The sequence below is a fragment of the Streptomyces sp. NPDC006259 genome (assembly GCF_042870975.1).
Taxonomy (GTDB): domain Bacteria; phylum Actinomycetota; class Actinomycetes; order Streptomycetales; family Streptomycetaceae; genus Streptomyces.
Genome location: NZ_JBIAHY010000009.1, coordinates 57,672 through 115,342 on the forward strand (window position 1 = coordinate 57,672; position 57,671 = coordinate 115,342).

Annotated in this window: 37 protein-coding genes and 1 pseudogene (2 of these 38 cut by a window edge); 12 read left to right on the forward strand and 26 right to left on the reverse strand. The window is 73.1% G+C overall.

Annotated elements, in window-relative coordinates; all coding sequences use genetic code 11:
• From ACFYO5_RS31840 to ACFYO5_RS31850, 3 genes are all read right to left on the reverse strand, one after another.
• Positions 1 to 1,252, reverse strand: partial view of a M50 family metallopeptidase gene (locus tag ACFYO5_RS31840; protein WP_388715948.1) — the 5' portion only. The gene continues 41 nt to the left of window position 1, outside the view; 1,252 of the gene's 1,293 nt are visible here — the first part of the coding sequence; it begins with the start codon at positions 1,250 to 1,252; the stop codon falls past the left edge of the window.
• An 8-nt stretch (positions 1,253 to 1,260) separates the two neighbouring features.
• Positions 1,261 to 2,517: a 1-deoxy-D-xylulose-5-phosphate reductoisomerase gene (gene dxr, locus ACFYO5_RS31845; protein ID WP_388715444.1), complete on the reverse strand. Its 1,257-nt coding sequence runs from the start codon at positions 2,515 to 2,517 to the stop codon at positions 1,261 to 1,263.
• Between the two features lie 106 nt (positions 2,518 to 2,623).
• Positions 2,624 to 4,558 carry an acyl-CoA dehydrogenase family protein gene (locus tag ACFYO5_RS31850; RefSeq protein WP_388715447.1) on the reverse strand — a complete coding sequence of 645 codons (1,935 nt, stop codon included), beginning with the start codon at positions 4,556 to 4,558 and terminating at the stop codon, positions 2,624 to 2,626.
• Positions 4,559 to 5,234: 676 nt separating this feature from the next.
• Between ACFYO5_RS31850 and ACFYO5_RS31855 the strand changes: the two genes are divergently transcribed.
• A complete protein-coding gene (locus ACFYO5_RS31855) occupies positions 5,235 to 6,284 on the forward strand; it encodes a LacI family DNA-binding transcriptional regulator (RefSeq protein ID WP_388715450.1) in 1,050 nt (349 codons plus the stop codon).
• Between the two features lie 104 nt (positions 6,285 to 6,388).
• Entirely contained in the window at positions 6,389 to 8,437 is a 2,049-nt protein-coding gene (locus ACFYO5_RS31860) for a TIM-barrel domain-containing protein (RefSeq protein WP_388715453.1), read from the forward strand.
• A 120-nt stretch (positions 8,438 to 8,557) separates the two neighbouring features.
• On the opposite strand, the gene ACFYO5_RS31865 is transcribed toward ACFYO5_RS31860, so the two are convergent.
• The 7 genes from ACFYO5_RS31865 to ACFYO5_RS31895 all read right to left on the reverse strand — a co-directional run bounded on the left by ACFYO5_RS31865 (position 8,558) and on the right by ACFYO5_RS31895 (position 19,604).
• Positions 8,558 to 9,271 carry a hypothetical protein gene (locus ACFYO5_RS31865; protein ID WP_388715456.1) on the reverse strand — a complete coding sequence of 238 codons (714 nt, stop codon included), beginning with the start codon at positions 9,269 to 9,271 and terminating at the stop codon, positions 8,558 to 8,560.
• Positions 9,272 to 9,317: 46 nt separating this feature from the next.
• Positions 9,318 to 11,510 carry a glycoside hydrolase N-terminal domain-containing protein gene (locus tag ACFYO5_RS31870; RefSeq protein ID WP_388715459.1) on the reverse strand — a complete coding sequence of 731 codons (2,193 nt, stop codon included), beginning with the start codon at positions 11,508 to 11,510 and terminating at the stop codon, positions 9,318 to 9,320.
• On the reverse strand, positions 11,507 to 13,474 hold the full coding sequence (locus ACFYO5_RS31875) for a beta-galactosidase (RefSeq protein WP_388715463.1): 1,968 nt from the start codon (positions 13,472 to 13,474) through the stop codon (positions 11,507 to 11,509). The genes ACFYO5_RS31870 and ACFYO5_RS31875 overlap by 4 nt, the downstream gene beginning before the upstream one ends.
• Positions 13,474 to 15,705, reverse strand: a complete 2,232-nt coding sequence (locus ACFYO5_RS31880; RefSeq protein ID WP_388715467.1) for a WD40/YVTN/BNR-like repeat-containing protein — start codon at positions 15,703 to 15,705, stop codon at positions 13,474 to 13,476. Before ACFYO5_RS31880 ends, ACFYO5_RS31875 begins: the two co-directional genes overlap by 1 nt.
• Positions 15,706 to 15,897: 192 nt before the next feature.
• Positions 15,898 to 16,848, reverse strand: a complete 951-nt coding sequence (locus tag ACFYO5_RS31885; RefSeq protein ID WP_388715470.1) for a carbohydrate ABC transporter permease — start codon at positions 16,846 to 16,848, stop codon at positions 15,898 to 15,900.
• Positions 16,845 to 17,882 carry an ABC transporter permease gene (locus tag ACFYO5_RS31890; RefSeq protein WP_388715473.1) on the reverse strand — a complete coding sequence of 346 codons (1,038 nt, stop codon included), beginning with the start codon at positions 17,880 to 17,882 and terminating at the stop codon, positions 16,845 to 16,847. Before ACFYO5_RS31890 ends, ACFYO5_RS31885 begins: the two co-directional genes overlap by 4 nt.
• A 27-nt stretch (positions 17,883 to 17,909) precedes the next feature.
• Positions 17,910 to 19,604 (reverse strand): extracellular solute-binding protein, encoded by a 1,695-nt coding sequence (locus ACFYO5_RS31895; RefSeq protein WP_388715476.1) that lies wholly within the window; start codon positions 19,602 to 19,604, stop codon positions 17,910 to 17,912.
• Positions 19,605 to 19,988: 384 nt separating this feature from the next.
• Between ACFYO5_RS31895 and ACFYO5_RS31900 the strand changes: the two genes are divergently transcribed.
• Entirely contained in the window at positions 19,989 to 22,826 is a 2,838-nt protein-coding gene (locus ACFYO5_RS31900; RefSeq protein ID WP_388715479.1) for a glycoside hydrolase family 3 C-terminal domain-containing protein, read from the forward strand.
• Positions 22,827 to 22,898: 72 nt separating this feature from the next.
• Here ACFYO5_RS31900 and ACFYO5_RS31905 read toward each other — a convergent pair whose 3' ends face one another.
• From ACFYO5_RS31905 to gabT, 4 genes are all read right to left on the reverse strand, one after another.
• Positions 22,899 to 24,344 carry an aldehyde dehydrogenase family protein gene (locus ACFYO5_RS31905; RefSeq protein ID WP_388715951.1) on the reverse strand — a complete coding sequence of 482 codons (1,446 nt, stop codon included), beginning with the start codon at positions 24,342 to 24,344 and terminating at the stop codon, positions 22,899 to 22,901.
• 547 nt (positions 24,345 to 24,891) lie between these two features.
• On the reverse strand, positions 24,892 to 25,569 hold the full coding sequence (locus tag ACFYO5_RS31910) for a phosphatase PAP2 family protein (protein WP_388715483.1): 678 nt from the start codon (positions 25,567 to 25,569) through the stop codon (positions 24,892 to 24,894).
• A gap of 12 nt (positions 25,570 to 25,581) precedes the next feature.
• Positions 25,582 to 26,454, reverse strand: a complete 873-nt coding sequence (locus ACFYO5_RS31915) for an alpha/beta fold hydrolase (protein WP_388715954.1) — start codon at positions 26,452 to 26,454, stop codon at positions 25,582 to 25,584.
• 539 nt (positions 26,455 to 26,993) lie between these two features.
• Complete coding sequence (gene gabT / locus ACFYO5_RS31920) at positions 26,994 to 28,328, reverse strand: 4-aminobutyrate--2-oxoglutarate transaminase (RefSeq protein WP_356561879.1); 1,335 nt, start codon at positions 28,326 to 28,328, stop codon at positions 26,994 to 26,996.
• A 268-nt stretch (positions 28,329 to 28,596) separates the two neighbouring features.
• On the opposite strand from gabT, the gene ACFYO5_RS31925 reads away from it, so the two are divergent.
• Together ACFYO5_RS31925 and ACFYO5_RS31930 are read left to right on the forward strand one after the other, a co-directional pair.
• The gene (locus ACFYO5_RS31925; RefSeq protein ID WP_388715487.1) at positions 28,597 to 31,107 is read left to right on the forward strand and encodes an ATP/GTP-binding protein; all 2,511 of its coding nucleotides are present in this window, start codon (positions 28,597 to 28,599) and stop codon (positions 31,105 to 31,107) included.
• 116 nt (positions 31,108 to 31,223) lie between these two features.
• Positions 31,224 to 32,861 carry a PucR family transcriptional regulator gene (locus ACFYO5_RS31930; RefSeq protein ID WP_356561883.1) on the forward strand — a complete coding sequence of 546 codons (1,638 nt, stop codon included), beginning with the start codon at positions 31,224 to 31,226 and terminating at the stop codon, positions 32,859 to 32,861.
• Between the two features lie 156 nt (positions 32,862 to 33,017).
• Here the strand turns inward: ACFYO5_RS31930 and ACFYO5_RS31935 are convergent, their stop codons facing one another.
• From ACFYO5_RS31935 to ACFYO5_RS31965, 7 genes are all read right to left on the reverse strand, one after another.
• A complete protein-coding gene (locus ACFYO5_RS31935) occupies positions 33,018 to 33,470 on the reverse strand; it encodes a hypothetical protein (RefSeq protein WP_388715490.1) in 453 nt (150 codons plus the stop codon).
• 127 nt (positions 33,471 to 33,597) lie between these two features.
• Entirely contained in the window at positions 33,598 to 35,031 is a 1,434-nt protein-coding gene (locus tag ACFYO5_RS31940) for an NAD(P)/FAD-dependent oxidoreductase (protein WP_388715493.1), read from the reverse strand.
• Between the two features lie 50 nt (positions 35,032 to 35,081).
• On the reverse strand, positions 35,082 to 35,882 hold the full coding sequence (locus ACFYO5_RS31945; protein ID WP_388715496.1) for an ABC transporter permease: 801 nt from the start codon (positions 35,880 to 35,882) through the stop codon (positions 35,082 to 35,084).
• Positions 35,883 to 36,812 carry an ABC transporter permease gene (locus tag ACFYO5_RS31950; protein WP_388715499.1) on the reverse strand — a complete coding sequence of 310 codons (930 nt, stop codon included), beginning with the start codon at positions 36,810 to 36,812 and terminating at the stop codon, positions 35,883 to 35,885.
• Complete coding sequence (locus ACFYO5_RS31955) at positions 36,812 to 38,002, reverse strand: ABC transporter ATP-binding protein (protein ID WP_388715502.1); 1,191 nt, start codon at positions 38,000 to 38,002, stop codon at positions 36,812 to 36,814. Before ACFYO5_RS31955 ends, ACFYO5_RS31950 begins: the two co-directional genes overlap by 1 nt.
• On the reverse strand, positions 37,968 to 39,215 hold the full coding sequence (locus ACFYO5_RS31960; protein WP_388715505.1) for a spermidine/putrescine ABC transporter substrate-binding protein: 1,248 nt from the start codon (positions 39,213 to 39,215) through the stop codon (positions 37,968 to 37,970). The genes ACFYO5_RS31955 and ACFYO5_RS31960 overlap by 35 nt, the downstream gene beginning before the upstream one ends.
• A gap of 53 nt (positions 39,216 to 39,268) precedes the next feature.
• Positions 39,269 to 40,813 (reverse strand): gamma-aminobutyraldehyde dehydrogenase, encoded by a 1,545-nt coding sequence (locus tag ACFYO5_RS31965; protein WP_388715509.1) that lies wholly within the window; start codon positions 40,811 to 40,813, stop codon positions 39,269 to 39,271.
• A gap of 211 nt (positions 40,814 to 41,024) precedes the next feature.
• On the opposite strand from ACFYO5_RS31965, the gene ACFYO5_RS31970 reads away from it, so the two are divergent.
• Positions 41,025 to 41,582, forward strand: a complete 558-nt coding sequence (locus ACFYO5_RS31970; protein WP_388715511.1) for an NADAR family protein — start codon at positions 41,025 to 41,027, stop codon at positions 41,580 to 41,582.
• An 18-nt stretch (positions 41,583 to 41,600) separates the two neighbouring features.
• Here the strand turns inward: ACFYO5_RS31970 and ACFYO5_RS31975 are convergent, their stop codons facing one another.
• A complete protein-coding gene (locus ACFYO5_RS31975; protein WP_388715513.1) occupies positions 41,601 to 42,584 on the reverse strand; it encodes a DUF4190 domain-containing protein in 984 nt (327 codons plus the stop codon).
• Positions 42,585 to 42,777: 193 nt separating this feature from the next.
• Between ACFYO5_RS31975 and ACFYO5_RS31980 the strand changes: the two genes are divergently transcribed.
• Positions 42,778 to 43,800, forward strand: coding sequence for an adenosine deaminase (locus tag ACFYO5_RS31980; RefSeq protein WP_388715516.1), 1,023 nt, complete (start codon positions 42,778 to 42,780; stop codon positions 43,798 to 43,800).
• Positions 43,801 to 43,838: 38 nt separating this feature from the next.
• Positions 43,839 to 44,525: a glycerophosphodiester phosphodiesterase gene (locus ACFYO5_RS31985; protein ID WP_388715519.1), complete on the forward strand. Its 687-nt coding sequence runs from the start codon at positions 43,839 to 43,841 to the stop codon at positions 44,523 to 44,525.
• Between the two features lie 120 nt (positions 44,526 to 44,645).
• On the opposite strand, the gene ACFYO5_RS31990 is transcribed toward ACFYO5_RS31985, so the two are convergent.
• Positions 44,646 to 46,337 (reverse strand): RNA polymerase sigma factor, encoded by a 1,692-nt coding sequence (locus tag ACFYO5_RS31990; protein ID WP_388715522.1) that lies wholly within the window; start codon positions 46,335 to 46,337, stop codon positions 44,646 to 44,648.
• Positions 46,338 to 46,610: 273 nt separating this feature from the next.
• Between ACFYO5_RS31990 and ACFYO5_RS31995 the strand changes: the two genes are divergently transcribed.
• On the forward strand, positions 46,611 to 47,810 hold the full coding sequence (locus ACFYO5_RS31995; RefSeq protein WP_388715525.1) for a serine hydrolase domain-containing protein: 1,200 nt from the start codon (positions 46,611 to 46,613) through the stop codon (positions 47,808 to 47,810).
• On the opposite strand, the gene ACFYO5_RS32000 is transcribed toward ACFYO5_RS31995, so the two are convergent.
• Positions 47,803 to 48,345: a hypothetical protein gene (locus ACFYO5_RS32000; protein ID WP_388715528.1), complete on the reverse strand. Its 543-nt coding sequence runs from the start codon at positions 48,343 to 48,345 to the stop codon at positions 47,803 to 47,805. The two genes, ACFYO5_RS31995 and ACFYO5_RS32000, sit on opposite strands and share 8 nt — an antisense overlap.
• A 172-nt stretch (positions 48,346 to 48,517) precedes the next feature.
• On the opposite strand from ACFYO5_RS32000, the gene ACFYO5_RS32005 reads away from it, so the two are divergent.
• On the forward strand, positions 48,518 to 49,459 hold the full coding sequence (locus ACFYO5_RS32005; RefSeq protein ID WP_388715531.1) for a hypothetical protein: 942 nt from the start codon (positions 48,518 to 48,520) through the stop codon (positions 49,457 to 49,459).
• Positions 49,460 to 49,466: 7 nt separating this feature from the next.
• On the opposite strand, the gene ACFYO5_RS32010 is transcribed toward ACFYO5_RS32005, so the two are convergent.
• Entirely contained in the window at positions 49,467 to 55,265 is a 5,799-nt protein-coding gene (locus ACFYO5_RS32010; protein WP_388715534.1) for a TIR domain-containing protein, read from the reverse strand.
• Between the two features lie 140 nt (positions 55,266 to 55,405).
• Between ACFYO5_RS32010 and ACFYO5_RS32015 the strand changes: the two genes are divergently transcribed.
• Together ACFYO5_RS32015 and ACFYO5_RS32020 are read left to right on the forward strand one after the other, a co-directional pair.
• Complete coding sequence (locus ACFYO5_RS32015) at positions 55,406 to 56,731, forward strand: SLC13 family permease (protein WP_388715537.1); 1,326 nt, start codon at positions 55,406 to 55,408, stop codon at positions 56,729 to 56,731.
• 132 nt (positions 56,732 to 56,863) lie between these two features.
• Positions 56,864 to 57,001 (forward strand): annotated as a pseudogene (locus ACFYO5_RS32020) (hypothetical protein); the annotation flags it as partial.
• Positions 57,002 to 57,021: 20 nt separating this feature from the next.
• Here the strand turns inward: ACFYO5_RS32020 and ACFYO5_RS32025 are convergent.
• Positions 57,022 to 57,671, reverse strand: partial view of an inositol monophosphatase family protein gene (locus ACFYO5_RS32025; RefSeq protein ID WP_388715540.1) — the 3' portion only. 211 nt of this gene lie beyond the right edge of the window; 650 of the gene's 861 nt are visible here — the last part of the coding sequence; its start codon lies off the right edge, out of view; the stop codon is at positions 57,022 to 57,024.

Below are 57,671 nucleotides of genomic sequence, written 5' to 3' on the forward strand. Positions count from 1 at the left end.
CCAGGAGGGTGAAGCAGACGAAGATCCCGGCCACCACGTAGGCCACCGGCATCAGCTTCGCCACGTCGAAGGGGCCGGGGTCGGGGCGGCGCAGCACCTTGGCGAGGGTGCGGCGCAGCGACTCCCACAGGGCGCCCGCGATGTGTCCGCCGTCGAGGGGCAGCAGCGGGAGCATGTTGAAGAGGAACAGGGAGAGGTTGAAGCCGGCGAGGAGCATCACGAACATCGCGAGCTGCTGCGAGGCCGGGATGTCGAGGGTGGCGATCTCGCCGCCGACCCTGGCCGCGCCGACGACGCCCATCGGGGAGTCCTGTTCGCGGGGGCCGTCGCCGAAGGCCGCGTCCCACAGGGCGGGGATCTTGGAGGGCAGGGCGGCGAGGGAGTCGACGGCGTCGCCGACCCGCTCGGTCATCCAGGTCGCGGACTCGCCGAAGTCCTGTTTGACGACTCCGGTGGCCGCGCTGAAGCCGAGGAAGCCCGCCTTGACGTACTCCCCCTGGACGTAGGTGCCGTTGGAGTCCTTCTTCGCGACCTGGTTGGTGGCGATCCTGGCGTTGAGGGTGACCTCGCGGCCGTCCCGGTCGACGACGATCGCGACGTCCTTGCCGGCGCTGACCCGGATGAGGTCGGAGAGGGTGTCCCAGTCGTCGGTGGGCCTGCCGGCGAAGGAGACGATCCTGTCGCCCTTCTCCATGCCGGCGGCGGCCGCCGGGGAGGCGGGGTCGGTCTTCTTGCAGGTGTCGCGGTTCTCGCTCTGCGCTATCACGCAGGGCGAGACGGAGGCGACGGAGGTGGTCTGCTGCTGGATGCCGAAGCCCATGAGCACGGTCAGGAACAGGGCGACCGCGAGGATCAGGTTCATGAAGGGGCCCGCGAACATCACGATGACCCGTTTCCACGGCTTGCGCGTGTAGAACATGCGCGTCTCGTCGCCGGGCTTCAGCTCCTCGTACGCCGCCGAGCGGGCGTCCTCGATCATGCCGCGCCAGGGCGAGGTGGAGCGGGCGGTGATGCGGCCGTCGTCACCCGGCGGGAACATGCCGATCATGCGGATGTAGCCGCCGAACGGGATCGCCTTGATGCCGTACTCGGTCTCGCCCTTGTTGCGCGACCAGATGGTCGGGCCGAAGCCGACCATGTACTGCGGCACGCGGATGCCGAAGAGTTTGGCGGTGGACAGGTGCCCCAGCTCGTGCCAGGCGATCGACACCAGCAGGCCGAACGCGAAGACCACTATGCCGAGGATGAACATCAGGGTCGTCATGCACGGGCCTCCGCCGTCTGTGCCGCCAGTTCCCGGGCCCGGGCACGGGCCCAGGTCTCCGCTTCGAGGACGTCCGGCACGGTGAGCGAGGTTCCCGCGCGCGGGGTGCCGTGTTCCTCGACGACCCTCGTGACGGTCTCCATGATCCCGTTGAACGGCAGCGCGCCCTTGCGGAACGCCTCCACGCACTCCTCGTTGGCGGCATTGAACACCGCCGGGGCCGTCCCCGCGAGCGCGCCCACGTGCCGGGCGAGGCTCACCGAGGGGAAGGCCTCGTCGTCGAGCGGGAAGAACTCCCACGTCGACGCCTTGCTCCAGTCGAAGGCGGGTGCCGCGTCGGGCACCCGCGCGGGCCAGCCGAGGCCGATGGCGATGGGCCCGCGCATGTCGGGCGGCGTCGCCTGCGCCAGTGTCGATCCGTCCGTGAACTCAACCATCGAGTGGACATACGACTGCGGATGCACGACCACCTCAATGCGGGAGAAGGGAATGTCGTAGAGGAGGTGGGCCTCGATGACCTCCAGGCCCTTGTTGACGAGGGTCGCGGAGTTGATCGTGATGACCGGGCCCATGGCCCAGGTGGGGTGCGCGAGGGCGTCCTCCACGGTCACGTGCGCCAGCTGCTCCTTCGTACGGCCGCGGAAGGGGCCGCCGGAGGCGGTGACGACCAGCTTGCGGACGTCGGCGCGGGTGCCGGCCGCGAGGCACTGGAAGAGCGCCGCGTGCTCGGAGTCGACCGGGATGATCTGGCCGGGCTTGGCGAGCGCCTTCACCAGCGGGCCGCCGACGATGAGCGACTCCTTGTTGGCGAGCGCGAGGGTGCGGCCCGCCTCCAGGGCGGCGAGGGTGGGCGCGAGGCCGATGGAACCGGTGATGCCGTTGAGGACGGTGTGGCTGTCGGAGGCGGCGAGCTGGGTGGCCGCCTCCGGTCCGGCGAGGATCTCGGGGAGCGGCTCGGCGGTGCCGTACTCGCTGCTCAGGGCCGCTCGCAGGGCCGGTACGACGTCCTCGCGGGCGACCGCGACGGTCCGCACCCGCAGTCGGCGGGCCTGCTCGGCCAGGAGGGCGACCCGGCCGCCGTTGGCGGACAGGCCGGTCACCCGGAAGCGGTCCGGGTTGCGCAGCACGAGGTCGATGGCCTGGGTGCCGATCGACCCGGTGGACCCGAGGACCACCACGTCCTTGGGGCCGTCGCCCGCCACGGGGTCGTAGACGAGATGCGGGTCGGCGAGGAGGGCTGGACTGTCGCTCATCCCCCCATTGTCGCCGCAACGCCCGCGGGTGTGGACAGGGTGTCCCCCCACGGTCCCCCGCACGGGGGGCTCTTGGGGGGACACCCGGGGCCGGGTGTGCGCGGTCTCACCTGATCGTGCGATGGACGTTCTCGTGTTCGGACGGTCCCGGAGTGGCGTCGGCGATCCAGGGGCCCTCGCCGGAGGGGTCGACGATGCCCTGCTCCAGCCACTCGTAGGTGCCCGCGAGGACGCCCTTGACGACCTTGTGGTCGAGGGCGTCGGTGTTGGACCACAGGCGGCTGAAGAGTTCCTCGACCCGGATGCGGGACTGGCGGCAGAACACGTCCGCGAGCTGGTAGGCCTCGCGGCCGTGCTCGCCGCGGGAGCGCAGCAGCTCGGCGCGCACGCAGGCGGCGCTCATCGCGAACAGTTCGGCGCCGATGTCGACGATCCGGCCGAGGAAGTTCTGCTTGGTCTCCATGCGGCCCTGCCAGCGGGACATGGCGTAGAAGGTGGAGCGGGCCAGCTTGCGGGAGTACCGCTCGACCTGGCGCAGGTGCGGGGAGAGGTCGACCTCGTGCTTGAACTCGGTGAAGGAGTTCGGGAGCTGACCGGGTCCCGCGACGAGTCTGGGCAGCCACTTGGCGTAGAAGACGCCCGCGTTGGCGCCCGCCCTCGCCTTCTCCTGGAGGGACTTGTCGGGGTCGATGAGGTCGCCGGCGACCGAGAGGTGGGCGTCGACCGCCTCTCGGGCGATCAGCAGGTGCATGATCTCCGTCGAGCCCTCGAAGATGCGGTTGATGCGCAGGTCGCGCAGGACCTGTTCGGCGGGGACCGCCCGTTCGCCGCGGGCGGCGAGGGAGTCGGCGGTCTCGAAGCCGCGGCCGCCGCGGATCTGGACCAGTTCGTCGGCCATCCGCCAGCCCATCTCGGAGGCGAAGAGTTTGGCCAGGGCGCCCTCGATGCGGATGTCGTTGCGGTCCTCGTCGGCCATCTGGGAGGACAGGTCGAGCACGGCCTCCAGGGCGAAGGTCGTCGCCGCGATGAAGGAGATCTTGGCCCCGACCGCCTCGTGGCCGGCGATCGGCCTGCCCCACTGCTCGCGGGCCGCCGACCACTCGCGGGCGATCTTCAGGCTCCACTTGCCCGCCGCCACGCAGGAGGCGGGCAGCGAGAGCCGGCCGGTGTTGAGGGTGGTCAGGGCGATCTTCAGGCCCGCTCCCTCGGGGCCGACGCGGTTCGCGGCGGGCACCCGGACCTGGTGGAAACGGGTGACGCCGTTCTCGATGCCGCGCAGTCCCATGAAGGCGTTGCGGTGCTCCACCGTGATGCCGGGCGAGTCGGCCTCCACCACGAAGGCGGTGATGCCGCCCTTGTGGCCCTCGCTCCTCGGCACCCGGGCCATCACGACCAGCAGGTCGGCGACCACGCCGTTGGTGGTCCACAGTTTCACCCCGTCGAGGACGTAGTCGTCCCCGTCCGGTACGGCGCTCGTGGCGAGGCGGGCCGGGTCGGAGCCGACGTCCGGCTCGGTGAGGAGGAAGGCGCTGATGTCGGTGCGGGCGCAGCGCGGGAGGAACCGCTGCTTCTGCTCGTCGGTGCCGAACAGCTTCAACGGCTGCGGTACGCCGATCGACTGGTGTGCCGAGAGCAGCACGCCGACCGCCGGGCTGGCCGAGCCCACCAGGGCCAGTGCCTTGTTGTAGTACACCTGGCCCAGACCGAGCCCGCCGTACTTGGGGTCGATCTTCATGCCGAGGGCGCCGAGTTCCTTGAGGCCGGCCACGACCTCGTCGGGGATGCGGGCCTCGCGCTCGATGAGGGCGCCGTCGACGCGCGTCTCGCAGAACTCGCGGAGCTTGGCGAGGAACTGCTCGCCGCGCCGCACGGCCTCGTCGGCGGGAAGGGGGTGGGGGTGGATGAGGTCGAGGCGGAAACGGCCCAGGAACAGTTCCTTGGCGAAGCTGGGCTTGCGCCAGTCCTGTTCCCGGGCGGCCTCCGCCACCTGACGGGCCTCACGTTCGGTGACGACGGGCTTCTTGAGGGGTGGTGCGGACATGAGGCTCACCTCGCCGCGAATCGGGATCTCGGACCACATTGGTTACCGATGGGCGCTACCCGATCGTTGGTACCCGATCCCGGGCGAGCCCACCACCCCTCGCGCGTCCGATCGGCCGACGCCGGCCGCGTACGACGTGGGGTCCGGGCGGCCCGTTCCCTCGGTGACCTCGTGCCGGACCCGGTTCCGCACACGTACGTGACGTCGGTGAGGAGCTTGCGCCGGACGGGTGCCTGGCCGAGGTCGTCCAGGTCGGGGGTCGCGCCGGCGGTGTTCGCGTGGTGGTGGTGCGGTGCCGCGGACGGGTGGACGCTCCGTCGATGCCGCCTCTTCGAGCGTGCCGGCGCGAACGACGCGCGCCGCGCGAGGTCCCTCGCCGTCCGGGAAAGGCCGGCCCGCGGTGTTGCGTCGGGGGCCCTCGCGGGGGGACGGTTCGGGTACGCCCCGCCCGTCGGTCCGGGCACGCCCCCCGGTGGCCGCCGTGGGCGCGGAGGGTTGCCCCGGCCGCGGAATCCGGCCTGCGGATCCGTGCCGTCGAGGGCGTCCGGAAACGCTGTCGAAGCGCTTCGACAACCTATGGACACCCACTCGCGCTAGAGCTACTGTCAAAGCACCCTCACCCGCCCTTGTTCCCCCTGCGCACTGTCGAAGCGCTTCACACATCTTGGAGAGCTGGATGGTCACCCTCGCCGAGGTCGCCCAGCACGCCGGAGTCTCGGCGAGCACGGTGAGCTATGTCCTCAGCGGCAAGCGGTCCATCTCCGCGACCACCCGGGAGCGGGTGGAGCAGAGCATCCGCCACCTCGGCTACCACCCGAACGCGGGCGCGCGGGCCCTGGCCAGCAGCCGGTCGAACATCATCGCGCTGATGATCCCGCTGCGCACCGACATGTACGTGCCGGTGATGATGGAGATCGCCATCGCGGTCGCCACCACGGCCCGTACGCACGGCTACGACGTCCTGCTGCTGACCGGCGAGGAGGGCCCCGACGCCGTTCGCCGGGTGGCCGGCAGCGGGCTCGCCGACGCGATGATCCTGATGGACGTCCAGCTGGACGACGAGCGGCTGCCGCTGCTGCGCGGTGGGGGCGCCCCCGGCCGAGCCGCGTCCGGACCGGGGGACGAGCAGCCGTCGGTCCTGATCGGGCTGCCCGCCGACACCACCGGCCTGACCTGTGTGGACCTCGACTGGAGTGCGACCGGCGCACTGTGCGTGGAGCACCTGGCGACCTACGGCCACCGCGACATCGCTGTCATCGGCGAGGCGCCCGCGGTGTACGAGCGGCACACCGGCTTCGCCGAGCGCACCCTGGACGGTCTCCGGTCGCGGGCGAAGGAGCTGGGGGTGCGGATGCTGCACCGCCCGTGCGAGAACGGGTACGACGCGATGGCGGTGACGCTGGCGCGGATCCTCGACGAGCGGCCCGGCACGACCGGCTTCGTCGTGCAGAACGAGTCGGCGGTCGAGCCGCTGCTCGCGCTGTTGCGGCAGCAGGGCCGGGCCGTCCCCGAGGACGTGTCGGTGGTCGCCATCTGTCCCGACCAGGTCGCCGTGCAGGCGTCGGTGCGGCTGACGTCGGTCGCCATCCCCGCGCAGGAGATGGGGCGGCGGGCCGTGGAGCACCTGGTCGCCAAGCTCGACGGCCGGGGTGACGACGACGTGGTGCTGCTCGCCCCGGAACTGACGGTCCGCGCGAGTTCGGGCCCCGCGCCGACCGCTTCCTGACCCGCCTCGCCTCCCGCACGTCCCCCGCACACCCGCGAACCTCACCGGTGCCCGCCCGTGGCACCCCCATGTCTCACTCCTCCAGGAGCACAGGAGCACGCCACGTGAATCAGCCTGCCGAGAACCAGCCCCAGGTCAGCCTGGCGCAGTCGTCCCCCACCGTCGGTACCTTCCGGGAGCGGGACGGTGCCCTGGAGTGGAGCGGCCGTCAGGAGACCGTCCGCGTCGAGCCGTGGGGTCCGGACGGGGTCCGGGTCCGTGCGCGACTGGGCGGGCCCGTCCTCGACGGCCTGCCCGGCGCACTGCTCGCGCAGGCGCCGCCGGCCTCGTCCACGGTCAAGATCGAGGACGGTCGGGGGCGGCTGACCGTCGGCGCGCTGACCGTGGAGGTGGACGCCGAGGGCCTGATCCGGTTCCTGGACACCGGCGACGACCGGGAGCTGCTGGCCGAGGAGCGCGCGCACTTCTGGTGGCCCGGCCCACGGCTCTACACGGCCGTCGGCAACGGCCACCACCGCCTGGAGCAGCGGTTCGCCGCCTACGACGACGAGAAGCTGTACGGCCTGGGCCAGCACCAGCACGGGCGCCTCGACCAGAAGGGCCTGGTGCTCGACCTGGTCCAGCGCAACGCCGAGGTCGGCATCCCCGTGCTCACCTCCAGCCGCGGTTACACGCTGCTGTGGAACAACCCGGCGATCGGCCGCGTGGAACTGGCGCACAACGGCACCCGCTGGGTGGCCGACTCGGCCCGGCAGATCGACTACTGGGTCACCGCGGGCACCCCGGCCGACGCCCAGCGCCGCTACAGCGCGGTGACGGGCCGTACGCCGATGCTGCCGGAGTGGGCGGCGGGCTTCTGGCAGTGCAAGCTGCGTTACCGCACCCAGGACGAACTCCTCGCGGTGGCACGGGAGTACAAGCGGCGCGGGCTGCCCCTGGACGTCATCGTGTGCGACTTCTTCCACTGGACGCATCTGGGCGACTGGAAGTTCGACCCCGCGGAGTGGCCGGACCCGGCCGCGATGGTGAGCGAACTCGACGAGCTGGGCGTCAAGCTGGTGGTGAGCGTCTGGCCGTCGGTGTCCCCGCTGTCGGAGAACCACCAGCTGATGGAGCAGCGCGGCTACTTCATCGGCACCCAGTACGGCCCGATGGCGCACGCCGACTGGCCGGACAAGGAGGTCGCCTCCACGGTGCAGGTCGCCTTCTACGACGCCACCAACCCCGATGCCCGTGAGTTCGTGTGGTCGCGGATCCGCGACAACTACCTGGCCCCGTACGGCATCACGGCGTTCTGGCTGGACGCCTGCGAGCCGGAGCTGAAGCCGGGCTTCCCGGAGAACCTGCGGTACTGGGCGGGGCCGGGCCTGGAGGTCGGCAACATGTATCCGGCCGAGAACGCCCGGACCTTCTACGAGGGCCTGCGCGCGTCCGGCCGCGGCGGCGACGAGATCATCACCCTCAACCGCTCGGCGTGGGCGGGCAGTCAGCGCTACGGCGCCGCCCTGTGGTCGGGTGACATCGGCACGGACTTCGCGACCCTTCGCCGGCAGATCGCGGCCGGCCTGAACACCTCCCTGTCGGGGATCCCGTGGTGGAACACCGACATCGGCGGCTTCCACGGCGGGGACCCGGACGACCCGGAGTACCGCGAGGTGATGGTCCGCTGGTTCCAGTTCGGCGCGCTGTCCCCGCTGATGCGCCTGCACGGCTTCCGCGACCCGGGCATGCCGCTGGGCCCGGAGATGACCGGCGGCCCCAACGAGGTGTGGTCGTACGGCGAGGAGGCCGGCGCGGTCCTGGAGAAGTACCTGCGGCTGCGGGAGCGGCTGAGGCCGTACGTGCTCCAGGTCATGCGGGAGGCGCACGAGGAGGGGCTGCCGGTGATGCGGCCGCTGTTCCTCGAGTTCCCGGACGACGAGGCGGCCTGGTCCGTCGACGACTCCTACCTCTTCGGCCGGGACCTGCTGGTCGCGCCGGTCCTCACGGCGGGTGCGACGGCCCGTACCGCCTACCTTCCGGCGGGCGCGCGGTGGACGGACGCGTGGACGGGTGAGACGTACGAGGGCGGTACGGCCGTGACGGTCGACGCGCCGCTGGACCGGATCCCGCTGTTCCTGCGGGACGGGGCGCGGCTGCCGGTGGCCGAGTAGCCGCGCCGGGCGCACGGAGAACGCGGCCGGTCCCCTTGGGGGAGGGACCGGCCGCGTTCCCGTGCGGTGCGGAGGGGGCGGGGATGCGCACGGTTTCCGTGGTGTCCCCACCCCGTCCGGTCAACTGCTGCTGACGGTCAGGTTGTTGGTGCGGAAGTCGAGGCCGCCCGAGGACGAGGTGATCTCGAATCCGAACTGGACGTCACCGATGGTCTCGTTGCCCATCCAGCCCTTGGTGTCCTTGATCCACTTGAGGATGGGGAGGATCTGGACGGTGCCGGAGGACGAGTTCGAGGTGCGGATGAAGGAGAACACCTCGTTGGCGCCGTTGCTGCCCTTGTAGACGGTCCAGGTGTGACCGCCCAGCGTCACGTTGCCCTGCGAGGTGCCGAGGGGCCCGACGGCTCCGGTCTTGTTGACCCAGAGCATGATCTCGTAGTCGTAGTCGGTGTCCCAGATGTCGTACGAGGAGTTGTAGGCGCCGGACGACGGGACGGTGACGTTGTAGCTGCTGCTGAGGGAGCCCAGCGAGGTGATCGTCTTGTTGATCACCTTCTTGGAGTTCGGGTAGGACTTGATGCCGCCGGTGTTGGGGTGGTTGGCCCAGACGCCCCAGTTGGTGCCGGAGTTGGCCCAGGCGCACTGGCTGCCGGCCCCGGATCCCCAGATGTTGTTGTAGAGCGTGTAGCCGTTGAGGCTGGTGTTGCCCCACTGGTCGCAGGAGTTCCAGACGGCTGCCTGGGCGGGGGCCGCGGCGAGGCCGACGGTGGCGCCGAGCGCCAGGGCGGGGGCGAGCAGGGCCTTGGTGACCCTGCCGAGCGTGCGAGATGCCATGGTGTCCCTTCCATGGGTGGGGGGAAATGCGGGGAATTGCGGGGAGTTACCACGTCCCCAGGGTGAGGACGTGGTCTTCTCCGGCGACGAGGTCGAGCGGCTCCGTGCCGGAGGAAGTCAGGATGTCGATGCGGTGCGTGCGGTGCGGCCGCAGGACGGCGCGGGCTCCGTGGGGGCCCCAGGCGAGGTCGAGGTCGGCGCCGAACCGGGTGCGCACGCCCCGGAGTTCGCCCGCCGCGAGGGCGGGGCAGGGGGCCGGCAGCAGGACCAGCCGGTCGGGGGTCGACTGGACGAGCGCCTCGATGAGCACGGCGGGCAGCGTGTGGGCGGCGTCCGCGTTGTAGACGTGGCGGTGGGGGTAGTGGGCGCTCATCAGGGAGGTGTGGAAGAAGTCGCCCTCCAGCACCCGGGCGAGGGCCTCGCCGACGCGTCGGCCGTCGCGCAGCCGGGCCGCGACCAGCGCGTGGTGGAGGTGGCCGTGCGCGGAGTCGTTCTCGGAGCCGCGCAGTTCGAGCGCCCGGTGGGCGGCGGCGGCCAGCCGCGGGGTGTCGTGGGGGTTGATCTCGTCGAGGGGCCAGACGGCGTAGAGGTGGCTGAGGTGGCGGTGGTCGTAGGTGTCGTCCAGGCCGGGCCAGGCCCATTCGGCGAGGGCGCCGTCGGCGTTGGTCCGGTGCGGCGGGAGGCGGTCGGCGAGGGCACGCCAGCGGGCCGCGTGGTCGGGGTGGTAGGCGGCGGCGGTGAGGAGCGCGTGCCGGGCGGCGGAGAGGTCCATGGCCGCGTTGACCGCCCCCCAGCTCGCGCCCGCGGGCCGGTTCTCCGGCGAGTAGGACGGGACGACGACGAGGTGCCCGTCGGCGTCGGTGCGGGTGAGGAAGTCCTCGTAGAAGAGGGCGACCTCGGCGAGCGCGGCGGCGGTGCGCGGATCCTGTTCGCCCCGGGTGTCGTCGTGGTCGACGAGCGGCTTGAGCAGCCAGTCGGCGCCCGCCGTCCACAGGTGGAGGGGGTACTCGCGGCTGAAGTGGTACGTCAGTCCCGACTCGCCGTCGGTGTGCGGCGGGGCGACGACGCCTCGGGCGCCGAAGATCGCGCGGGCGTTCTCGCGCCAGTCCTCGGCCTGCCCGTGGATCAGGGCGGCGAGGGCCGCCGTGACCTCGGGCAGGGCCCCGGCCGCCGCCGAGGCCGTCTGGAGGTTGAGGTTGGCGTCGGTGGTGAAGGCGCCGGCCCAGGCGGTGTCCCAGTCGCCGGTCCACAGGCCGGTGAGGCGGGGCGGGAGGAGGCCGCTCGCGCTGAGGAGGTGGTAGCGGCCGGCCGCGAAGAGACGCTCCAGCAGCGCCGGGCTGCCGGGACGCCCCAGCAGTTCGGAGCCGGGCAGGGCCCGTTCGTCCGGGTCGGCGGCGAGGTTGAGGCCGACGCGTTCGTAGGCGGTGCGGTGGAGTGCCGTGTGCCGGTCGAGGAGGTCGTCGTACGACCGTCCGGCCAGGACGGCGCGCAGGGCGCGGGTCTCCTCGGTGACGTCCAGGTCGCCGGTGTGACGGCGGACGCGGGTGAGGAGCAGGACGGAGTCGGCGCCCTCGACGCGGGCGCCCGGAGCGGCGAGGGAGAGCCGGCCGCCGGTCACCGCGACGAGGGTGACGCCGGTGTACGCGCGGTCGCCGTCCGGGTAGCGGGCGCGGATGCTGAGGACGGCGCCCTCCGGGGTGAGGAGCGCGCCGTGGCCCACGCCCAGGCCCGCGGGCACGTTGGGGAGCCGGTGGTCCAGGGTGATGTCGAGGGTGGGTCCCGGCGCGGCGATGTGCTGGACGATCACGTCGTCGGCGCGGGAGACGTGGACGCGGCTCGTCCAGCCGGCGGTGGCGGCGGTGACCTCGCCGGTGGCGAAGTCGACGCCGCGGCGGTAGCCGCGGGCTCCGGCGTCCGGCCGCCGGAGCCGGATCTGGAAGGCGGGGTGGAAGGGCTGCACCCATTGCAGGGGCCGGCCGTCGGTGAAGTCCTCGGCCGCCGTGAGGTCTCCGGCGAGCAGCCGGTCCTGGAGGGCGGGGAGTTCGTCGGCGAGCCGTGGGGGTTCGGCGTGTTCGGCGCCGTTGGGGCGGACGAGCGTGTGATGGGTGACGATCACGCGGTCGTCGGCCGGGTCCCCGAACGCGAGGGCGCCGTGGTGGCCGTTGCCGCTGAGGAAGCCGTCCTCCCAGCGGGCGGCCGGGCGGGGCTCCCAGGTGCCGTGGACGGGGCCGGCGGTCATGACGTCAGCACCGCGACGCCGTAGCGGCCGAGGGTGAGCCCGTCCGTGACGTGGGCGTCCGTCAGGAGGTCCCGGTGGGTTCCCGGCACCTCGACGGTCACGGACTCGCGCCCGTGGTTGAGCAGGAACAGCAGGTCACCGCGGCGGACCGCCTCGACCTGGCCGGGCAGGCCGTCGAGCACCGGGGCGGCTCCCGCGCCGGCCGCGATCCGGGCGAGCAGCTCGCGCAGGGACTCGGGCTCGGGGAGCGTCGAGACGTACCAGGCGCGGTCCTTGCGGAGCACGGCGGGCAGGCCGTCCAGGTCGCCGCCCCGATAGGAGGCCTCGGCGACGGCGTCTTCGGTCTTCTCGATCTCCTCCGACCACAGGGTGCCGCGGAAGCCGTCGCACTCGGCGTGCTCCCCCGGGTCCAGCGGCCACCACTCGTGGAGGGTGCGGATGCCGAACAGCTCGCGCAGCCGGGCGTCCATGCCGCCGGCACGGACCCGGTCGTCCTCGTCGGCGACGCCGGTCAGGAAGCCGCTGACGAGGGTGCCGCCGCCGCGGACGTAGGCGAGGAGGTTGTCGATCGCGGCGTCGGTGAGGAGGTAGAGCTGCGGGACGACGACCAGCCGGTAACGGCCGAGGTCGTGTTCGGGGTGGGCGAAGTCGGTGGTGAGGTGGGACTCCCACAGGGCGCGGTGCCAGGCGTGCAGGACGGCCGGGAGGTCGACGTGCACGGAGAGCCGGCCCTCCTGCGAACCCGCCCACCAGGCGTGCCAGTCGTGCAGGACGGCGATGTCGTTGTCCGTGTGCCGTCCCGCCACCCGTGACGAGATCCTGGCCAGGTCGGCGCCGAGTTCCTTGACCTCCTGGTAGGTACGGCCCTCCTCCCCCGCGTGGCCGACCATGCCCGAGTGGAACTTCTCCGCGCCCTGGCGGGACTGGCGCCACTGGAAGTAGCAGACGGCGTCGGCGCCCCGGGCCACGGCCTGGAGGGACCAGAGCCGGTTCAGGCCGCGCGGCTTGGGGTGGTTGACCCCGCGCCAGTTGACCGGGCCGGCCGCCTGTTCCATCAGCATCCAGGGGCCGCGGGCCTGCGAGCGGGTCATGTCCTGGACGAGGGCGCCGTGCTGGGCGCCGATCGGGTCGCGGGGGTCGGGGTAGAGGTCGACGGAGACGACGTCCTCCTCACCGGCCCAGCGCCAGGCGTCCTGGCCGGCCCACAGGGGCATGAAGTTGCTGGTCACCGGGGTGTGCGGGGTCGCCCGGCGGACGATGTCCCGCTCGGCCGTGAAGCACTCCAGGAGCATGTCGGAGGTGAACCGCTTGAAGTCCAGCACCTGGGTGGGGTTCTTCAGGTAGTGGGCGTGGCGGGGGGTGTGTATCTCGGCCCAGTCGCCGTAGCCCTGGCTCCAGAAGGCGGTGCCCCAGGCCTCGTTGAGGGCGTCGAGGGTGCCGTAGCGGGCCCGGAGCCAGTGGCGGAAGCGGGCGGCGGCCTCGTCGCTCCAGTCGTAGGTGCAGTACTCGTTGTTGATGTGCCACATGGTGAGGGCGGGGTGGCCGCCGTACCGGGCGGCGAGGTCCTCGGTGATGGCGGCGGCGAGACGGCGGTAGGTGGCGCTGGAGTGCGAGAAGTGCTGGCGGCCGCCCCACCACTCGGTGCGGCCGTCCTGGTCGACGGGGAGCGTGTCCGGGTGGAGGTGGCCCATCCAGGGCGGCGGTGAGGCGGTGGGGGTGGCCAGGACGACTCCGACGCCGTGCTCGTGCATCAGGTCCATCAGCCGGTCCAGCCAGCCGAACTCGCGTGCTCCGGGGCGCGGTTCGAGCTTCGCCCAGGAGAAGACGCCGACGGTGACGGAGTTGACGCCGGCCGCCTTCATCAGCCGCACGTCCTCGTGCCAGGTCTCCTCGGGCCACTGCTCGGGGTTGTAGTCGCCGCCGTAGAGGATGCGGCCGTTGGTGACCGTGCTCAGGCCGGGCATCAGGCGGGCTCCCCGTACTGGATGCCCCGCCCGTTGGTGGCGAGGTAGACGCGGCCGTGGATCCGGGGGTCGCCGGTGATGACCTCGCCGGTCCAGCCCCACTGGTGCCGGTCGTCGTTGATCCGCACCCAGGTCTTCGCGCCGTCGTCGGAGCGGTAGACGGCGGTGATCGTCTCGGTGGAGCCGACCTGGTAGACCGCCGGGTAGTCGGCCCCGTCGGCGGCCTTGCCGAAGCCGAGGGTGTAGGAGGCCCAGCAGCTGTCGACCTTGGTGAAGGAGGCGCCGCCGTCCGTCGACCGGTACAGGCCGTTCCACTTGGCGCTCAGCCACAGGTCGCCGGAGCGCCCCGGTGCCGCGACGATCTTGAACTGGGTGTCACCGGCGGGGAGTCCGGTCGCCCGCGCGGCGAAGGTAGCGCCGCCGTCGGTGCTGGCCAGCAGGGTGCCGGTGTCGGTGTCGTAGGCGTAGAAGACCGCCGGGTCGGCCGGGTCGGCGACCGGCGCGGCGCCCTTGGGGAAGGAGGGGACCTCGGTCCAGGTGGCGCCGTCGTCCGCCGAGCGGTGCGCCGGATGGCGGGTGCCGTCCCAGTGCACGAAGGACCACAGCAGCACACCGCCGTCGGCGCCGACGGCGATCGGACCCGGCGCGTCCTTGGCGATGGCGGGCTGGGCGGCGAAGGGCGCCCAGGTCCGGCCGCCGTCCCGCGAGAGGGCGCCGTTGCCGTGGTCGCCCCAGCCCGCGCGGACCACGTACGACGGCCTGCGCGCGGCCTGCGCGAGCCCGGTCGCCGAGCCGAAGACGGGGTGGGTGGCCATGCCGCGCGACGGGGAGGAGGTCAGCCGCTCGTGGTACATCACGCCGATGTCGCCGAGCCCGCTGATCAGGTGCGCCTCGCCGGTCGGCGGCGAGATCAGCTGGCGTACGGCGGTCTCCTCCAGACCGCGGATCCGCGGGGCCCAGTGCCTGAGGTCGCGGGTGCCGTAGAGGGTGGCGCCGGTGCCGTACACGACGTGCTTCGAGTCGTAGGGGTCGACGGCCACCGTCTGGATCCACCAGCCGAACTTGGGACGGTCCTCGCCCCAGGTGAGGTACGGCGTCTCGGAGACGTCGAAGACCGCGGAGTCCTTGAGGGAGGTCCAGGTACGCCCGCCGTCGGTGGTGCGGTACAGGGTGTCGACCGCCGTCCAGCGGTTGTTGGTGGAGACGACGACGGCACCGGGGCGGCGGGCGTCCACGGCGACCCCGCCGTAGCCGAAGCTGTCGGTGGAGCCTCCGCCGCCGCCCCCGTCCGTCGTGCCGCCGGGCTTCACCGGCGTCACCTCGGTCCACTTGCCGGTGACCGTGGCCAGCTTGTGCACGCTGCCGTCGGACTGGCCGTTGGGGCCGGGGGCGTCGGCGTACGTCACGTACAGCTCGCGCGTGTGCCGGTCGTAGGCGGCACGGACCGGGACCTTCGCGGCGGTGCCGGCGGGCTGTCCGGGGACGGGCTGCCAGGTGGTGCCGTCGGCCGTCCGGAAGAGGGCGGGCCGCGTGCCGTCCGAGTCGCCCCAGCCGGCGTAGAGGGTGCGGCCGGCCGCCACCAGGAGGGTCACGCCCTGGCCGGCGGGGTTCGGGGCGGCCGGGAAGGTGTCCGCCGTCTTCCAGGTGGCGCCGCGGTCCGTGGACTTCAGCAGTCCGTCGTGCCGGGTGCCCAGCCAGAGGGTGTCGCTGTCGCGCGGGTCCACCAGGAGGCGCTCGCCCGTGCCGCGGCCGTCCTCGTTGGCGCCGAGCTTCACGGTCAGGTCGGTGCGGGCCCACGTGGCGCCGCGGTCCTCGGAGCGCAGGACCGCGCCGTTGCCGGCCCAGGACTGGGCGTAGGTGCCGAGGGCCAGGTAGACGCGGTCGGGGTGCGTCGGGTCGACGGCGACGGCCTCGACGCCGAGCAGGTTCCAGTCGTCCCAGCCGAGGTGGTCGGTGAGGGGCGTCCAGCGGGCCGTGCGGTCGTCCCACCGGTAGGCGCCGCCGATGTCCGTACGGGCGTAGGCGAGGCCCTTGACGGTCGGGTGGAAGAGGACGCCGGTCACGAAGCCGGTGCCGCCGATGACGGCGGTGCGCCAGCGGTAGGGGCCGGCGGGGGGACGCGCCTGCTCCGCGGCGTGAGCGGGGCCCTGGAGGACGGGAGCGGCGGTGAGGGCCGCGGCGGCGGCCGTCCCGGCCAGGACGGTGCGGCGGGAGAGGGGGGAGGGGGACACGGGTGACCTCGCAGGGGACTCGGGGAGGGGGCCGGGGTGCGTGGTGCGGGTCGGTGCGCCCGCGTGCGTGCGGCGGGCGACCGGAGTGGGGCGGCGGGCCGCGGCGGACTCACCGGGGCGCGGGGAGCCGGGCGACCAGCCACCGACGGCCCGCGGACGGCCTCGCTCCCGGTTCGACCGGCGGAGCCGTTCTCAGCCCTTCACCGCCCCCGTCAGCATCCCCTTCTTGAAGTGCTTCTGGACGAACGGGGACAGCACCGCCACCGGCAGCAGGGCCATCACCATGACGGCCATCTGGACGGCCAGCGCCGACAGTTGGCCGGTCTTGATGGCCTGCCCCATCCCGACCGGTGCCTCCTGCTTCTGCACCAGCTGGATCATGACGTTCTGGAGCGGCATCATGTCCTGGTCGTTGAGGTACAGCGAGGCGTTGAACCAGGCGCTCCAGTAGCCGACGGCGTAGAACAGCGTGATCACCGCGAGGACGGCACGCGACAGCGGCATGACGATCTGCCAGAGGATGCGGAAGTCCCCCGCCCCGTCGATCCGCGCGCTGTCGACGAGTTCCTGCGAGATCCCCATGAAGAAGCCGCGCAGGACCAGGATGTTGAAGACGCTGATCGCGCTCGGGAGGATCAGCGCGAGGTAGGTGTCCGTCAGGCCGAGGGACTGCACGAGCAGGTAGGTCGGGATCAGTCCCGCGCTGAAGAACATCGTCGCCAGCAGGGTCATGAGGATCCAGCGGTGGGCGAGCGATCCCGAGCGGGAGAGCCCGTAGGCGCAGAGCACGGACACCGTCATCGAGAACGCCGTGCCGACGACGGTGATCAGGACGCTGATGACCGCCGCCCGGGTGACCTGGCCGCCGCTGAGCAGTTCCCGGTAGGCGATGAAGTTGATCTCCTTGGGGATCAGCACCAGGCCGCCGGCCTCGTCGATGGTCTTCCGTGAGGAGAGACTGGTGACGAGGACGATCCACAGCGGGAAGACGATCGCGAGGCAGGCGAAGCCGAGGGCGATGCCCTTGCCGGCGAGGCCGGCCCTGCTGGGCTCCTCCTCCCACACGGGCCGCGGCGGAGCGGCCCACCTACCCGGCGCGCGCACGGGTCCGCCGGCCACTGGCCTGTCGGTGACAGCGCTCACTTCTTGTACACCCCCTGCTCGCCCATGAGATGGGCCACCTTGTTCGCGACGAGCACGAGGCCGAGGCTGATCACGCCCTTGATCAGACCGGCGGCGGCCGCGTAGCCGAAGTCCTGGTTGCGGACGCCGTTCCACCACACGAAGGTGTCGAGGACCTCGGACGCCCCCGGTCCCACCGCGTCGCGTTGCAGCAGGATCTGTTCGAACCCGACGGTGAGGGCGTCGCCGACCCTGAGCACCAGCAGCAGGGCGATGACCGGCCGCAGGGCGGGCAGGGTGACGTGCCACATGCGGCGCCACCGGTCGGCGCCGTCCATCGCCGCCGCCTCGTACAGGTCCGGGTTGACCGAGGCCAGGGCGGCGAGGAAGACGATGATGCCCCAGCCGGCGTCCTTCCAGACGCTCTGCGCGGTGACGAGGAACTTGAAGGTCTCCGGGTCGGTCATGATGTCGATGCCGTCGTACCCGTGCTGGCGCAGCAGTTGGGCGAGGATGCCCGCGCCGCCGAACAGCTGCTGGAAGACGGCGATGACCAGCACCCACGAGAAGAAGTGCGGCAGGTAGAGGATCGCCTGCGACACCGCCCGCACCCGGGGCCTGACGACGCTGTTGATGAGCAGCGCGAGCATGATCGGGATCGGGAAGTAGAGCACCAGCTGGAGGAAGAACAGCACCAGGGTGTTCTGGACCGCCTCCCAGAACGCCGAGTCCTCGAACAGCCGCTGGAAGTTCTCCAGACCCACCCACGGGCTGTGCAGGATGGAGACGACGCCGTTGTCACTGATGTAGGGGTCGTAGTCCTGGAAGGCGACCACGTTGCCGAGGATCGGCACGTAGTTGAAGAGCAGGACGAGGGCGACCGCGGGCAGCGTCATCAGCAGCAGGACCCGGTCGCGCCGGAACCTGGTCCCCAGGCTCAGCTTGCCCGAGGGCCGTCTCCCCGCGGCACCGGTGGCGCCGCCGGGCGTCGCCGGGGTCTTGTCCGTCTCGTCGTCGGCCTCGGGCCTGCTCCGAGGCACCGTGCTGTGGGACACGGCCGTTCTCCTTGCCTCGGTTCCGGGTCAGCTCGCCGCCGTGCCGTTCTCGTCGAGCAGCTTCTGGTACCAGTCGCGGAGCTGGTCGCCGCCCTTCTTCCGCCAGTCGGAGACGGCGGCCTGCATGTCGCTGGTCTTCTTGCGGCCCCGGACGATGTCGTCCTCCAGCTGCTCGAAGTCGTTGGACAGGTTGGTCCAGCGGCTGGGCTCGGTGATCTGCATGCCGTAGAAGGCCGACTTCTTGGTGAAGGCGCCCATCCGCTGCTGCCACTCGACCGCGCCCTTGGTGACGTCCGGGAGGTCGGGGTGGGCGATCGTCGGCGCCGGGCTCGCGATCATCACGAAGGCGTTGGCGACCTCCTGGTTGCCCTTGTCGTTCTTGGTGGGCACCCCGTCCTTGACCGTGTAGTGCGTGCCCTCCACCCCGTAGTTGGTGAGCATGTACTCCTTGGTGCCGTACGGGGCGGCGGTGACGTTGGCGACGGCCAGCACGTCACGGATGACCGACTCGGAGGCCTTCTTGTTGACGAAGGCGAAGATGTTGGCCGGCTGGGTGGCGTAGATGACCGGGTCGGCGCCGCCGTGGCCGAAGATGTCCATGCCCCAGATCTGGTAGTCGGGGTTCTGGGCGGCCTGCGAGGCCTGCTGCCCCCACCAGCTGGAGATGTCGTTGTTGTAGATGAGGAACTCGCCGGCCGCGAACTTGGTGCTCGGGTCGACGGCCTGGCTCTTGCCCAGCTTGAAGTCGGGGTGCACGTACCCGGCGGTGAACAGCTTGCGGGACCACTCCAGCGCCTCGAGGTAGGCGTCCAGCTCGATGCGGTTGACCAGCTTGCCGTCCTGGACGACCCAGCCGAGCGGCTTCTCCCCGCCGGAGGGCACGCCGAAGCTGTTGAACGCCGTCCACTTCATGTCGCCGCAGGCCCACACCTTGGCCTTGGCGTTGGTGATCTCCTTGGCCAGCGCCACGAACTCGTCGGTGGTTTTCGGGACCGCGTAGCCCTCCTTGTCGAAGAGGTCCTTGCGGTAGAAGGGCACGATGTTCGTCACGTACGACGACGCCATCGGCAGGCCGCGCAGCTTGCCGCCGAAGATCGACCGCTGCCAGGCGTCGGTCGGGATCGCCGCGAGGTTCGGGTACTCCTTGACCGCGTCCCCGGACAGGTACGGGCCCAGGTCGGCGAACTTGCTGAGGATGGCGCTGGGTATCTTGCCGCCCATGTTCCAGCCGGGGACGACGACGACGTCGGGCACCTCGCTGGAGGCGAGCACGGCGCCCAGCTTCTGGTCGTAGGTGTTGCCGTCCTGGTTCTGCCAGACGACGTCGACGCCGGTGAGGGCGTTCATCGCCGTGTAGTAGGGGTTGCCGCCCTTCGGCGGCGAGCCCCAGAACGGCGACATCACGGTGACCTTGCCGCCCTTGCCGAGCTTCTTCGGCACGGAGGTCTTCAGGCCGGCCAGGTCGAGCTTGCTGAAGAAGCCGACGGCGGAGCCGTTCTTGGAGGGGAGGTCGGGCGTCACCACGTTGCTGGCGACGAACGCTGGCAGGATCTTCTTGGCGTCCTTGCCCGAGGTGGTGCCGTCGCGCGAGCCGCTGTCCGAACCGCCGCAGGCGGCGAGCAACGGCATCCCTCCCGCCACCGCTGCGGTGGCGACCGCCGTGGAGGCGAGAAAGCTTCTCCGGCTGGGCCCGGAGGAGGCGGAAGCGGCGTTCGGCGTCATTGCGTCAACCCTTCGTGGCGCACCAGGACACCCGGCGGTGGCCGTCGGCTGCGGTGTCTTGAGTGGAACTGGCCGAGCTGAAACGCCCCCGGTCCCCGACCGTCGGAAATCTGCCTGCCTGATGGCGGCGGCTCCGCACTGACGAAGGATCGTCGAAGCGCTTCGATGTTGCTGCGAGGTTAAGTGAAGGCATGGGGGCGCACAAGGGTCGCTCCCAAGATTCCTCCGAGGCTTCCGGCTTTGGTGAGCGCTCATGTACGGCTTGAAATGGAGCGCAGGAGTCCCAGTTGTTGCCGTGGGGTCCCTTGACACCCACCCCAGGGTCGAATGAGCATCGAAGCGCTTCGAAAGCGTCTCCCCGCTCCATCGCAAAGGGAACCCCACGTGACCGCATCCACGCCGCCCGCCCCGCCGTTCCGCGATCCGCGCCTGCCGTTCGCGAAGCGCGTCGACGATCTGCTGTCGCGCCTGACCGTCCCGGAGAAGATCTCCTTCCTGCACCAGTTCGCGCCCGCCGTGGAACGGCTCGGCGTCGGCGCGTTCCGCACCGGCCAGGAGGCGCTGCACGGAGTGGCGTGGATGGGCCCGGCGACGGTGTTCCCGCAGGCCGTCGGATTGGGCGCGACCTGGAACCCGGAACTGGTGCGGCGGGTCGGCGAGGCGGTGTCCAAGGAGGTGCGCGCGATGCGCGCCCGTGACGAGCGGGTCGGCCTCAACGTCTGGGCGCCCACGGTCAACCTGCTGCGCCACCCCCTGTGGGGCCGCAACGAGGAGGGCTACTCCGAGGATCCGAGGCTCACCTCCGCCATCGCCACGGCCTACACGCACGGCCTGCGCGGCGGGCATCCGACCTACTGGCGTACCGCTCCGGTGCTCAAGCACTGGCTGGCCCACAACAACGAGACGGGCCGCGACGTCACGTCCTCCTCGGTCCGCCCCCGCGTCCTGCACGAGTACGACCTGCGTGCCTTCCGCGAGACGGTCGAGGCGGGCGCGGTGGCCGGGGTGATGCCGGCGTACAACCTGGTCAACGGGCGCCCCAACCACGTGTCCCCGTATCTGCGCGAGCAGCTGCGGACCTGGACGCAGGAGGAGCTGCTGGTCTGCTCGGACGCGGGCGCGCCGTCCAACCTGGTCGACTCCGAGCACTACTTCGACACCCACGAGGAGGCGACGGCGGCCTCGCTGACCGCCGGCGTGGACAGCTTCACCGATCACGGCACGGACGGCTCGAAGATCGTCGAGCGGGTGACGGGCGCGTACGAGCGGGGGCTGCTGACCGAGGCGGACCTCGACGCCGCCGTCCGCCGGCAGCTCTCGGTGCGGTTCCGGCTGGGCGAGTTCGACCCGCACCACGACCCGCACGCGGGCACCGGCGAGTTCGACACCCCGGCCCACCGGGCGCTCGCGCGGGAGGCGGCCGAGCAGGCGGTGGTGCTGCTGCGCAACGACGGTGTGCTGCCGCTGGCCGCGGACGCCCGGATCGCGGTGGTCGGCCTGCTGGCCGACGAGTGCAAGCTCGACTGGTACAGCGGCGCCCTGATCCACCGCTCCACTCCTCTGGAGGGGCTGTACGAGCGGTTCGGCGCGGAGCGGGTGGAGTTCGCGGAGGGCGTGGACCGGGTCCTGCTCAGGACCTCCGCCGGCACGTTCCTCAAGGTGCCGGCCGCCCCCGAGTCCGCCGACGAGGTGTCCGGCGCCGAGGGCGCCCTGGACCCGGCGCTGCTCGCGGGCCGCACCGACCTCCCGCCGCTCGTCGCCGGCCCGGCCGGCACGGAGTTCTCCCTGGTCGACTGGGGCGAGGACGTGCTCACCCTGCGCGCCCCCGACGGCCGCTACCTCTCGGTCGCCGAGGACGGCTTCCTGCGCGCCTCCGCGGACCAGCCCGGCGGCTGGGTCGTGCGCGAGACGTTCCGCCTCGAAGCCCATGGCGAGGGTCACCTCCTGCGGCATCTCGGCACGGGTCGCCACGTCTGTGTCGCCGCCGACGGCGTGAAGGTTGCCGAGGAGGACGCCGAGGTGTTCCACCTCGTCGTCACCGAGCGCGGCGAGGAGGCCGTGGCCCGCGCGGCGGCCGGGGCGGACGTGGTCGTGGTGGTGGCGGGCAACGACCCGCACATCAACGGCCGGGAGACCGAGGACCGTACGACCCTGCGGCTGCCCGGACAGCAGGAGCGGCTGCTCAGGGCCGCCCGGTCCGCGAACCCGCGCACGGTGCTGGCGCTGGTGTCGGCCTACCCGTACGCGCTCGAGCCGGGGCACCTGCCCGCGGTGCTGTGGACGGCGCACGGCGGGCAGGCCGCGGGCACCGCCCTGGCCCGCGTCCTCGCCGGTGACGTCTCCCCGGCGGGCCGGCTCCCGCAGACCTGGTACGCCCACGACGCCGACCTGCCCGACCTGCTGGACTACGACGTGATCGGCGCCCGCCAGACGTACCTCTACTTCGAGGGCGCTCCCCTGTTCCCGTTCGGACACGGCCTGTCGTACGCCTCGTTCGCGTACGCCGACCTGGCGGTGCGCGTCGGGGAGGGCTCGGTGCGGGTCTCCTTCACGGTGACCAACACCGGGGAGGTGACCGCCGACGAGGTCGCCCAGCTCTACTCGCGGGCGGTGGAGCCGTCGGTCACCCGGCCCCGGCGCGAGCTGCTGGCCCACCGCCGGGTCACGCTGGCCCCGGGCGCCCGGACGGCACTCTCCTTCGAGGTCCCGCTGTCCGCCTTCGCGTTCTGGGACGTGGCCAGGGGCGGCTGGCGCCGCGAGCCGGGACCGTACGACCTGCTGGTCGGCGCGTCCAGCGAGGACGTGCGGCTGCGCACGACGGTCACGCTGGACGGCGAACCGGCCGCCCCGCGTGCCGTCCTCGGCGACGGGCTGGCCGCCGTCGACTTCGACGAGCAGAGCGGCACGGAGATCGTGGACCGGACGAAGGTGTCCGGCGACGCGGTGACGCCCGCGGCGGGCGACACGGCCGAACTGCTCTACCGCGCCTGCGACTTCGGCGCCGGTGTCACGGGCGTGCGGGTGGAGGTGGCCGGCGCGGGCACGGTGGAGGTCTCCCTGGCCGACGGCTCGGCGCGGGCGACGCTGACCCTCGGTACGCCGACGCCGGGGCCGTACGCCTACACCACCGTCGACGCGCCCTTCACCGCCGAGGGCGTCCACGATCTGCGCCTGAGGCTGCGCGGCCCGCTACGGCTCGCGCTCGTCGGCTTCTCCGGCTGAGGGCCCCGGGACGGCCGACGCGCGAAAGGGCCCGGCACCGGAGACACCGGTGCCGGGCCCTCGCGGGACACGTCAGAGAGCGAGACCGGTGAGGACCAGCACGCGCTCGTAGGTGTAGTCGTCCATCGCGAACCTCACGCCCTCACGGCCCACACCGGACTGCTTGACGCCGCCGTACGGCATCTGGTCGGCGCGGTAGGAGGGCACGTCGCCGATGATCACGCCGCCGACCTCCAGCGCCCGGTGGGCGCGGAAGGCGGCCTGGAGGTCGTGGGTGAACACGCCCGCCTGGAGGCCGTACTTGGAGTCGTTGACGGCGGCGAAGGCCTCGGCCTCGCCGTCCACCCTGCGCACGGTGAGGACCGGTCCGAAGACCTCCTCGCAGGAGAGGGTGGCGCTCGCCGGTACGTCGGTGAGGACGGTCGGCGCGTAGGCGGCGCCGTCGCGCTTGCCGCCGGTCAGGAGGGTGGCGCCCGCCGAGACCGCCTCGTCGACCCAGGACTCGACGCGCCGGGCCGCGTCCTCGCTGACCAGCGGGCCGACGTCGGTGCTGTCGTCGGACGGGTCACCGGTGACCTGTGCCTCGACGGCGGCGACGATGCGCGGCAGCAGCCGGTCGTGGACGGAGGCGTCGACGATGACCCGCTGCACGGAGATGCAGGACTGGCCGCCCTGGTAGTTGGAGAAGGCGGCGATGCGGGTCGCGGCCCAGTCGAGGTCGGCGTCGCTCGCGAAGTCGCCGAGGACGACGGCCGCGCCGTTGCCGCCCAGCTCCAGGGTGCAGTGCTTGCGGGGCACCGAGTCCATGATCGCGTAGCCGACCTTCTCCGAACCGGTGAAGGAGATCACCGGCAGCCGCGCGTCCTGGACGAGGGCGGGCATGCGGTCGTTGGAGACCGGCAGGACGCTCCACGAGCCGACGGGCAGCTCGGTCTCGGCGAGCAGTTCGCCGATGACCAGGCCGGAGAGCGGGGTGGCGGGGGCCGGCTTCAGGATGATCGGCGCGCCGGCCGCGATCGCCGGGGCGACCTTGTGAGCACACAGGTTCAGCGGGAAGTTGAACGGCGCGATGCCGAGCACGACGCCCTTCGGGAAGCGCCGGGTGAGGGCCAGCCGGCCCTGGCCGCCGGCGTCGGTGTCGAGCCGCTGGGCCTCGCCGCCGTTGAACCGGCGGGCCTCCTCGGCGGCGAACCGGAACACGGACACGGCCCGCCCGACCTCGCCCCGCGCCCACTTGATCGGCTTGCCGTTCTCGGCGGAGATCAGCCGCGCGATCTCCTCGGTGCGCTCGACGAGCCGCTTGCTGACGTGGTCGAGGGCGGCGGCACGGACGTGCGCCGGGGTCGCGGCGAACTCGTCGCGTACGGCGTACGCGGCCGCCACGGCCTCCTCGACCTGCGCGTCGGTCGGCACGCTGACCTTGCCGACGAGACGTCCGTCCCACGGGGAGGTGACGTCGAAGCTGTCCTCGCCGGTGGCCTGGCGGCCGGCGAGCCAGAAGGCGTGGGTGGCCCCCACGGTCTTTTCCTGGGGCATGGGGAGTCCCGCCCTTCCGCGTAGTGGGTCTGCTGGCTTTTCCTGCTCCACGGTAGGGGCGCGACGGCGAGGGGGCGCTTGTCCGAGTCGTAGTGGTGGGGGTGAGGGGTGCGCCGGTTTGGCGGGGTCGACGATCGCCGGTCGACGATCGCCGGTCGGCAGGAGGCGGGAGACAGAAGGCGGGAGGCAGACCGGCCCGGCATCTCGACGGCCACCCGGCCACCCGACCACCCGACCGTCCGGCCCGACCACCCGACCGACCGCCCGACCGCCCGACCGCCCGACCCGACCGACCGCCCGCCCGCCCGACCGTCCCGAACGAGCGCCCGGCCGTCCGCCGCCCGACCGGCCGCCCCGCCGTCCGAGCGGCCGCGGGCCGGGGGTGCGCCGGTTCGCCACTGGCCCCTACCCCCCGCGTCGTCGCAGGGGACGGCCGCAGGGGTCGGCCGCAGGGCCGCACCATCGTCGGCCGCGGTGCCGTCGGGCGGGAGGACGCCGGCCGGGAGGGGACGTCGGCCGGCGTGGCCGTCTACCGCGCGACCTTGCGCAGGAACAGCCAGAGTGCCCCCAGCAGCAGCGCGCCCAGGCACCAGCTCGCCAGTACGTCCAGCGGCCAGTGGTAGCCCCGCCGCACCAGGCCGAAGGAGACGGCCGCCACCAGGACGGCGGCCGTGGCCACGGTCGCCCGGCGGGCGGGCCGGGAGCCGAGCCGGGGCAGCAGGACGAGCGCCGCCGCGCCGTAGGCCACGGCCGCCGTCGCGGTGTGGCCGGACGGGTAGTACCCGGTCGCCGGCGGCACGGCGGGTGTTCCCGGCCGGTCCGTCCACTCCTTCAGGGGGATGACGACCAGCGGCACCAGCACCATCAGGACGAGACCGGCGACGGACGGCAGCCACCACCGCGGCACGCCCGCCGACCGTGCCCGCCGGGCGGCGTATCCGGCGACCAGCACCAGCACGGGCACCGCGACCTGCACATTGCCCAGGTCCGCCAGCAGTTCGGAGGCCCGGTCGGGGTGGACGAGGGCCCGGCTCAGCCGCTCGTCCAGGTCGAGGAGGGGCCCCGCGGCGGCGACCTGCCAGGTGAGCAGGGCGAGCAGCAGCGCGGGCAGGCCGAGCAGGCCGAGCAGGAGCGTGCCCGGGACGGGACGTCCGGGGGCCGGTTGCGCCGGGGCGCCCTCGGTCTCCGGGTGGGAGCGGGTCGACATGGGCCCAGCTTGTCAGGAACGGGTGTGCTCCAGGATCGCGGCGGCCAGGGGGGCGTGCACCGCGGGCGGCAGCGCGTGTCCCATGCCGGGGATCTCCACGAGGCGGGCCCCTCCGATCACCTGGGCGAGGTGCTGCGGGTGCGGCGGCGGGAAGACCGGTTCGGCCGGCGCCGAGACGACCAGGGTGGGCACGTCGGTGCGGGCGAGCTGCCGGGTGCGGTCCATGCCGCGGACGTCGGCGCGGCCGTGCGCGGTGTTGGTGCGGTGGTGGCCGGTGTGCTCGATGATCCCGCGCTCGAAGGCGCGGGTGTACGCGGCGTCGAAGGGCAGTACGTCACCGCTGAGCAGCCGCCAGTGCTCGACCCTCCGGTCCAGCTCGGCCTCCGCGTCCAGGTCGGGCGGCACGGGCCGGGACCACAGCTCCAGCACCCGTGGGTCGATCCCGGGCAGCTCCTCGACGGGCACCGCCACCCCGTCCGGCCGTACGTACGGTGTGGAGCTGAGCGCCCGGGTTCCCATCAGGGTCGCGGTGCGCAGCCGGTCGGGGTGGTCGGCGAGCAGCAGCTGGGCGAGCATGCCGCCCAGGGAGAGGCCGACGACATGGGCCCGGTCGACGTCGAGGGCGTCGAGAACCGTCACGGCGTCGTCCGCGAGCGTGGTGATCCGGTACGGGTGCTCGTCGAAGGCCCAGGTGGAGCGGCCGGTGTCGCGGTGGTCGTAGCGGATGACGCGGTGGCGGGCGGCGAGCAGGTCGACGAGCGGCTCCGGCCAGCCGACTCCCGTGGCCTGGGCTCCCATGATCAGCAGGAGCGGGGGCGCGGTGGCGGGGCCGCGCTCCTCCACCCATAGGCGGATGCCGGGGGCGGCGTCGACGTAGCGGTGCACGGGGTCCTCCGAGTGGGCTGCGGATGCGACGAGCAGGACCGCGACACCGCGGCCAGTCAACAAGGCGAGACGAGACGTATCGTATCGCAAACGGACCGAAAAAAAGACCCCGGGGCGTGAACCGGGGTCCGCGGTGGCCTGTGTCCGAGAGGTGGCCTGTGTCCGAGAGGTCGGATTGCGTGGAAGGAGGTCGGCCGCCCCGGAACGGGGGGGGTGGTTCCGGGGTGGCCGTCCGGATCGGAATGCCGCGCGCCCCGGGGGGTTTGGGGCGGGCGGCCGTCCGATCGGTGAGGAGATCCGAAGCCAAGGGCTCCGATTGTGTGCGCGAGGCACGACCAGGTCGAAGCTGGGGAGGCCCCGGCCCGGTTCGCCCACAGTCCCCTGTGGGCGGGGTGTATCTCTCATCTGCCTAGAACCTACGGCAGTGACCGGCGGGACGACAGGCGCATCTCCCTGCCCCCATCCACCTCGCACACCTTCTTCACACGCTCTGCCCGGTCCGGGGTCCCGTGACTCCCGGACCGGACGCGCGGGTCCGCTCAGAGGCCGGCGAAGGCCCGCTCGATGATGTCCAGGCCCTCGTGGAGCAGGTCGTCGCCGATGACCAGCGGCGGCAGGAAGCGCAGCACGTTGCCGTAGGTGCCACAGGTCAGGACGAGCAGGCCCTCCTGGTGGCAGGCCTTGGCGAGCGCGGCGGTCGCCTCGGGGTGCGGCTCCTTGGTCGTACGGTCCTTGACCAGCTCGACGGCGATCATCGCGCCGCGCCCGCGCACGTCACCGATGATGTCGAACTTGTCCTGCATGGCGGTCAGGCGGGCCTTCATCGTGGCCTCGATCGCCTTCGCCTTCGCGTTGAGGTCCAGCTCCTTCATCGTCTCGATGGAGCCGAGCGCGCCGGCGCAGGCCACCGGGTTGCCGCCGTAGGTGCCGCCGAGGCCGCCCGCGTGCGCGGCGTCCATGATCTCGGCGCGGCCGGTGACGGCGGCGAGCGGCAGACCGCCCGCGATGCCCTTGGCGGTGGTGATCAGGTCCGGGACGATGCCCTCGTCCTCGCAGGCGAACCACTGACCGGTACGGCAGAAGCCGGACTGGATCTCGTCCGCGACGAAGACGATGCCGTTGTCGGCGGCGAACTTGCTGATCGCCGGCAGGAAGCCCTTCGCCGGCTCGATGAAGCCGCCCTCGCCGAGCACCGGCTCGATGATGATCGCGGCCACGTTGTCGGCGCCGACCTGCTTGGAGATCTGGTCGATGGCCTGCGCGGCGGCCTCCGGGCCGGCGTTCTCCGCACCGGTCGGCCAGCGGTAGCCGTAGGCCACGGGCACCCGGTAGACCTCGGGCGCGAACGGGCCGAAGCCGTTCTTGTACGGCATGTTCTTCGACGTCAGCGCCATCGTCAGGTTCGTACGGCCGTGGTAGCCGTGGTCGAAGACGACGACCGCCTGGCGCTTGGTGTGGGCGCGGGCGATCTTGACGGCGTTCTCGACGGCCTCGGCGCCGCTGTTGAACAGCGCGGACTTCTTGGCGTGGTCACCCGGGGTCAGCTCGGCGAGGGCCTCGGCGACCTCGACGTACCCCTCGTACGGGGTGACCATGAAGCAGGTGTGGGTGAAGTCGGCGAGCTGCGCGGAGGCCCGGCGCACGACGGCCTCGGCGGAGGCGCCGACGCTGGTCACCGCGATTCCGGAGCCGAAGTCGATCAGACGGTTGCCGTCGACGTCCTCGATGATGCCGCCGCCCGCGCGCGCCGTGAACACCGGCAGCACGGAGCCCACGCCCTGCGCGACCGCGGCCACGCGGCGGGCCTGAAGCTCCTGCGACTTCGGGCCGGGGATGGCGGTGACGACGCGGCGCTCCTGCGGAAGTGCGGTCATGGGGGCTCCCTGATGATCTTGCGTACCGGACGTACCGGGGTGCGTGGCTACGGACGCACAAGTTCCTTTCTCGCAGGCTAGGACGGGGAAGGGGGTGCGGGCATGCTCCATGTGGGCGTTGTCGGCGGCGCCGGTTGTCCGTCGTGGACATAGCCACTCGGCGGGTCCGCTGCCGGGACCCGGCCGCGTAAGCGGTGAACTCCCGTTGCCGGGGCGTTAGATTGACTCGGCGATGGTGGACGGAGCGGCTGGTCAGGGGGCAGGAGCCATGGACGGCGACGGGACGCAGGACGCACGGGGTACGCACGCGAATCCTGTGCCGCGCCCGGCGGTGCCGCCGGGGCGCCCCGCCACACCTCCCGGCGTACCGCCGCGGCCTGGCGACGCGCCGCCGCTGCCGCCCGGTGCCCCGGCCGTGGCCGCCGGTGCGCCGCCCGCGCCGCCCGGCGCTCCGGCCCTGCCGCCCGGCAAGCCGTCCGTGCCGCACGCCGGCGGGCCGGCGGGCACGGCCTCCCCCGCCGTCGCCTCCTCGGCCGTGGCCGCCTGGCTGAACGAGCCCCGTGCGACCGCGGGGCCGGGCATCTGGCGGTTCGGGTACCGGCTGCCGAAGGCCGCGCGGGCGGCCGAGCGGCTCGCGCCGGTCACCGTGGTCGGCCTGCTCATCCCGCTGGTGGTGGCCCTGGTGCTGTGGTCGCTCTGGCGCCGGGGCAGCCTGCCGTACCAGTTCGCGCCGCTGCGGCTGTTCACGCCGGACGACTGGTGGTGGGGCGGCACGATCGCCTCCCCGAAGAACATGGAGGGCGCCGAGGCCCGGGTGGTCTACGACGGCGTCTTCTTCGCCGTCCTGGTGTACGCGATGGGCCGGCTGGGCAGCTGGCCCGACGTCGTGCGCCACTTCGTCGGCCGCCGGCCGCAGCCCGCGCGGGCCCTGCTCGCGCTGCTGGGCGCCCTCGCCGCGCTGAGCTTCGTCTTCCCGAGCGCCTTCCCGGGCGTGGGCTGGGACGCGCTGCCCGTCGTCGACCCGCTGTTCTCCCTCATCGCCCTGATCGCCGGCGGCTACGAGCTGTTCGCCTCCCAGCTGTTCACCGACTCGCTGTACACCGTGGTCACCCTCCTCGTGGTGTGGCCGTTCGCGCTGGTCGGCGGCTGGTGGCCGTACCTGAGGGAGCGGCTCGCCGCCCGGCGTGCCGCCGCCGACCCCGGTACGCCCGCCCCCGTGGAACGCCCGCGCGCCGAGTGGCCCGAGCTGCGCGACGCCGGGCAGCACGAGGCGGCCGACGTGCTGACGGCCGAGGTCGCGGCCGGACGGATGAACGACGTGGACTGCGTGCGCGTCACGCGCGCGTGGACGACCGGCCGCCCGGACTTCCGGGAGACCGTGCTGCGGCAGGCCGGAGCCGCCTGGACCCATCCCTCGGGCTCCCGCGACCTGCCCGGCCGCACCGGACGCCACGACCTGCTCGCGCACCAGGTCCGCATCGGGCGGTGGGTGGCCGGCGAACGTGCCCCGGCCGCCTATCACGACGCCGGCGCCGCGCTCGGCCCGGACGTGCTGGGCACCTCGCTGCTCGCCGTCGGCCCGTCCGGCTCGGGCAAGACCCGCACCCTGGTGGAGCCCGTCACCGAGGCGCTGGCCCTCCAGGCGCTCACCGGGGAGTGCGCGCTCGTCGCCGTCTCCTCGGCGGGTAGCCCTCCCGCCCCCGACTCCGCCTTCGACGTGGTCGTCCGGATCGGGAACCCCTCGTCGGTGCACGACCTCGATCCGTACGCCGGGTCGGAGGACCCCGACGAGGCCGCCGCCGTCCTCGCCGAGGCGCTGGTGGGCGACCTCGACACGGTGAACGCCCAGGTCGCGGCCACCGCCCTGGCCCAGCTCCTCGGCCCCTACCGGGCCGTGCACGGCCGCTTCCCCGCGCTGCCGGTGCTGCGCGAGCTGCTGGAGGGCGAGCCGACGGCGCTGTCCGCGCTGCGCGAGGCCGTGGCCGGGGACGAGGTCATGCGCCGCGAGCTGGACGCACGCGTCCGGCAGGCGGGTGCGCCCGGCGATCCCGGCCGCGCCCTCGCCGACCGGCTGGCGCTGCTGAACCGGCCGGTCTTCGCCGACTTCTTCGGCGGGAGCGGCCGGGGGGAGGGCGGTGCGCACCGGGCGTTCTCCCTGCGGGCCGTCGCCCACCATCCGCTCCGGGTCCGGGTGGACCTGCCCGAACGCGGCCACGAGGAGGCCGGCCGGCTGATCACCCGGCTGGTCCTCGCCCAGTTCCACACGGTCGTACGGGAGGCGGGGCGCACCCACTTCGCCGCCCTGGTCCTGGACGACGCGACGGGCGCGGTCACCGCCGGGTCGGTGCGCCTGATCCAGCGTCTGCGCTCGCAGAACGCGGGCGTGCTGCTGTCGCTGCGCACGGTCGGCGACGTCCCGGAGTCCCTGCACGGTCCGCTGTACGGGGCCGTCGGCTGCCGGATGGCGTTCTCCGGGATCACCACCTGGGACGGCAGCCGGTTCGCGCAGACCTGGGGCACCGAGTGGGTGGAGACGACGGAGGTGGCCAAGCACACCGTCTTCGCCGACCAGCCGATGACCCGCGCGCTGCACGCCCTGCGCAAGCTGGTCACGGGCAAGGCCGTGACCACGGACGCGGTGACCGTGCGCCAGGTGGAGCGGGAGCGGTGGTCGGCGTCCCAGTTGGCGCACGAGGTGCCGCCGGGACACGCGGTGCTGTCCCTGACCACCGTGCGGGGTGAGCACGCGCCGCCGCTGCTGGTGGATCTGCGCGGCTGATACGAGGCGCGGGGCACCCCTACGGTGAGGCAGAATCGGCACGGCCGCTTCGTACGAAGCGGCCAAAAGATCACCCGGTGGGTCGCCCGCTCGTCCGCCTCAGACCTGAAGGTCCCATGCCTCCCACGCTCGCCTCGCTCGTCCACCACTCCGCGCTGAAGCTGACCGTGCGGGCGGGCGGGGACCGTCTGGACGTGCCGGTGCGCTGGGCGCACGTCAGCGAACTCGCCGACCCGGTGCCGTACATGGAGGGCGGGGAGCTGCTCCTGATCACCGCGCTGAAGCTGGACGCGGAGGACCCGGTGGCGATGCGGCGCTATGTGAAGCGGCTGGCCGGGGCGGGAGTGGTCGGGCTCGGTTTCGCCGTCGGCGTCAACTACGAGGAGATCCCGAAGGCCCTGGTGGACGCGGCCGAGCAGGAGGGGCTGCCCCTGCTGGAGGTGCCCCGCCGCACGCCGTTCCTCGCCATCAGCAAGGAGGTGTCGGCGGCGATCGCGGCCGACCAGTACCGGGCGGTGACGGCGGGTTTCGCGGCCCAGCGGGAGCTGACCAGGCAGGCGTTGACGGACGGCCCGGAGGGCCTGCTCGCCGCCCTCGCCTCGCAGGTCGACGGCTGGGCCGCGCTCTACGACGCCTCGGGCGCCGTGGTCGCGGCCGCGCCGGAGTGGGCGGGGCGCCGGGCCGCACGGCTCACGGCGGACGTGGAGCGGCTGCGGGAGCGTCCGGCGCCGGCCTCGTCGGTGGTCGGCGGGCCCGCGCACTCCGACCACGACGACCGGATCGAACTGCACTCCCTGGGCACCGGCCGCCGCCCGCGGGCGGCCCTCGCGGTCGGCACCGCGTCCGCCCTCGGCACGGCGGAGCGCTATGCCGTGCACTCGGCGATCGCCCTGCTGACCCTGACCACGGAACGCTCCGGCTCGCTCCAGGCGGCGGAGCAGCGCATCGGGGTGGCGGTGCTGCGCATGCTGCTGGCGGGCGAGCCGGACCACGCGCGCGCCGTCGCCGGTGAGCTGTACGGCGGTCTGCTGGACGCTCCGTTCCGGGTGCTGGTGGCCGAGCCGGCGTCCAGTCGGGCGCACGCCGACGCGTCCTCGCACGCGCGTGTGCCCGGCTCCCCCGACCAGGCCGGGGAGCCGCTGGGCCGGCTGGCCGAGCTGGTGGAGTCGGCGGCCGCCCGGTCGGGGGAGAGCGTGCTGGTGGTGCCCGAGGGCGAGCGCCTGGTGGCGCTGGCCGCCGACGAGGGCGCGGCGGCCGCGGCCGTGGCCGGGTACGCGGCGGCGCTGGAGGACGCGCGCGCGTCCGGGTCGCAGGGCGAGGAGGAGGAACTGGTCGTCGGCCTGTCCGGGCCGTCCGGTCCGATCGCCGCGGCGGCCGCGTACCGGCAGGCCGAACAGGCGCTGTCGGTGGCGCGGCGCCGGGGCCGGGTCCTCGTGGAGCACGAGCAGCTCGCGGCGGGCTCGGTCCTGCCGCTCCTCGCGGACGACGCGGTGAAGGCCTTCGCGGACGGGCTGCTGCGGGCCCTGCGCGAGCATGACGCGACGGGCCGGGGCGACCTGGTGGCCTCGCTGCGCGCCTGGCTCTCCCGGCACGGCCAGTGGGACGCCGCGGCGGCCGACCTGGGCGTCCACCGCCACACCCTGCGCTACCGCATGCGCCGCGTGGAGGAGATCCTGGGCCGCTCCCTGGACGACCCGGACGTACGGATGGAGCTGTGGCTGGCGCTGAAGGCGACGGCACCGGAGGAGTCGTGAGGGCCGCGTGAGGCGTGGCAGGGGAGGACCGCGGAGACGCTGTGGCACCGCGGCACCGCGGCGCCGTGTCGGCCGCACGGGCGGCCGCCGTGAGGTGACGGGCGGGTACCACCGGGCCCGGCGGCGTGGCGGCCGGAGCCGGCCGGGGCGGGTGGGTCAGCCGTCGTCTCCCCCGGCGCGGCCGGCCACCGCCTCGTGCATGGCCAGTTCGAGCAGGGCCGGGTCGGTCAGGGTGCCGGAGCCGTCCGGCGGTACCAGCCAGCGGACGCCGCCGGTGGTGCGGCCGGGATACGGCACGACGATCCAGGTGCCGGGTCCGGCCGTGCGGATGCCGGTGCCCACCCAGCGGGCGGCCGTGCCCGGTGGCACGAGGAAGCCGATCCGGCTGTCCCCGAAGTCGGCCAGCACGGGTCCGGGCCGGTCGAGGATGCGGGTGAGGACGTCGAGCGTGGGATAGCCGAGTTCGCCCGGCAGGATGAGTACGTCCCAGGCCCGGCCCGCGGGCAGGAGCGCGATCCCGTGGGGGTTGCGCTCCCATTCCCAGCGGCAGACCGCGGGATCCGGTGCGACGGATGCCAGCCATTCGACGGCCGTCTTCGCCCCAGCCATGAGGGACCTCCCTGTGTGTCGTCGACGCGTGCGCGTCACGAGGGAGAGGGAGGTCCCCGGCGGGCATTACGCGGGTCGGGCACCCTCGTTGGAGTGAACCGCTCACTGCGGGGGGACCGGCGGCCCGTCAGCTGTCGAAGCCGAGTCCGAACCGGTCCATCGTCCGCAGCCACAGGTTGCGCCGGCCGCCGTGCGTGTCCGCCCTGGCCAGCGACCACTTGGTGAGGGCGATGCCGGTCCAGGCGAAGGGCTCGGGCGGGAACGGCAGCGGTTTCCTGCGGACCATCTCCAGCGAGGTCAGCTCGGTGGGCTCGCCCGCCAGCAGGTCGAGCATCACCTCCGCGCCGAACCGGGTCGCGCCCACGCCGAGCCCGGTGTACCCGGCGGCGTACGCCACCTTCCCCCGGTGGGCCGTGCCGAAGAACGCCGAGAAGCGCGAGCAGGTGTCGATCGCGCCGCCCCACGCGTGCGTGAAGCGCACCCCCTCCAGCTGGGGGAAGCAGGTGAAGAAGTGCTCGGCGAGCTTGGCGTACGTCTCCGGCCGGTCGTCGTGCTCGGCGCGCACCCGGCCGCCGTACGGGTAGATCGCGTCGTAGCCGCCCCACAGGACGCGGTTGTCGGCGGAGAGCCGGAAGTAGTGGAACTGGTTGGCGCTGTCGCCGAGGCCCTGCCGGTTCTTCCAGCCGATCGCGTCGAGCTGCCCGGCGCTCAGCGGTTCCGTCATGAGCGCGTAGTCGTAGACGGGCACGGTGTAGGCGCGGACCCGCCTGACCAGGCTGGGGAAGACGTTCGTGCCGAGCGCGACCTGCCGGGCGCGGACCTGCCCGTACGGGGTGCGTACGGCCATCCCCGCGCCGTCCGGCCTCAGCGTCAGCGCGGGGGTGTGCTCGTGGACGCGGACGCCGAGGCGGAGGCATGCCTGTTTGAGGCCCCAGGCCAGCTTGGCGGGGTGCAGCATGGCCACTCCCCGGCGGTCGTACAGACCCGCCTGGAAGGTGGGCGAGGCAACCTGCGCGCGGACCGCGTCGCCGTCGAGGAACTCGATGCCCTCGGCGAGGCCCTCGCCCTGGATCCGCTCGTACCAGTCGCGCAGTTCCCGTGCCTGGTACGGCTCGGTCGCCACGTCGATCTCGCCGGTGCGCTCGAAGTCGCAGTCGATGCCGTGGCGGGCGACGGCCGCCTCGATCTCGTCGAGGTTGCGCGCGCCCAGTTCCTCGAGCCGGTGGATCTCGTCCGGCCAGCGGGTCAGCCCGTTGGACAGACCGTGGGTGAGGGAGGCCGCGCAGAAGCCTCCGTTGCGGCCCGAGGCGGCCCAGCCCACCTCGCGGCCCTCCAGCAGCACCACGTCCCGCTGCGGGTCGCGCTCCTTGGCGACGAGCGCCGTCCACAGTCCGCTGTATCCGCCGCCGACGACCAGCAGATCGCAGGTGGTGGCGCCGGTGAGCGCGGGCTCGGGGTGCGGCTTGCCCGGATCCTCCAGCCAGTACGGGACCGGCCGCGCCTCCGAGAGCGACGTCGTCCAGTGAGGGTCTCTGCCACGGCTCATGGCGCCTGGGGCCATGATTTCAACTCCCTACAGAGGGTTTTCGGAGGGTCTCGGAAGGCGGAGGCTCACGCCTTCCGCCTGGCGCGCCGGTTGGTGACGACCATGGAGGTCAGGACCAGCAGGACGGCGACGAGGAACATGGCCGTACCGATGACGTTGATCTGGACGGGCGTTCCACGCTGCGCCGAGCCCCAGACGAACATCGGGAAGGTGACGGTCGATCCCGCGTTGAAGTTGGTGATGATGAAATCGTCGAAGGAGAGCGCGAAGGCGAGCAGCGCGCCCGCGGCGATGCCCGGTGCGGCGATCGGCAGGGTGCACCGCAGGAAGGTCTGGAGCGGGCCGGCGTACAGGTCCTGGGCCGCCTGTTCCAGCCTCGGGTCCATCGACATGACACGTGCCTTGACCGCCGTCACGACGAAGCTGAGGCAGAACATGATGTGGGCGATGAGGATCGTCCAGAATCCCAGTCGTGCGCCCATGTTGAGGAACAGGGTGAGCAGCGAGGCCGCCATGACGACCTCGGGCATGGCCATGGGCAGGAAGATCAGCGAGTTGACGGCGCCCCGTGCGCGGAAGCGGTAGCGGACCAGCGCGAAGGCGATGGCCGTGCCGAGCGCGGTCGCGCCGAGCGTCGCCCAGAAGGCGATCTGGAGGCTGAGCGACAGCGACCCGCACAGTCCGGAGACCCCGCACGGGTCCTTCCAGGCGTCCGTGGAGAACCGCTGCCACTCGTAGTTGAAGCGCCCCTTCGGCCGGTTGAAGGAGAACACCGTGACGACGACGTTCGGCAGCAGGAGATAGGCGAGCGTCACCAGGCCCGCGATGACGACGAGTTTCCTCTTGAACCAGTTGACGAAGGACATCTAGACCAGTTCCTCCGTCCCGGACCTGCGGATGTAGAAGGTGACCATGAGGAGGATCGCGGCCATGAGGATGAAGGAGAGTGCCGCGGCCGTCGGGTAGTCCAGCACCCTCAGGAACTGTGTCTGGATGACGTTTCCGATCATGCGGGTGTCGGTGGAGCCGAGGAGTTCGGCGTTGACGTAGTCGCCGGACGCCGGGATGAAGGTCAGCAGCGTGCCGGAGACCACGCCCGGCATCGACAGCGGGAAGGTGACCTTGCGGAAGGTGGTGACGGGCCTGGCGTACAGGTCGCCGGCCGCCTCGTGCAGCCGCCCGTCGATGCGCTCCAGCGAGGTGTAGAGCGGCAGGATCATGAACGGCAGGAAGTTGTACGTCAGACCGCAGACCACGGCCAGCGGCGTGGCCAGCACCCGGTCCCCCGAGGTCCAGCCGAGCCAGCTCGTCACGTCCAGCACGTGCAGCGCGTCGAGGGCGCCGACGACGGGTCCGCCGTCCGAGAGGATCGTCTTCCAGGCGAGGGTGCGGATCAGGAAGCTGGTGAAGAACGGCGCGATCACCAGGACCATGATCAGGTTGCGCCAGCGGCCCGCGCGGAAGGCGATGAGGTAGGCCAGCGGGTAGCCCAGCACCAGACAGAGGATCGTGGCGGCGGCCGCGTAGAGGACCGAGCGCAGGAACTGCGGCCAGTAGTCGCTCAGCGCGTCCCAGTAGGTCGCGAGGTGCCAGGTGACCCGGTAGCCCTCTTCGAGGGAGCCGGTCTGCACGGACGTGGAGGCCTGGTAGATCATCGGCAGCGCGAAGAAGACCACCAGCCACAGCATCCCGGGCAGCAGCAGCCAGTACGGCGTCCAGCGGCCCCGCCTGCGGGGCGGCCGGGTCTTCGGCGTCGTCGGGGAGAGGGGCGGCGGCGCCTCGGTGAGCGTCGCCATCAGAGCGCCGCCTCTTCTTCCAGGCCGGCGTCGATGTCCTGGGCGGCGTCCAGGCCGAAGGTGTGGCCGGGGCTCCAGTGCAGGACCACCTCGGCGCCGGGGACCAGCCGGGGGTCGCGGTCGACGTTCTGGACGTAGACCTCGAACTCGGGGCAGACGGCGCAGTCGACGACGTACTGGGTGGAGACGCCGATGAACGACGTGGCGGCGATCGTGCCGGTGACGCGGTTGCGGCCGTCCGGGATCTCGCCCGCGTCGTCGGCGTGGGTGAGGGAGATCTTCTCCGGGCGGATGCCGACCAGCACCTTGCCGCCGGTCGTCGTCGGCGCCGCGCAGCGGGCCTCGGGCAGCACGAGCTTGCCGCCGCCCGCCCTGAGCACGATGTCCTCGCCGCTCCGGGAGTCGACCTCGGCCTCGATGAGGTTGGAGGTGCCGAGGAAGTTCGCGACGAACGTGCTGCGCGGGTTCTCGTACAGGTCGGCGGGCGAGCCGAGCTGCTCGACGCGGCCCGCGTTCATCACGGCGACCGTGTCGGCCATGGTCATGGCCTCCTCCTGGTCGTGCGTGACGTGCACGAAGGTGATGCCGACCTCGGTCTGGATGCGCTTCAGCTCCAGCTGCATCTGGCGGCGCAGCTTGAGGTCGAGGGCGCCGAGGGGTTCGTCGAGGAGGAGCACCCTGGGGTGGTTGATCAGGGCGCGGGCCACCGCCACGCGCTGCTGCTGGCCGCCGGAGAGCTGGTGCGGCTTCTTGCGGGCCTGCTCGCCGAGCTGGACCAGCTCCAGCATCTCCTCGACCTGCTTCTTGACGCTCTTGACGCCGCGCCGGCGCAGCCCGAAGGCGACGTTCTCGAAGATGTCGAGGTGCGGGAAGAGGGCGTAGGACTGGAAGACGGTGTTCACGGGCCGCTTGTAGGGCGGCAGGGCCGTGACGTCCTGGTCGCCGAGGTGGACGGTCCCGGAGGTGGGCTCCTCCAGGCCGGCGATCATGCGCAGGGTGGTGGTCTTGCCGCAGCCGGAGGCGCCCAGCAGGGCGAAGAAGGATCCCTGCGGGACGGTCAGGTCGAGCGGGTGGACGGCGGTGAAGGAGCCGTAGGTCTTGCTGATCCCGGCCAGGCGGACGTCGCCGCCGGCGTTGGTCGTCGTCTTCATCTCGTCACGCCCCAGTGAGCTTCGCGAACTGCGCTTCATAGGCCGTCTCTTCCTTCGCGCTCAGTGAGCGGAAGGCGTGGGACTTGGCCTGCATGGCCTTGTCGGGGATGATCAGCGGGTTGTTCGCCGCATCCTCGTCGATCTTCGCCAGCTCGTCCTTCACGCCGTCGACGGGACACACGTAGTTGATGTAGGCGGCGAGTTCGGCGGCCGGCCGGGGCTCGTAGTAGTAGTCGATGAGCCGTTCGGCGTTCGTTTTGTGACGTGCCTTGTTGGGGATCAGCAGGTTGTCGCTGGACGTCATGTAGCCGCTGTCCGGGATCAGGAAGTCGATGTCCGGGCTGTCGGCCTTGAGCTGGACGACGTCACCGGCCCAGGCGATGCAGGCGGCGAAGTCGCCGCTGGTGATGTCCGACGTGTAGTCGTTGCCGGTGAAGCGGCGGATCTGGCCGCTGTCGACGCCCTTCTGGAGACGGGCGATCGCCGCCGCGTAGTCGTCGTCGGTGAACTTCCCCGGGTCCTTGCCCATGTCCAGCAGGGTCATGCCGACGCTGTCGCGCATCTCGGTGAGGAACCCGACGCGCCCCTTGAGCCTGGGGTTGTCGAGCAGGTCGGAGACCGACTTCACCTCGACGCCGTCGAGCGCCTTCTTGTTGTAGGCGATGACCGTGGAAATGCCCTGCCAGGGGTAGGAGTAGGCCCGTCCGGGGTCCCAGTCGGGGCTGCGGAACTGGCCCGACAGGTTGGCGTAGGCGTGCGGCAGGTTGGAGGGGTCCAGTTTCTGGACCCAGCCGAGGCGGATGAGGCGGGCGGCGAGCCAGTCGGTGAGGACGACGAGGTCGCGGCCGGTGTCCTGGCCCGCGGCGAGCTGCGGCTTGATCTTGCCGAAGAACTCGTTGTTGTCGTTGATGTCCTCGGTGTACCTGACCTTGACGCCGGTCCGCTTCGTGAACGCGTCGAGCGTGGGGTGGTGCTTGCCCGAGTCGTCGACGTCCATGTACTCGGTCCAGTTGGAGAAGCTGACGGTCCTCTCCTTCGCCGAGTGGTCCTCGGCGGACGTGCCGCCCTCGGTCCGGCCGGCGGCGGGGATCCCGCAGGCGCTCAGCGCCCCGAGACCGCCCAGGGTCAGGGCGCCGCCGGCCGAGGCGCGCAGCAGCGACCGGCGGGTCACGGCGGCCCTGCCGTCGCGGAGACTGCGCCGCATGGCGGCCGCTCGGGGCGGGGTCGGGCGGTCTGGCTCGTACTGCTCCATGCGCGTGGTGCCCTTTCGGGAGGATGCGGCCTGGTCGGCGGCCGGACTCGTGGCTATCGGTCCCCGAAGACGGTGCGGTGCCAGTCCTTGCGGACCACCGCGGTGTTGTCGAACATGACGTGCTTGATCTGGGTGTACTCCTCGAACGAGTACGCGGACATGTCCTTGCCGAAGCCGGATGCCTTGTATCCGCCGTGGGGCATCTCGCTGATGATGGGGATGTGGTCGTTGACCCACACGCATCCGGCCTTGATCTCCCGTGTCGCCCGGTTCGCCCGGTAGACGTCCCGGCTCCACGCGGAGGCGGCCAGCCCGTACGGCGTGTCGTTGGCGAGCGCGATCCCTTCCTCGTCGCTGTCGAAGGGGAGGACGACGAGGACCGGCCCGAAGATCTCGGCCCGGACGATCTCGCTGTCCTGCGCGGCGTCCGCGACCAGGGTGGGGAGATAGTACGCGCCGTTCTCGAGATCCCCCCGAGGAGCCTCGCCGCCGGTCACCACGCGCGCGTAGCCGCGCGCCCGGTCGACGAAGGCGGCGACCCGGTCGCGCTGGACGTGGGAGATCAGCGGCCCGAGGTCGGTGCCCGCGGCGAAGGGGTCCCCGAGCCGGACGGTCTCCATGAGGGCGGCCGTCTTCTCGACGAACGCCTCGTAGAGGGGCCGCTGCACGTACGCGCGCGTGGCGGCCGTGCAGTCCTGCCCGGTGTTGATGAGCGAGCCGGCGACCGCTCCCTGCACGGCCGCGTCCAGGTCGGCGTCGTCGAAGACGACGAAGGGAGCCTTGCCGCCCAGTTCGAGGTGGAGCCGCTTCACGGTGGCGGTGGCGATCTCCGCGACCCGCCTGCCGACGGCGGTGGAGCCGGTGAAGGAGGTCATGGCCACGTCGGGGTGGCCGACGAGGCGCTCACCCGCCTCCCGTCCGGTCCCGGCGACGATGTTGATCACGCCGTCGGGGATGCCCGCCTCGGTGGCCGCTTGGGCGAAGAGGAGGGAGGTGAGCGGGGTGAGTTCGGCGGGCTTGAGCACGACCGTGTTGCCCGCGGCGATCGCCGGGAGGATCTTCCAGGCGGCCATCTGGAGGGGGTAGTTCCAGGGGGCGATCGAGCCGACGACGCCGATGGGTTCGCGCCGTACGTACGAGGTGTGGTCGCCGGAGTACTCCCCGGCCGACTGGCCCTGGAGGTGCCGGGCGGCCCCCGCGAAGAACGCGGTGTTGTCGATGGTGCCGGGGACGTCGAACTCGCGGGTCAGTTTGAGCGGCTTGCCGCACTGCAGTGACTCGGCGCGGGCGAAGTCCTCGGCGCGTTCGGCGAGGACGGCGGCGAAGCGGTGCAGGGCGTCGGAGCGTTCGCCGGGGGTGGCTCCCGCCCAGGCCGGGAAGGCGGCACGGGCGGCGGCGACGGCCGCGTCGACGTCGTCCGCCCCGGCGAGTTCGTAGCTGAGGACCTCTTCCCCGGTGGCCGGGTCGACCACCGCGTGCCACTGCCCGGAGGTGCCCTCGCGGAGGCGGCCCGCGATGTACTGGGCGCCGTCCGCGAAACGTTCCCGTGCGGGGAACCGGCCGGGTCGGTCCGGGGTGGTGCTTCCCGGGTTCTGCATGTCGCTCTCCTCCGCCTTCGTCCCGCTGTCCAGAGGGGTGGGTGGCGTAGCTCCAGCTTGATTTGAGTGCCGATCCTGGCAGAGCAGTAGTCCTCCAACAAGTGATTCCGTTGTTGCCTTTTGGTTACGCGACGGAATCTGTCGACCAGGTGTCGAGTCGACCGGGAAAAGGACAGACGCACTGTCAGTGGCGCGTGCCACAGTGGAATGCATGGAGAAGATCGATTCCCGGGAAGCCCTGATCAGGGAGGTCCGGGCGGGGGCGAGGATCAGGTATCTGCACTTCTGGGGCCACCGTCCGCGACCCGACGGACAGGTGGGCCCGAGTTGCCTGAGCCAGTGGTGGCCGTCCCCGTTCACCGTGGACGGCGTGGCGTACGCGACGGCCGAGCACTGGATGATGGCCGCCAAGGCACGCCTGTTCGGCGACGCGGAGGCGGAGCGGCGGGCCCTGGCCGCCGGTCACCCCTCCGAGGCGAAGAAGGCCGGCCGTCTGGTGCGCGGGTTCGACGAGGCGGTCTGGGAGCGGGAGCGGTTCCGGATCGTGGTCGAGGGCAGCGTCCACAAGTTCGGCGCGGACCCGGGCCTGCGGCATTACCTGCTGGGCACGGGTGAGCGGGTACTGGTCGAGGCGAGCCCGGTGGACCGCGTCTGGGGCGTGGGCCTCACCGCGGACGACGCCGCGGCGACGGACCCGGAGCGCTGGGGAGGGCTCAACCTGCTCGGCTTCGCCCTGATGGAGGCGAGGCGGCGGCTGCGGGAGGCGTGAGGCCGCCGGCCGCGGGCTTCAGGGCGCCACGAGGATCAGTACGGCCAGGCCCACCCCGAGGACCAGTCCGACGGCCCCGCAGATGACGCCGGCCAGGGCCTGGCCCGGGTTCGTGGCCTCGCCGCGGTTGGCCTTGCCCCGGCCGATCAGCCCGAAGACGACGGCCAGGATCCCCACGACGATCGCGACCGGCCACATGCAGAAGCCCACGGCGGCCACGATGCCGAGGACCATCGCCGTGATCCCCATGCCGTTGCTCGGGCTCGGCTGCGGGACCCACCCGTGGTACCCGGGGGTGCCGCCGTAACCGGGGGCGCCGCCGTAACCCGGTCCGCCCGGGTAGCCGTGGCCGCCCGGGTAGCCGGGGTAGCCGTACGGCACCTGTCCGGGGCCTTCGGGGGAGATCGGCGGCGGGGGAACCGCCCCGTCGGCGGGCGGGGCGAAGGGGCTCGGGGCCACCGCCCCGGACGACGCGGTACCGGGGCGGGGCGGCGGGAAGGACGCGAAGGGGGCGTCCGCCCCCGGCGTGCCGGCCGTCGGGGTCGGCGTCGGCGTCGGCGTCGGCGTCGGGGTCACGCCGGGCAGCGAGGTCACCGTCTGCTGGTCATGGACGGACGGCGGCGCGGGGTCGTACGGAGTGGGCACCTCGCCGGAGGCGATGGTGACACCGGCGCCGTGGTCGGGGGCGGGCGCGGGGGCGGGCCAGAGGCCGGCCGCGGGGGCGGAGTCGCGGGAGGCCCGTGTGTCCTCCGCGGCGGAGCCACCGGACGCGTTCCCCTTGTCCTCCTCGTCCACCGTGCCTGCCGCCTCCGCCTTGCCTGCTTCCGCCTTGTCCGACGTGTTTGGCTTGTTCGGCTTCTCCGGCTTGCCTGCCTTGTCGAGAGGCACGCGGGCGTACTGCGGCCCTTCCGTCCCCTCGGGCACGGAGCCGGGCGCGGCCCACGGATCATGGGCCGCGTCGGTGGGCGCGTCGTCGGACATGCGCGGGACCCCCTCTGTCATGCGTCCCGCAATGCTAAGGCCCGTGCCCGGCCGGCGGAGGTCCGCCCGGCCCCGTGGATCCCTTCGGCGAGCACCCCTCGCCGCTCCCCCGCCCCGTCCGCCTACGATGATCCCGTCCCACCGATCAGCCGATCACCCGCACCCCCGCCGGCCCGCGCGGCCGGGGTGCCGTCCCGGGGAGGACCCCTTGACCATGAACGCCTTCATCGCCGGCCTGCCCAAGGCCGAACTGCACGTCCATCACGTCGGATCGGCCTCCCCGCGGATCGTCTCGGAACTCGCCGCCCGCCACCCCGACTCCAAGGTGCCGACCGACCCCGAGGCGCTGGTGGACTACTTCACGTTCACCGACTTCGCGCACTTCATCGACGTCTACCTCTCCGTCGTGGATCTGATCCGCACCCCGGAGGACGTCCGGCTGCTGACCTACGAGGTGGCCCGCGACCTGGCCCGCCAGCAGGTGCGCTACGCGGAGCTGACCCTCACCCCCTTCTCCTCCACCCGTCGCGGCATCGACGAGCGCGCCTTCATGGACGCGATCGAGGACGCCCGCAAGGCGGCCGAGGCGGAGTTCGGCACGATCCTGCGCTGGTGCTTCGACATCCCCGGCGAGGCGGGCCTGGAGGCCGCCGAGGAGACGACGAGGCTCGCCACCGACGACCGGCTGCGCCCCGAGGGACTGGTCTCCTTCGGTCTCGGCGGGCCCGAGATCGGCGTACCGCGCCCGCAGTTCAAGCCGTACTTCGACCGGGCGATCGCCGCCGGACTGCGGTCCGTGCCGCACGCCGGCGAGACCACCGGGCCGGAGACGGTGTGGGACGCCCTGACCCACCTGCGCGCCGAACGCATCGGGCACGGCACCAGTTCCGCGCGCGACGAGAAGCTCCTCGCCCACCTCGCCGAGCACCGCATCGCGCTCGAGGTCTGCCCGACGTCCAACATCGCCACCCGCGCGGTCCGCACGCTCGACGAGCACCCGCTGCGGAAGTTCGTCGAGGCGGGCGTCCTGGTGACGATCAACTCCGACGACCCGCCGATGTTCGGCACCGACCTGAACAGCGAGTACGGCGTCGCCGCCCGCCTTCTCGGCCTGGACGAGCGCGGTCTGGCCGACCTCGCGAAGAACGCCGTCGAGGCGTCCTTCCTCGACGCGCCCGGCAAGGCGAGGATCGCCGCCGAGATCGACACCTACACCGCGGGGTGGCTCGCCCCCTGACGGCCACCGCGCTCCTCGGCCCCCACCACAATGGGCCCATGCAGACCGTGACTGCCGTGGCCCACCGCGGCGACCCCTACCGCGTCCGTGAGAACACCGTCGCCTCACTGCGTTCCGCGCTCGACCAGGGCGCGGACGCCGTCGAGATCGACGTACGGCTCACCCGGGACGGTGTGCCCGTCCTGCTGCACGACGAGACGCTGAAGCGGCTGTGGGAGCGGGACCGGCCGCTGCTGTCGCTGTCGGCGGCCGAGGTGCGCGAGCTGACCGGGGGTGGGGTGCCGACGCTGGCGGAGGCGCTGGCGGCGACCGTCGGCAACCGGGTGATGCTCGATCTGCCGGGCACCCGGGAGGTGCGCACGGCACGCCGGGTGGTGGACGCCGTCCGCGAGGCCGGGGCGGCGGAGCGCGTCTACTACTGCGCCGACGCGACCGCGATGCTCGCCGTCCGCGCCGCCGACCCGTCCGCCGAGATCGCCCTGACCTGGACGAGCCTGGCACCGCCGCGGCCCGCGCTGCTGGCGGCGGTCCGGCCCCGCTGGCTCAACTATCGCTTCTCCCTCGTCGACGGCGACCTGGTCGCCCGGATCCACCGGGACGGTCTGCTGCTGTCCGTGTGGACCCCGGACACCCGCCGCTCCATGCGCCGGCTCATCGACCTGGGCGTCGACTCCCTCACCACCAACCGCGTCGACGTCCTCCACGCCCTGCGCCGGAGCGGCTGACCGGCCGCGGGCGAGCGACGGCGGGCGGGCGACGGCGGGCGAGCGGCCGGGAGTCGGCGCCCTCGCCCACCGCCGGCACCGGCACCGGGTCCGGGACGGCGTGCCGGCCGCGCCGGACCGTTACACGCGGGACCGCTGGGGCACGGTCGCGGGGTCGGCCGGGGTGGCACGGGTGACGTACTGCGGGACGGGTGTGCCGTCGTCGCCGGTGTCGCGGACCAGTCCGTAGCGGATGGCGCCCTGGTCGGGGCCCCGGCCGAGGTCCTCGTCAGCGGCCTGCCGGGTGGTGGGGAAGACGGTGATGCCGTAGTCGGCGCCGCGTTCGTTCTGGGTGAGGGTGACCGTGCCGTCGACGTAGAAGTACTCGTTCTGCCACATCTGCTGGGTGCCGGGCGGCAGCACCGTGTGGCCGGTGTCCGGGCCGCCCATGCCGGTGGTGGCGCCGTCGGTGCTGCCGTCGAGCGGGTCGTCCATGCGGCGGCCGCCGCCGGAGGCCACGTGGAACAGCCTGCCGTCGAGGCCGGTCCAGGACGGCATGACGAGCGCGCCGGGGCGGCTGCGCGGGGATATCTGCCAGCGCACGAGGACGTAGCCGCGCCCGCTGAGGGTGACGCTGTCGCCGCGGTGCTGCATGACGGCCTGTCGCCCGCCCGTGCTGGTGACCGCGGTCTCCGGCCGGTGCGGCAGCTCGGCCGGGCGGGCGTTCCGTGGGGGAGCCTCGTCGACGGCGTCGACGACGCTCCCGTACCGGACGGTCTCGCGTTCGGTGTCCGAAGGTGAGGGGGACGGCGTGGGCGGGGTGGTGGCCGAGGGTGTGGGGGCCGCCGGGACGGGGGTGGGCGGGCCGGGGGTGCGGGTGGCCGTGGCGGCGGCGGCCGGGCGGGGCGGCGGGTCGTCGGGGGTCTGGACGACGACGTAGGCGCCGCCCGCCGCGATCGTGGCGCTCGCGGTGACGGCGACGGCCGGTTTGGTCAGCGCGGTCAGCAGCTTCGCCGACCAGCCGACGCCGGTGGCGGCCGCGGCTGTCTTGCCACCGAGGAGGGAGAGCGTGAAGCCGGCGGGGACGGGCACCAGGGCGATCCCGACGAGGAGCCGCTCGGCCGGGACGACGCCGGCGCGGGTGTCGCCGCAGTAGCCGCAGCCCCGGATGTGGCGCGCCAGCCTTTTGCGCCACACGGAGTCGGGGCGGCCGTTCCAGCGGGCGGTGAGGTCGCGCAGGCCGGGGCAGGCGCCGTCGAGGGCGCGGACGATGCTCCGGGAGGTCTCCAGGCGTTCCTTCATCCGCTGGACGCGGACGGCGGCGTGCTGCCGGCTGACGCCGACGGCCGCGGCCAGGTCACGGCGGCTGAGGTCACCCGCGACCTCCAGCCACCACAGGGAGAGCAGTTGACGGTCGCCGTCGTCGAGCCAGCGGACCGCTTCGGCGACCTCGCGTCGCTGGCCCTCCAACTGGAGTCTGAGGACGGTGAGTTCGGCGAAGTCGGCGGCACCGTCGGCCGGCCCCTCGTCGTCGAGGGGCCGGGTCGTGCGGCGGCGGGCCCGGTCGCGGACCTGTCGCATGGCGATCGCCACCAGCCAGGAGCGGAGGCTGGCGGGGTCGCGCAGGGAGTCGAGGTGGCCGACGGCGCGCAGCATGGTCTCCTGGACGACGTCGTCGACGTCGGCGTGGCCGTTGAGGGCGCGGCCGACGACGTTGTAGACGAGCGGCAGCCAGTCCGCGACCAGTTCGTCCAGCGCCTGCCGGTCACCGGCCTGCGCGGCGGCGATCGTGCGCCGGCGCCGCCCGTCCCCGTCGTCCGCGTACCTGCTCATGCGCGCACCTTGCCAGCAGAAGGTGTGCGGTTGGCAATGTCGGGGATCACACCGTGGAGACGGGTGGCGGGCCGACGCGATAACGGTTTTTCGCGCCACGGGGGACAGGCGGGACGCCCCTAGGGGACGTTCCCCGACAACACCCTTGGTCGGCGCGAGACTTGCTCGGGGGCAGTCCGGGGTCGGATGCCCTCCCCGGTGAGGATCCGGTCGCCGCCGGACGGCCGGAGGATGATCACGCATCCGACACCGATCCCTCAGGAGCCTCCCCGTATGCGCGCTCGCCGCCGCACCGTCACCCTGGCCGCCTCCCTGGTGCTGGCCCTGGGCGTGGGCCCACTGGCCGCCCCCGCCTTCGCCGCCTCCACCCCGGCCCCCTCCGCCCCGGGCCGCTCCGCCCCGGGCCGCTCCGCCCCGGCCACCGCCGATCCTCGTCCCGACGGCCTCGACGCGCGGGCCCTGCGCGAGGCGGTCGCCGGGCTGCCGGACGCGGACGCGACAGCGGCCCTGGTCCGGGTCGGCGGCACCGACGGCACCTGGCGGGGCAGCGCCGGCGTGCACGACCTGACGAGCGGCCGTCCCGCCGATCCGCACGCCCGCTTCCGGGCCGGCTCGGTGACGAAGGTGGTGACCGCGGCGGCGGTGCTGAAACTCGTGGCACGCGGGGAGATCGATCTGGACCGGCCGGTCCAGCGCTACCTGCCGGGGCTCCTCGGCAAGGACTTCCGGCCGGTCACCGTACGGCAGTTGCTGAACCACACCAGCGGCATCCCGGCGGGCGACGGACTCGGCGACACCTTCGAAGAGGTCTACGCCCACCGTTACGACACGCTCACGCCCCAGGCGGTCGTGGCCTCGGCGGCGGCGAAGGGCCCGGAGTTCCGCCCCGGCCGGAAGCAGCACTACCTCAACATCAACTACACGGTCCTCGGCCTGCTGATCGAGAAGGTGACCGGCCGGCCGTACGCCTCCGCGGCCACCGGACTGGTGCTGGCGCCCGCCGGGATGCGCGACTCGTACTTCCCCGGCACCGATCCGCGCATCCTCGGCCCGCACAACCACGGCTACCAGGCCGTGAGGCGGGCCGACGGGGGGACGGAGTTCGTGGACGTGACGGAGTGGAACCAGGCGGACCGGTTCGCGGCCGGGGACATGATCTCCACGACCGCGGACCTGGAGCGGCTGCTCACCTCGCTGTTCGGTGGGCGGATCGTGCCGCGGCCCCAGCTGCGGGAGATGTTCACGGTTCCGGCGCACATCGAGGGGGCCACGTACAGCGCCGGCCTCCAGCGGTTCGCGTACGCCGGCCGCGTCTACTGGCTCAAGTCGGGCGGCCGGTACGGCTACAACGCGCTGATCGCCGGGACCCGGGACCTGAGCCGGACCCTGGTGTACTCGGTCAACGCGACGGACGCCAAGGGCGAGGGGATGAACCCGGTGGCCGAGCGCGTCGCCCGCGCCGCGCTCAAGTAGCGGTCGCGGCAGGGGTGTCGGCGGCGGCAGGGGTGTCGGCGGCGGTGAGCGCCTCCAGCCGCTTGATCCGGCGGCGTACGACGTACAGCGGGAGCACGCCGAACACGCCGAAGGACATGTCGATCACGGTCCACCAGAAGGGGATGCCGCGGAGCGGCCCGCAGACCAGGGCGAGCGGGATGATCCCGGCGCAGGCGATCATCGCGAACTCGACCACCCAGATGTTGCGGACCGGGTCGCGGTAGGGGCCGTAGAAGGCGACCGCGATGACGAGGTGCGCGAAGGCCAGCCAGTCCGTGCCGTAGAGCAGGAAGGGGTGTTCGGCGTCGACGACGTCGAGACCCTGCCGCACCCGCACGATCCAGTCCATGAGGGCGGGGAGGTGGTCCGGCACGGACAGGGCCCGCAACAGGTCCTCGGTCCAGTGGAGTTCGTGCACGAGCGGGAAGGCCGTGGCGCCGCTGAGCACGAGGCAGACGACGAAGAAGACAAGCCAGGCTCGGATGCCCTTGAGGAGGGCGGCTCTGTCGCTCATGGACGCAGCGTACGCCTGCGAGTTGAACATGTTCAAAACGATCCGGCACCCCGCCGCGCCGACGACTCGCACCTCCCCTTTCCCGGATACCCCCAGGGGGTATAACGTATCCACCATGGATACCCGGGCCGGGTATCCATGGCAGACACGAGAGAGAAGTCGGGAGCCCGGTATGAACCCCCTGCAGAAGATCGGCGCGTTCACGGCGGCGCTGGCCGCGGCCTTCGGCACCGCCTACGGGGTCGGTACCGCGTTCGGCCCGATCGACCGGGACACGACGGCCGCCGGACACGCCGCCGGCCACAGTCCACGACCGGCCGGGAAGCCCTCGGCCGCGGACCTTCTCCCGGCCGGCCTCCAGGTCTCCCAGAACGGCTACTCCCTGGACCTGGAGACCACCGCCCTCCCGGCCGGAAGGAGCAGCACCCTGCGTCTCGTCGTCCGGGACGCCGACGGCGCTCCCCTGACCCGGTACCGGACCGCCCACGGCGAACAGCTCCATCTGATCATCGCCTCACGGGAGCTGACGACGTACCGCCACCTGCATCCCGACCGGGCCGCCGACGGGACCTGGAGCACACCGGTGGACCTGCCGGCCGCGGGCGGCTACCGCGTCTTCGCGGACTTCGTGCCCGCCGACGGGAGCGAGGGCCTCACCCTCGGCTCCGACCTGACGGTCACCGGGGCGTACCGGGCGAGCGAACCGCCCGCGCCCGCGGCCACCACCACCGTGGACGGGTACGCCGTCGCCCTGCGGGGCACCCTCGCCGCGGGCGGCGAGAGCGACCTGACCTTCACCGTCCGCCGGGACGGACAGCCGGTCACCGACCTGGAGCCCTACCTCGGCGCCTACGGCCATCTGGTCGCCCTGCGCTCCGGCGACCTCGCCTACCTGCACGTCCACCCGCACGAGGCGGCCGAGAAGGACCGGACGTCCGGACCCGAGGTGTCCTTCTCGGCCACCGCGCCCAGCGCCGGCACCTACCGGCTGTTCCTGGACTTCAAGGTCGACGGGACGGTCCGCACGGCGGCGTTCACGGTACGGACCGGCACCGGCACGGGCTCCGGCAGTCACCCGGAGGCGCCCCACGAGGAGACCTCGCACGGCCACTGAGCACGCCTCAGCGCAGTTCCTCCTCCCACGGCACGTGCCGTACCCCGGGCAGATGCCCGTCCAGCTCCCCCGGCTCGAACCGGCACATGCCGACCGCGTGCCAGAACTCGCCCGTGACGTCTCCCTCGCACTTGTAGCCGCCGGACGGCGCCAGCGCGGCCCAGCCGCCCGGCAGCCCGACCAGGGTGGCGCGCAGGGCGGCCGGGCCGTCCTCGGGAAGGTCCCACAGCCGGACGGTCCCGTCCTCGCCGCCGCTGGCCAGCAGTGAGCCGTCGGGGTGGAAGGCGACCGCCAGCACCCGTCCGGTGTGCCCGGTCAGGACGGCGGCCGGCTCGCCGGTGCGCGCGTCCCAGAGACGGACCGTGCGGTCGTCGCCCGCGGTGGCGAGGAGCGGCCGGCCCGGATGCGCGGCGGCGGCCCACAGCTTGCCGGTGTGCCCGGTCAGCCGGTGCGCGACCGCCCCGTCCCGCCAGATCACCGCCCGCCCGTCCCAGGAGGCGCTCGCCAGCCAGCACCCGTCGGACCCGTACGCCACGGCGTACACACGGTCGGCGTGTCCGTCGAGCACCGCGGTGATCCGGTGGTCGTCACGGTCCCAGATCCGCACCTTGTGGTCGTCGCAACCGGTCGCCAGGGCCCGCCCGTCGGGCCGGAAGGCGAGGGAGCGGACCCGGCCGAAGTGCTCCCGGATCGTGGTGACATGGGCGCCGGTGGCCCGGTACCAGAGCCGTACGGTGTCGTCGTCGTTGGCGGTGGCGAGGAGTTCCCCGTCGGGGCTGAAGGCCTCGGCCCAGACCTGGTCCGTCTCGACGTCCATCTCGCGCTGGTACTCGCCGGTGCCGGCGTTCCACAGATACATGTCGCCGTCGCTGCTCGCGGTGGCCAGCAGCGGCCCGTCGGGGCCGAACACGGCCGACACCAGCCGACCGCTCCGCCCGGCCAGCTCGCGCAGCCGCCGGCCGGAGCCGGCGTGCCACAACCGGACGATCCCGTCGTTGCCGCCGGCCGCGAGCATCGAGCCGTCGGCGCTGAAGGAGAGGCTCCCGATCCGCCGCCCGTGGCCGCGAAGGATCTGCCGGCCCTGTCCGGTCGCCGGGTCCCAGAGCCGTACGACACCGTCGTTGGCGCCCGTCACCAGGAGCGCGCCGGTCTCCGGGCCCGGCGAGTCGCCGTGCGGGCGGAACTTGCACACCCAGACCGAGCCGCGGTGATCGGGCGGCTGGCGGGTCAGCGCGACCGCCACCGGGTCGGCGTCGGGGGCGATCCGCCACAGCCGGACCACGCCCTGGCTGTCCCCGGCGGCGAGCAGCGTGCCGTCCGGGTCGAACAGGACCTGGTACACCGCCCCGCGGCAGCCGCCCAGCAGCCCGGCGCCCGCCCCGGCGGCGAGGTCCCACAGCCGGACCTCGCCCTCGGTGTCGCCGCTGACCAGGAACCGCCCGCCGGGGTGGAAGTCGAGCGTGTAGACGCGCCCCGCGTGCCCGGTGAACGTGTGCAGCACCCGACGCCCGGCGACGTCCCACACCCGCACCGTCCCGGCCCGTCCCTCGCCCATGTCGCCGGTGGCCAGCAGCGTGCCGTCGGGGCTGAAGCGGGCCCGGAACACCGCGCCCCGGTGCCCCGGCAGCTCCCCGAGCAACCGCCCGTCGGCCAGGTCCCACAGCCGTACGCCGGCGGCGGCGTCGCCGGTGACCAGGGTGGCGTCGCCCGGTCCGAAGGCGACGGTGTAGACGGGCGCCACGTGGCCGGCCAGCCGGTGCAGGGGCGCTCCGGTGGCCGTGTCCCACACGGTGACCACGCCGTCGGCGTCCCCGGTCGCCAGCAGCGAGCCGTCGGCGTCGAGCACGATCGGCCAGACGCCGCTGTCGTGGATCCGCAGCACCCGCCGGCAGCTCCCGGACACCGGGTCCCACAGCCGCACGGTACCGTCGGCGCTGCCGGTGGCCAGCACCCGCTCCCGGAACTTGACGCCGTAGACGCGGTCGGTGTGCCCCTCCAGGGTGCGCAGGGCGGTCCCGGTGACGGCGTCGCAGACCAGCACACCGCCGTCCTCGCTGCCCACGGCGAGGAGTTCGCCGTCCGGGCTGTAGGAGAGGGGCTCGGGCAGCCGGCTGGTCCGCATGTCGTAGCCGTACGGCACGCCGACCGCGGAGGGCCGGAAGCCGGAGTCGACGGCCATGCCGGGGGCTAGCGCGGCGACGCCGAGTTCGGGGGTGTCCGTCAGCTCGGGTCCGGCGGTCGCCGACACCAGTGCCGCCCGCCGCCATCTCCCGCCCTCGACACGGGCGCCGGTGAGGTCGGTGCGGATCAGCCGGGCCCGCCGCAGATCGGCCCCGCGCAGGTCGGCGCCGGTCAGATCGGCGCCGTCGAGCCGGGCCCCGGTGAGGCGGGCGTCGCGCAGCACGGCGCCGGAGAGGTCGGCGCCGACCAGGCGGGCGTCGGTGAGGTCGGCGCGGGTGAGATCCACGCCGGAGAAGTCCCGGTAGGAGAGGTCCTCCCCGGCGAGGGCGGCGCCGCGCAGATCGGTGTGGGCGGGGACCCGCAGCCGGGTGAGGATCTTCACGGCGTTGGCGCGGGCGGTCTCCCCGTGCCCGGCGTCGTCCCCGAGGGCGCGTTCGGCCCAGGCCTGGCAGGTCCGGTGGTCGGCGAGGTCGCAGAGGAACTCCACGGTGAGGCGGCTGAGGGCCAGCCGGTCCAGCAGCGAGGCGTTTCCGGAGGCCAGCCGCAGGGCGCACTCGCGGGCGACGAGCCACTCCACCACCGAGCCGTGGATGAAGCGGAACACGCCGTCGTCGTCCCGCACCAGCAGGCTGCCGGAGCCGACCGCGTGCGCGGCCTGCGGCACGGACAGCCGGCTGTCGGCGAGCCCGGTGAGGGTCTCGGCGACGTCGGTCAGCTCGTCGAGGCGCAGCGCCTCGCGGCCGCTCTCGCACAGCCGCAGGGCGAGCGCGGTGACCGCGTTCCACAGCTGGTCCACGCTGAGGCCGGGGGCCCGGCCGGGGCCGCCGCCGGCCCGCTGTTCCTCGAAGCGGAGCCAGGCGGTGAGCACCTCCCGGTAGAGGCCGGCCGGGCTGAGGGCGCGTCCCGCGCCGGCGACCGCGCGCAGCTGGTCGTCGTCGAGGTCGGCGACGAAGCCGAGCAGCCGGGGGTTGCGGCACAGGGCGAGCAGGTCGGGGATGGCGTCCAGGAGGCGCAGTCGGCGGTCGGCGGCGCGGTCGTCGCCGTCGTAGCGGTTGACCAGGTAGGCGTGGATCTGCGCGGGGGTGAACTCCTGGACGGCCAGGACCCGGCGGTGCGGGAGCAGTCCGACGCGTTCGCCGAGGGCGGTCAGCACCTGCCCCTGGGAGCGGAAGTGCTGGGTGCGGCTGCTGACGACGATCTTGGCGCTGTCGACGGCCGAGTCCAGCAGCACCTGGAGGCGTTCGGCGGCGCGGTCGTAGGTGACCTGGCTGACCAGTTCGTCGAAGCCGTCGAAGACCAGCACGATCCGGCCCTGCTGGAGCATGTACCGGAAGGCGCGCAGATCGATGGTGTCGACGCCGTGCGCGGCGAGGTGGGCGGCGACCAGGCCCTCGAAGGAGTAGGCCCGGTCCAGCGCGTTCAGTTCGATGAACAGCGGCACCAGGTGCGGTAGTTCGGCGGGGATACGGCGGGCCAGCTCGCGCAGGGCGAACGTCTTGCCGTGCCCGAAGTCGCCGAGCAGCAGCAGGAAGCGGCCCTGGTCGGCGTCGAGGAGGCGGAGCATGTCGTCGACCAGGCCGTCGCGGTCCTCGGCGCCGAGGCGCTCCGCCTCCCGGTATCGCTGCGGCAGGTACATGCCCGGCGGGTAGCGGGCGTCGGTGGACAGTCGCTCGCTCTGGGCGGCGACGTAGGCGCGCAGGTCGAGCAGGCCCTGGAACTCGGTGAAGCTGCGCACCCGGACGCCTCTGCGGCGGGCCTGGTCGCGCAGGTCGCGGGCGGGCGGCGGGCCGTCGTGGACGAGTTCGGCCTCGGTCTCGGCGTCCGCCGCGTGCACCAGCGCCACGACGCGCTCGACGTCCTCGGCGGTGGGGGTGCCCGGGTGCACGGCGACCCGCTGCTGGCGGACGAAGCCCGACTGGTTCCAGGTGACGAGCAGTTGCGGCACCGGGCCGGCGACCGGCCGGATCCGGGCGCCCTCGTGCCGGGTCCGGCAGACCTCGGCGACGCGCGCGAGCAGCACCTCGGCCGGGGACCGGACGGCGCGCGGTCCGGGCTCCGCCGGCTCGGCGAGGTCCGGCGCCGGCTCATCGGTCCGGGAGTCGCCCGGGTCGGGTCCGAGGGCGCGGTGGGCGCGCCGCCACTCGACCTGCCGCCGCTCCGGTTCGCCGGGCCCCTCCCAGGCGGTCAGCCCGTCGCGGCCGAGGCGCAGCAGCCGGTGCCGGCCGGGACCGGCGGCGCCGAGCAGCGGCAGTTCGCCGGAGGCGGTGGCCAGGGCGGGGTGGACGCCCGGTCCGGCCGGGCCGTGCAGGAGCAGGTGCAGCCGGGGGGCGGTGAGCCGGCCGAGGACGTCGGTGTCGCGCAGCGGTCCGGCGCCGTCCGGGCCGGCGCCCCGGCCCCGTCCGGGCGGATGCCGCAGCGCCCCGATGCGCAGCCACCCCTCCTCCTCGTACGGCCGCAGCGCCTGCGCGAACCAGGCGGCCTGCTCGGGCCCCACCAGCCCGTACCGGTCGTCGAGCCGGTGGCTGTACGCCATCGAGGAGTTGAGGCCCGCGACGACCGTGCGCAGTTCGGGCACGGGGAAGAGGGTCCACGGCTGGTCGCTGTCGAAGACGACGTCGAGGCCCTGGTACAGCTCCTGGAACAGCCGTGCGAAGTGCCGCCACTTGGGCCAGTACGGCGGCCTGGGCGGCATCTCGTCGGCCTCGCAGGTGCTGAAGTAGGCCCGGCAGGCGGCCTGGTTGACGTCCCCGCCGCCGGGCACGAGGGCGACCCGGTGCGGTTCGAGGCCGAGCAGGGCGCGCAGCCCGGTGAGGAAGGCGAGGGCCTGGTCGAACTCGCGGGGGCCGCCGGAGGCGGTCAGGTCGCCGGTGACCACCAGCAGGTCGGGCGCCGGGGCGCCGGCGTCGGTCAGCTCGACCAGGTCGCCCCAGATCGCGGCCTGTAACTCGGCCGGGTCCTGGCCGCGTCCGAAGGCGGGCCCGGCCAGCTGGAGGACGGTCACCGCCTCGCGCTCGGGAGCGTCCCCGGCCACCCGCGGGTACGCCGGTGGCGCGGCGGGCCTGCGCCGGCCGGCCCAGCCGGGCCGTCCGAGGGGCCGGCCCGGCGGGGGCGCGGCCGGCACCGGCGGGGGCGGGGGTGCCGGGTGGCCGTTCCCCGGGTAGTCGGGGCGCAGGGTGGGCCGGGCGCGGCCGTCGAGGGCCTGACGGATCCGGGTGAGGAGCAGGTCGCGGGCGGCGACCGGGTCGGCCACGGGGACCAGGTCGACGTAGGTGATGGTGGCGAGCAGGCCCTCCACCGGGATGTCCTCGACCCGGACGGTGATCAGCCGGCGGTCCGGGGCGTCGGGGTCGGCGCGCAGGGCGGCCTGCCACTCCATACGGCCGTAGCGGGACCGCTCGTAGTTGCGTGACAGGACGGCGATGACGGCCGCGGACTCGCTCACCCCGCGGTCCATGAAGTCCAGGAAGTTGGTGCCGGGCACGAAGTCCCAGGCCTGGAGGACGGTGCGGTACCCGGCCTCCTCCAGGATCCAGGCGATCCACGACGCCCAGCGCTCGTCGGCCGGCGAATAGCTGACGAAGAAGTCCAACGGGCCGGTGCCTGCGGTGATCTGCTGGTCCCCCATGTATTCATGATGCAATGAGGAAGCACCGAGATGCACCGGTTCCCCAGCCACATCCCCGGCCCGGTGCCGAACGTCGTGAAACCGCCGACCGGAGACACCCCCTGGTTACAGCGGCGCACGCGTGTGCGACCCTTCCGGGCGTGGGTGGTTTGCGGCGTCTTCACGTACTGGACAAGGTGGCGATCGGTCTCCTGGCGACCGGGCTCGTCTGCGTGGCCACGGGGTTGCTCCCCACCGGCTCGGCCTCCGACGCGATGACCCGCGTCGCCCCGCTGCTGGCGTTCCTCGGCACGGTCATCGTGCTCGCCGAACTCACCAGCCGCGCCGAGGTCTTCGACGTGGTCGCGGCCCGGATCGCCCGTGCCGGGCGGGGCAGGTACCCGCTCCTGTTCCTGCTCTGCGTGGCCTTCGCCTCCGTCACCACCATCGCCCTCAACCTGGACACCACGGCGGTCCTGCTCACCCCGGTGATGCTGGCCCTGGCCACCCGGGTCGGCATCGCGACCGTCCCGCTGGCGATGACCACGGTCTGGCTCGCCAACACCGCGAGTCTGCTGCTGCCCGTCTCCAACCTGACGAACCTGCTGGCGGCCGACCGGGTCGCGCTGTCACCGCTGGGCCTGGCGGGCCGTATGTGGGCCCCGCAGCTGGCGGCGATCGCGGTGACGATGGCGTGCCTGTGGGGGTTCTACTGGCGACGGGGCCGGCGGGGCGCGGCGGGGCCCGGCGAGGCGACTCCGGGTGAGGCGACTTCTGGCGCGGGGCCCGGCGAGGCGACTCCGGGCGCGGGGCCGGGGGCGGCGCGCGTGGAGGACGTACAGGCCGAGGCCGCTCCCCCGGTGCGGGGCGCGGACCGTTATGTGCCGCCCGGTCGGCACCGGCCCGCCGACCCGGTGCTGTTCCGCGCCTGCGCGCTGGCCTGCGGCGGGTTCCTGCTGGCGATCCTGGTGGCGGACGTGGAGCTGTGGGTGGCGTCGGCGACGGCCGCCGCGGTCGTCGTCGCGGCGTTCGCGGCACGCGAGCGCTCGGCGCTGCGGCTGTCCCTGATCCCGTGGCGGCTGCTGGTCATGGTTCCCGGCATGTTCCTGGTCGTGGAGACCGTGGACGCCAACGGGCTGCACTCCCTGCTGGCCTCCGCGATCGGCCACGACGGCGGCATCGCGGGCATGTTCCGCGCGGCGGCGGTCGGCGCGGGCCTGTCCAACGCCCTGAACAACCTCCCCGTCTACCTGGCCGGCGAGGCGGCCGTCCCCGTCGCCAACCACGACCAACTCCTCGCCCTGCTGATCGGCAGCAACGCCGGCCCGGTGATCACCCCCTGGGCCTCGCTGGCGACCCTCCTGTGGTACGAACGCTGCCACGCGTACGGCGTACGGGTGCCGCTGGCCCGCCTGATGGGAACGGGGGCGGTGCTGGCGGTGACGGCGGTGACGGCCTCGGTCGGGGTGCTGGCGCTGACGAGGTGAGGGGCGCGGGCCGCGCTCGACGGGGCGGGGCGCGGAGCGGCCCCCCTGGGCGATTCCCGGGCCGACGAGCCGGCGCCGGACCTCGCCGAGCCGGCGGAGCCCGGACCGCGCGCCGTCCGGTCCCCGGCCGAGGTGCTGCTCGCGCGCGTCGCCGAGGTCTGCCGGACCCGGCACGAGGGCGCCCGGATCCGGCCGGTCGCCGGCCCGGTGCCGCAACTGCTCGTCACCTGGAACCAGTCGGGCTTCGTCCGCCGGCAGCGGGTCGCCGTGCACCCGGGCACCCGCCCGCGCTACGGGGAACCGGGCCGCGCCCGCGCCGCCAGGGTCAGCAGGTGGGGCAGCAGCTCCGGGCGGCCCGCGACGAAGGAGCGCCCGGTGTCCGGGCCGGTGAAGCCTCCGCCGAACTCCGCGCCGTCCAGGTGCCGGACCGCCACCCCGGCCTCGCGGGCCAGCAGTGCGCCGGCCGGCAGGTCGATCGCCTCGGCGCGGTAGCCGACGAACCCGTCGATGTCGCCGCGGGCGAGCATCGCCCAGGCCAGCAGCGGCGCCCACAGCTGGAGCAGCCGCCGGGAACCGAGTTCCACCGTGTCCCGCAGGGCGCGGGCGGCGGGGTCGTCGCGCCGGACGGCGTGCCCCTGGGTCCAGGCCAGCAGCGGCCCGGCGGGCGAGGCCGGACGGTTCCGGCCGGAGGGCGGGGCGAGCCGCCCGCCCGGTCCGTACGCGCCGCACCCGCGCCGCGCCGACCAGGTGCGTCCGCTCACCGGGTCGTGCACCACTCCCACCACCGGGGCGCCGTCGACGCACAGGGCGATGCCCACGACGTACACGGCCAGGCCGATCACCACGTTGTTGCTGCCGTCGAGGGGGTCCACCAGCCAGGTGCGCCCGCTGCCGTCGCCGCCCGACCCGCCGGACTCCTCGGCGACGATCCGGTCGTGCG

Coding starts and splice junctions, on each gene's coding strand:
- ACFYO5_RS32000 (WP_388715528.1), bottom strand. CDS start 48,345: ATGAGCGACAGAGCCGCCCTCCTCAAGGGCATCCGAGCCTGGCTTGTC.
- ACFYO5_RS31870 (WP_388715459.1), bottom strand. CDS start 11,510: ATGACCGCCGGCCCCGTCCACGGCACCTGGGAGCCCCGCCCGGCCGCC.
- ACFYO5_RS31935 (WP_388715490.1), bottom strand. CDS start 33,470: ATGGCTGGGGCGAAGACGGCCGTCGAATGGCTGGCATCCGTCGCACCG.
- ACFYO5_RS32010 (WP_388715534.1), bottom strand. CDS start 55,265: ATGGGGGACCAGCAGATCACCGCAGGCACCGGCCCGTTGGACTTCTTC.
- ACFYO5_RS32005 (WP_388715531.1), top strand. CDS start 48,518: ATGAACCCCCTGCAGAAGATCGGCGCGTTCACGGCGGCGCTGGCCGCG.
- ACFYO5_RS31875 (WP_388715463.1), bottom strand. CDS start 13,474: ATGCCCGGCCTGAGCACGGTCACCAACGGCCGCATCCTCTACGGCGGC.
- ACFYO5_RS31975 (WP_388715513.1), bottom strand. CDS start 42,584: ATGACAGAGGGGGTCCCGCGCATGTCCGACGACGCGCCCACCGACGCG.
- ACFYO5_RS31925 (WP_388715487.1), top strand. CDS start 28,597: ATGGACGGCGACGGGACGCAGGACGCACGGGGTACGCACGCGAATCCT.
- ACFYO5_RS31995 (WP_388715525.1), top strand. CDS start 46,611: ATGCGCGCTCGCCGCCGCACCGTCACCCTGGCCGCCTCCCTGGTGCTG.
- ACFYO5_RS31980 (WP_388715516.1), top strand. CDS start 42,778: ATGAACGCCTTCATCGCCGGCCTGCCCAAGGCCGAACTGCACGTCCAT.
- ACFYO5_RS31985 (WP_388715519.1), top strand. CDS start 43,839: ATGCAGACCGTGACTGCCGTGGCCCACCGCGGCGACCCCTACCGCGTC.
- ACFYO5_RS31945 (WP_388715496.1), bottom strand. CDS start 35,882: ATGTCCTTCGTCAACTGGTTCAAGAGGAAACTCGTCGTCATCGCGGGC.
- ACFYO5_RS31960 (WP_388715505.1), bottom strand. CDS start 39,215: ATGGAGCAGTACGAGCCAGACCGCCCGACCCCGCCCCGAGCGGCCGCC.
- ACFYO5_RS31950 (WP_388715499.1), bottom strand. CDS start 36,812: ATGGCGACGCTCACCGAGGCGCCGCCGCCCCTCTCCCCGACGACGCCG.
- gabT (WP_356561879.1), bottom strand. CDS start 28,328: ATGACCGCACTTCCGCAGGAGCGCCGCGTCGTCACCGCCATCCCCGGC.
- ACFYO5_RS31965 (WP_388715509.1), bottom strand. CDS start 40,813: ATGCAGAACCCGGGAAGCACCACCCCGGACCGACCCGGCCGGTTCCCC.
- ACFYO5_RS31955 (WP_388715502.1), bottom strand. CDS start 38,002: ATGAAGCGCAGTTCGCGAAGCTCACTGGGGCGTGACGAGATGAAGACG.
- ACFYO5_RS31910 (WP_388715483.1), bottom strand. CDS start 25,569: ATGTCGACCCGCTCCCACCCGGAGACCGAGGGCGCCCCGGCGCAACCG.
- ACFYO5_RS31850 (WP_388715447.1), bottom strand. CDS start 4,558: ATGTCCGCACCACCCCTCAAGAAGCCCGTCGTCACCGAACGTGAGGCC.
- ACFYO5_RS31970 (WP_388715511.1), top strand. CDS start 41,025: ATGGAGAAGATCGATTCCCGGGAAGCCCTGATCAGGGAGGTCCGGGCG.
- ACFYO5_RS31865 (WP_388715456.1), bottom strand. CDS start 9,271: ATGGCATCTCGCACGCTCGGCAGGGTCACCAAGGCCCTGCTCGCCCCC.
- ACFYO5_RS31855 (WP_388715450.1), top strand. CDS start 5,235: ATGGTCACCCTCGCCGAGGTCGCCCAGCACGCCGGAGTCTCGGCGAGC.
- ACFYO5_RS31990 (WP_388715522.1), bottom strand. CDS start 46,337: ATGAGCAGGTACGCGGACGACGGGGACGGGCGGCGCCGGCGCACGATC.
- ACFYO5_RS31930 (WP_356561883.1), top strand. CDS start 31,224: ATGCCTCCCACGCTCGCCTCGCTCGTCCACCACTCCGCGCTGAAGCTG.
- ACFYO5_RS31895 (WP_388715476.1), bottom strand. CDS start 19,604: ATGACGCCGAACGCCGCTTCCGCCTCCTCCGGGCCCAGCCGGAGAAGC.
- dxr (WP_388715444.1), bottom strand. CDS start 2,517: ATGAGCGACAGTCCAGCCCTCCTCGCCGACCCGCATCTCGTCTACGAC.
- ACFYO5_RS31940 (WP_388715493.1), bottom strand. CDS start 35,031: ATGGCCCCAGGCGCCATGAGCCGTGGCAGAGACCCTCACTGGACGACG.